Below are 57,671 nucleotides of genomic sequence, written 5' to 3' on the forward strand. Positions count from 1 at the left end.
CTGTCGGCCGCTGCCCGGCGCGCTGCTCACCGCCGACGGCCGCGACGAACTCAAGCGGCTGGCGCGCGAGCGCGGCTACCGGGTGCTGACCAAACCAGTGAAGCCGGCCTCGCTGCGCGCCTTCCTCACCGCCTGGCGGCTGTAGCGAGCGGCTTGGCCGGGCAGCGCCCGGCGGGGCTTTGCCGGGAAGGCCCCAGCGGGGCGTTGCCCCGCTCTACAAGGCGAGGGATTGCCGCGTTTCTGTAGCGCCGGGCAGCGCCCGGCGGGGCTTTGCCGGGAATGCTCCAGCGGGGCGTTGCCCCGCTCTACAGGGCGAGGGATTGCCGCGCTTCTGTAGCGCCGGGCAGCGCCCGGCGGGGCTTTGGCGATGGCGCCTTCCGTCGAAGCGCCATCGGCGGACGCAGGTCAGGCCGCGCCGCTCAGGTGCTCGTACAGGATGCCGGCGCCGATGACGATCAGGATCGCGCCGCCGACGATCTCGGCGCGCTTGCCGACCAGGGCGCCGAGTACGCGGCCGAGCATGATGCCCAGGGTGACCATGACCAGGGTGCACAGGCCGATGACCAGCGCGACCACGCCGATGTGCACGTCCAGGAAGGCCAGGCTCACGCCGACCGCCGCCGCGTCGATGCTGGTGGCCAGGCCGGTGGCGGCCAGGGTCCAGAACCGGTGGTGGCGATTGTCGTCGGCCTCCTGCGTTTCTTCCTCCGTATCCGGGCGCAGGCCGGCCACGATCATGTGCACGCCCAGCGCGCCGAGCAGCACGAAGGCGATCCAGTGGTCGAAGGCCTGCACATACTGCGATGCGGCGCGGCCCAGCAGCCAGCCCACCAGCGGGGTGATGGCCTCGATCGCGCCGAAGATCAGGCCGGCGCGCAGCGCGTCGGGCAGGCGCGGACGGCGCATCGCCGCGCCCTTGCCGATCGCGGCGGCGAAGGCGTCGGTGGACATGGCGAAGCCGACGAGGAGGATGGAGATCGGGGACATCGGGTTTTCCTGGTCGGGCGGAGACGGACGGCATGCGGCGCGCCCAACCTGACGTTGCGCGGCATGCCGTTGGTCTCGCCAACCGTGGAACCGGTCGCACGCGCCACGACGCAATGGTCGAGTGTGTTGACGCGAGCGCTTCCAGACGCTGGAAGCAGGCTACTCCCCAAGGGAGCGCGGATTCTAGCACGGCCGCGCAGGCACCCCGGCCGAGCGCTGACATGCCGCTGTCATGGAGCGCTGGCTTCATGTGCGCCGCACGCGCACTGCCATCGCATGCGCGTCCGCGGGCGGCGCTAAAGAATCCGCGGACACGGCCGATCACGAGGCGTCCCCACGTCCGGAGTCCCGCAATGAAATTCCCGCTTGGAATCGCCCAGAAGCTGCGGCTGAGCCTGCTGGCCCTGGTCGTCGGCCTGGCCGTCATCGGCTCGGCCTATGCCTGGCTCAGCGCCGGCATGCGCGCCGCCGACCAGCGCCTGCAGCGCTACCAGCAGGATGCGGCGCGGCTGGAGAACCTGGCCCGCGCCTTCGCCGAGACGCGGCGCGCGCAGGCCGAGTATGCCATGTCGTTCTCGACCGCCGCCGGCCAGGCCTTCGGCAAGGCGCGCGCGCAGCTGGACGAGGCGCTGGCGCCGGTGCAGGGCGCCGACCCCTGGCCGGCGGAACTGGCGCAGACGCTGCGGTCCTATCTCGAATCGGCGCAGCTGCTGGACGAGCGCATCGGCGAGCTGGGCCACGATGCCGACAGCGGCATGCAGGGCGAGCTGCGCGCGGCGGTGCATACGGTGGAGAACCTGATCGGCGACTACCGCGAGCCGGAGCTGCAGGTGTCGATGCTGAGCATGCGCCGCCATGAGAAGGACTTCATCCTGCGCCGCGAGCAGAAATATGCCGACGAGCTGGGCGCGGAGGCGATGCCGTTCGAGCTGCTGCTGCAGCGCGCGCGCATGCCCGAGAGCGTGCGCGCGCAGGTGCGCGAAGCGATGCAGCTTTACCAGGGCGCGTTCCTGTCCTATGCCGCGGCGCGCTTCGGCGTGGACAGCGAGACCCAGGCGCTGGACGACCATGCCGCGCAGGTGGACCCGGTGATCCAGCGCCTGCAGCAGGGACAGCGCAGCGCCCTGCAGGAGCAGCGCGCCGGGCAGGCCTCCGCGCGCACCTGGATGAACGCGACCTTCGCCGCCACCGTGCTCATCGTCGGCCTGCTGCTGGTGTCGCTGCTGATGCTGCTGCTGCGCGCCATCGACCGGCCGCTGGCCGATGCCGCCGCGTTCGCCCGCGCCATCGCCGACGACCATCTCGACGGCACCCTGGTGGTGCGCAACCGCGAGGACGAGATCGGCCGCCTGGCCACCGCGCTGATGCAGATGCAGACCAGCCTGCGCGAGCGCATCGCCGCCGAACGCGTCGCCGCGCTCGCCAACCAGCGCGTGCGCCAGGCGCTGGACGTGGCCCGCGCCGCGGTACTGGTGACCGATGGCGAGGGGCACGTGGTCTATGCCAACGACGCGCTGCTGCAGACCTTTGCCCAGGCCGGCGTCGAGACGCAGATCGGCACCGGCGTGGACGCGGCCGCGCTCGGCGCCGACGTGGCCGCGGTGCTCGCCGAAGCGGAGCGTGGCCACACGGTCGATGCCGAGGTGGAACTGGGCACTACCGGCTTCCTGCTGCGCGCCAGCCCGGTGCTGGAGCAGGATCGGGTGCTGGGGCTGGTGATGGAATGGCAGGACCGCCGCCTGGAGCGGGTGATCGCCCACGAGGTCGCGGCGGTGGTGGCCGCCGCCGCCGCGGGCGACCTGGAAGGGCGCATCGAGCTGGCCGACAAGCAGGGCTTCGTGCGCGAGCTGGCCGGGCGCATCAACGCGCTGCTGGACGGCGTGCAGTCGCAGGTCGGCGACGCCACCCGCGTCATCGGCCATTTCGCCCGCGGCGACCTGAGCGCGCGCATGCGCGGCGACGGCGATGGCATCTACGCGCGGTTGCGGCAGGGGCTGGAAGTGGCGATGCGCCAGGTCGGCGGCATCGTCTCCAGCATCCAGCAGTCGGCCGGCAGCGTGCAGGCGGCGGTGGACGACATGGCCAGCGGCACCCGCGAGCTGTCCGGCCAGGTCCAGCAGCAGGTGGACGACGTGCACGACGCGCTGGAGCGGGTGCGCTCGGTGGCCGGCGAGGCCCGCGAGAACGCCGGCAGCGCCCGCGAGAGCGCGGAAATCTCCGAGGCCGCCAGCGTCGCCGCCGAGCGCGGGCGCGAAGCCACCGCCGCCGCGGTGACCGGCATGGAGCGGCTGCGCGCGTCCTCGCGCCACATCCGCGAGATCGTGGCTACAGTGGACAGCCTGTCGTTCCAGACCAACCTGCTGGCGCTCAATGCGGCGGTGGAGGCGGCGCGCGCCGGCAGCCATGGCCGCGGCTTCGCCGTGGTCGCCGGCGAGGTGCGCCAGCTCGCGCAGCGTTCGGCCGAGGCCTCGCAGCAGATCCGCACGCTGGTGGACGCCTCGCTGCAGCAGGTGGAGGCAGGCGCGCGCCTGGTCGACAGCAGCGGCGAGGCGATGCAGGACATCGGCGGTCGCGTGCAGCAGGTGGTGACGGCGATGGCGCGCATCGATGCGGCATCCGCGCGCCAGGTCAGCGCGGTGGACGACGTCGAACGGCTGCTGCGCCGCATCGGCGAGGGAACGCGGCAGAGCGGCAACGTCGCCCATGCGTCCTCGCAGGCGGCGCTGGCGATGCGCGAGCAGGCGCAGGAGCTGGCCGTGGCGGCGGAAACGTTCGTGCTGGGCGGCGACGACGCGCCGCGGCAGCCGCGCGCGGCCTGAACGGCGTTCCCGTCCATGGAGCGGCACTCGGCCGCTCCGCAGGAGGCTGCCGGGTGCGGCTCAGTCCTCTTCCGGCGGCAGCACGATGCTGTCGTCGTCGATGGCCAGCCTGCCGGCCATCAGCACCGCCTGGGTGCGGTTGGTGACGCCGAGCTTGCGCAGGATCGCGGTGACGTGCGCCTTGATGGTGGCCTCGGACACGTTCAGGTCGTAGGCGATCTGCTTGTTGAGGCGGCCGGCGCCGAGCATCTGCAGCACGCGGAACTGCTGCGGGGTCAGTTCGCGCAGGCGCTGGCCGACCTCGCGTTCCTCGTGGTCGGTGGGCGGCACGTTGTGCGCCTCGGCCGGCGCCCAGCGCTCGCCGTCGAGGATGGTGCCCAGCGCGTGGCCGATGGTGTCCGAATCGGCCGACTTGGGAATGAAGCCGAACGCGCCATGGTCGAGCGCGCGCCGCATCACCGTCGGTTCCTCGCGCGCGGACACCACCACGATGGGCAATTGCGGGTGCAGCGAGCGCAGGTGCACCAGCGCGTTGAAGCCCTGCGCGCCGGGCATGTTCAGGTCCATCAGCACCAGGTCGGCGTCGGGATGCTGCTCGGCCAGCGCATACAGCGCCTCGACGCTGTCGGCCTCCAGCAGCCGCACTCCGGGAATCACCCGCTGCACCGCGCCGCGCAGCGCTTCGCGGAACAGCGGATGGTCGTCGGCGATCAGGAGGGTAGGCATGGGGCGCGGGACGAATGGAGAGGAACGGGAAACGAGTGGGAGCAGGCCAGGGCCAGGGTAGAGGGAGAGGAACAGTTAGGGGTAATGACGCTGCTACCCGTTCCTTGTTCCTCTCCACTCGTTCCTGGCTTCAGCGCACCTTCCGCTCTTCCACCAGCGACGCCACCACCGACGGGTCGGCCAGGGTCGAGGTGTCGCCGAGCTGGTCCGGCGCGTTCTCGGCGATCTTGCGTAGGATGCGGCGCATGATCTTGCCCGAGCGGGTCTTGGGCAGGCCCGGCGCCCACTGCAGGTGGTCCGGCGCGGCGATCGGGCCGATCTCCTTGCGCACCCAGGCCACCAGTTCCTTGAGCAGTTCGTCGGTCTGCGCCTCGCCGGCCACCAGGGTGACGTAGGCGTAGATGCCCTGGCCCTTGATGTCGTGCGGGAAGCCCACCACCGCGGCCTCGGCCACCTTCGGGTGGCTGACCAGGGCGCTCTCCACCTCGGCGGTGCCGATGCGGTGGCCGGAGACGTTGATCACGTCGTCCACGCGGCCGGTGATCCAGTAGTAGCCGTCCTCGTCGCGGCGGCAGCCGTCGCCGGTGAAGTAGCTGCCCGGGTAGGTGCGGAAATAGGTGTCGATGAAGCGCTGGTGGTCGCCGTAGACGGTGCGCATCTGGCCCGGCCACGAATCGCGGATGATCAGGTTGCCCTCGGCCGCGCCTTCCTGGATCTCGCCGTCGGCGTTGACCAGCGCCGGCTGCACGCCGAAGAAGGGCAGGGTGGCCGAACCGGGCTTGAGGTCCATCGCGCCGGGCAGCGGCGAGATCAGGATGCCGCCGGTCTCGGTCTGCCACCAGGTGTCCACGATCGGGCAGCGCGCATCGCCGACCACCTCGTAGTACCAGCGCCAGGCTTCCGGATTGATCGGCTCGCCGACGCTGCCGAGCAGGCGCAGGCTGCTGCGCGAGGTGCGCTTGACCGGCGCCTCGCCCTCGCGCATCAGCGCGCGGATCGCGGTGGGCGCGGTGTAGAAGATGGTGACCTGGTGCTTGTCGATCACCTCCCAGAAGCGCGAGGTGTTCGGGTAGTTCGGCACGCCCTCGAACATCACCGAGGTGGCGCCGTTGGCCAGCGGGCCGTAGACGATGTAGCTGTGTCCGGTGACCCAGCCCACGTCGGCGGTGCACCAGTAGATGTCGTCCTCGCGCAGGTCGAACACCGCTTCGTGGGTGTAGGCGGCGAACAGCAGGTAGCCGGCGCTGGTGTGCAGCACGCCCTTGGGCTTGCCGGTGGAACCGGAGGTGTAGAGGATGAACAGCGGGTCCTCGGCGTTCATGCGCTCGGGTTCGCACTGCGCCGGCTGCGGATCGACCACGTCGTGGAACCAGCGGTCGCGCGGGGCCTGCATGTCCACCGCCGCGCCGGTATGGCGCACCACCAGCACGGTTTCAACGGTATTGGTGCCGGGCAGCTTGAGCGCGGCGTCGACGTTGGCCTTCAGCGGCACCTTCTTGCCGCCGCGCAGGCCTTCGTCGGCGGTGATGATCAGCTTGCTGCCGCAGTCGCCGACGCGGTCGGCGATGGAGTTGGCGGCGAAACCGCCGAACACCACCGAGTGGATCGCGCCGATGCGCGCGCAGGCCAGCATCGCCACCGCGGCATCGACGATCATCGGCAGGTAGATGGTGACGCGGTCGCCCTTCTTCACGCCGAGGTTGCGCAGCGCGTTGCCGAGCTTGCACACGCGTTCGTGCAGCTGCCGGTAGGTGACCTTCTGCGCCGGCGCGTCGGGGCTGTCGGGCTCGAACAGGATCGCGGTCTTGTCGCCGCGGGTAGCCAGCTGGCGGTCAAGGCAGTTCACGCTGACGTTGAGTTCGCCGTCCTCGAACCATTTGATGCGGAAATCGTCCAGCTGGTAGCTGACGTTCCTGATCCGGGTCGGCGGGGTGAACCAGTCCAGGCGCTCGGCGGCCTTGCCCCAGAACGCGTCGGGGTTCTCCACCGATTCGCGGTACTGCTGCTGGTACGTGGTCTTGTCGATCCGCGCCCTTGCGGCGAACGCGGGATCGACGGGATAGAGATCAGCCATGGCAACACCCTCACCTTTGCATTTGTAACCAATGGAGCAGCCACATCCTGCGACGCGGCCGGGACTTCCCAAGTGTGCCGCATCGCCCCTGCCGCGCGCTGCCCCCCGCGTTAGACGATGGTCGAATACCCGCCCGCTTTCGACTAATGGCGAATAGCCGCCCGCCGCGAAGGCCGCGCACCCTGCCGCTGACCGTGCGACCGACGCGGCCGTCAACGCCAGCCGGAGAGAGGCAGACCTGATGAACAGACACGTGTTGAAACGAGCGGGCAATCCGTTCCTGGCCGCGGGGGCGATGACGCGCCGGCCACTTGCCGCCGCGCTGTTCGTGGCGCTGCTGGCGCCGGGCATGGCCTTCGCCGGCACCGCGAAGGAGAAGGCGCTGGAAGCGCGCGTCGCCGAACTGGAGCGGCAGGTGCAGCTGCTGCTGTCCACCCAGCAGCAACAGCAGGGCGCCATCGCGCAGGCCCAGGGCGAGGTGCAGCAGGTGCGCGCCGAGCAGGCGGCGGCCGCCGCCGCACCGGCCACACCGGCGGTGCCGGCCGGCAAGCAGCCGATCCAGGTGACCAGCATCACCCCGGGCGCGACGCCGGGCACCACCTTCAAGTTCGGCGGCTTCATCAAGGCCGACTTCCTCGCCACCCGCACCGGCGACGGCCAGCTCGCCGACGACGCCACCGGCCGCGCGCTGTACCTGCCGGGGCAGACCCCGGTGCACGGCGCCGGCGGCTCGGGCAAGGCCTCGGGCGTGGACTACAACGCCCACGCCAAGTTCTCGCGTTTCAACCTGGGCGTGGACCACGTGGCCGGGAACGGCGACAAGGCCGGCGCGATGGTGGAGATGGACTTCTTCGGCAACGCGCTCGGCAACCAGACCGCCACTAACACCTATGGCGTCACCCTGCGCCATGCCTACATGTACTGGAACAACTGGCTGGCCGGCCAGACCTGGTCCAACTTCATGGACGTGGCCTCCATCCCCGAGGCGGTGGATTTCGTCGGCCCGACCGACGGCGTGATCTTCGTGCGCCAGGCGCAGGTGCGCTATACCAAGGGCGGCTTCAGCGCCTCGCTGGAGAACCCGGAAACCACCCTGGTCGGCGCCGCCAGTTCCGACCGCGGCGCGCTGCCCGACCTGACCGTGCGCTACGGCTGGAAAGGCGACTGGGGCACCTTTGGCGTGGCCGGCCTGCTGCGCCAGCTCAAAGTGGACAACCAGGCCACCGGCGCGCACGCCACCGCCACCGGCGGCGGCCTGACCCTGGGTGGCAAGTGGGCGATGGGCGACAGCGATTCGCTGCACTACCAGCTCACCGGCGGCCAGGGCATCGCCCGCTACATCGGCCTGGGCATCACCGGCGACAGCGCCTGGGACGCGGTGCGCGACGAGCTGGACCCGACCGGCGTGATCGCCGGCTATGTCGGCTGGCGCCATGCCTTCACCCCGAAGCTGCGCACCAACCTGATCTACGCGCGCAGCGACTACGACAACGACGCTTCGATCACCGGCCCGCTGGTGACCAAGAGCGTGCAGTCGATCCGCGGTAATGTGTTCTACACGCCGATGCCCAAGGTCGATATCGGCGCCGAGCTGATGTACGGCGTGCGCGAGATCGAGGACGGCCGCAAGGGCGACATCAGCCGCGTGCAGTTCACCACCAAGTACAGCTTCTGAGTACCCGGCACCGGCGCCCTCGCGGCACCGGTGCCGGCGCAGGAAAGGCAGTACGCACCATCTCCCTACCCCCACGGGGAGCACTCATGCCACGCACCGGCGAGCACCGCGCGCCGGTGCCCGTATTCCCGAAATCTGGAGAATCCCGATGAATGCTTCCGTCGATCCCCGTGTTGAGCGGATCGCCTCCCACCCGGCCTACCAGCGGCTGCGGCAGTCGCGCAACCGCCTGGGCTGGATCCTTACCGTGCTGATGCTGCTGGCCTATTACGGCTATATCGGCCTGATCGCCTTCGACAAGGCGTTCCTCGCCACTCCGGTCAGCGAGGGCGGGATCACCACCATCGGCATCCCGATCGCGCTGGGGCTGATGGTGTTCACCATCCTGATCACCGGCTTCTACGTGCGCCGCGCCAACAAGGAATTCGACCAGCTGACCCAGCAGATCGTGGAGGACGCGCAATGACCCGTAGGTTCCTGCGCTGCGGCGCGTTCATCGCCCTGCTGGCCGCCAGCGGCGCGGCCCTGGCGGCCGGTGGCGACATCGGCCAGACCGTGCGCCAGCCCACCAACTGGACCGCGATCGTCATGTTCGCCGCCTTCGTGCTGGCCACCCTGGGCATCACCAAGTGGGCGGCGGCGCGCACCCGTTCGGCATCGGACTTCTACACCGCCGGCGGCGGCATCACCGGCTTCCAGAACGGCCTGGCGATCGCCGGCGACTACATGTCGGCGGCCTCGTTCCTGGGCATCACCGCGGCGGTGATGGCCAACGGCTACGACGGCCTGATCTACGCCATCGGCTTCCTCGTCGGCTGGCCGATCCTGACCTTCCTGATGGCCGAGCGGCTGCGCAACCTCGGCCGCTTCACCTTCGCCGACGTGGCCGGCTACCGCTTCGCGCAGAAGCCCATCCGCCTGTTCGCCGCCTCCGGCACGCTGGTGGTGGTGCTGTTCTACCTGATCGCGCAGATGGTCGGCGCCGGTGCCCTGATCAAGCTGCTGTTCGGCCTGGACTACTGGATCGCGGTGATGCTGGTCGGCGTGCTGATGATGGTCTACGTGCTGTTCGGCGGCATGACCGCCACCACCTGGGTGCAGATCATCAAGGCCTGCCTGCTGCTGTGCGGGGTGACCTTCATGGCGCTGATGGTGATGTGGCATTTCAACTTCAGCTTCGAGGCGCTGTTCTCCGAAGCGGTGCGGGTCAAGACCCAGATCGCCGCCAACGGCGGAAAGAACGCGGAAGAAGCGGCCAGCGCGGGCCTGTCGATCATGGGGCCGGGCGGCTTCGTCAAGGATCCGATCTCGGCGATCTCCTTCGGCATGGCGCTGATGTTCGGCACCGCCGGACTGCCGCACATCCTGATGCGCTTCTTCACCGTCCCCGACGCCAAGCAGGCGCGCAAGTCGGTGTTCTGGGCCACCACCTGGATCGGCTACTTCTACATCCTGATCTTCATCATTGGTTTTGGCGCCATCGCCCTGGTGCTGACCAATCCCGAGTACGCCGACCCGGTCACCGGCACCATCCAGGGCGGGCCGAACATGGCCGCGGTGCTGGTCGGCAAGGCGGTGGGCGGCAACCTGTTCATGGGCTTCATCTCGGCGGTGGCCTTCGCCACCATCCTGGCGGTGGTCGCCGGCCTGACCCTGTCCGGCGCCTCGGCGGTATCGCACGACCTGTACGCGACGATGATCATGAAGGGCAAGCCGCCGGCAGGCTCGGAACTGCGCGTCTCGCGCGTCACCACCGTGGTGCTGGGCGTGGTCGCGGTGCTGCTGGGCATCGCCTTCGAGAAGCAGAACGTGGCCTTCATGGTGTCGCTGGCCTTCGCCATCGCCGCCTCGGCCAACTTCCCGGTGCTGATCCTGTCGCTGCTGTGGAAGGACTGCACCACCCGCGGCGCGGTGATCGGCGGCTTCCTCGGCCTGGCCTCGTCGCTGGTGCTGACCCTGCTGTCGCCGTCGGTGTGGGTGGACACGCTGGGCAACCCGGCCGGCAGCGCGCCGTTCCCGTACACCAGCCCCGCGCTGTTCTCGGTGACCATCGCCTTCGCCGGCATCTGGCTGTTCTCGGTGCTGGACAAGAGCGCGCGCGGGCAGGCCGAGCGTGCCGCCTATCCGGCGCAACAGGTGCGCGCCGAGACCGGCATCGGCGCGGGCAGGGCCGCCGAGCACTGAGCGCGGCCTGACGGAAAGAAAGCGGAGGCCGCCCGGCGACGGGCGGCCTTCGTCGTTTCCGGGGTTGCCGCGCGCATCGGCCATGCCGTTACCATGCCGTTCGCACCTTCGCATCCGTTCCATTGCAAGAGGATCTTCCATGACCGTTGCCGTCCGTCGTTCCCAGCGTCCCCGCCTGCGTACCTCCGTGCTGGCTTCGGCCCTGCTGCTGGGCAGCCTGTGCGCCACGCCGATGCTGGCCCACGCGCGCCAGGCGCCGCCGCAGCCGGCCGCGCTGCAGGCCGAGGCCGAGCGCCTGGCCGCGCAGTTGCCGGGCGAGGTGGGCGCGGCGCTGGTGCACCTGGAGAGCGGGCGCGCGGTCTACGTCAATGGCGACCGGCCGTTGCCGATGGCCAGCACCATGAAGGTGCCGGTGGCGGTGCACATCCTCAAGCTGGTGGACGAGGGCAAGCTGGGCCTGCAGCAGCAGGTGCTGCTGGGGCCGGACGACATCTACCCGGACATGGGCGGCCCGATGGATACCCATCTGAGCGCCGGTTCGGCCATTACCATCCGCGACCTGCTGCACATGATGATCACGGTCAGCGACAACAACGCCACCGACATCCTGGTCCGCACCGGCGGCGGTCCCGAGGCGGTGCAGCAGCGCATGCGCGCGCTCGGCGTCGACGGCCTGCGCGTGGACCGCTACATCTGGGAACTGCTGGCCAACTACTACGGCAACGGCGCCTCGCATGCGCAGCCGCTGGGGCCGGCCGCCTATGGCGAGCTGTCGCGTAGCGAACGCAGCGAGGCGCAGCGGCGCACCAACATGGACGCCTGGAACGCCGACCCGCGCGATACCAGCAGCGCCCGCGCCATGGCGCAGCTGCTGCAGCGCACCTGGAAGGGCGAGCTCCTGTCGCCGGAATCGACCCGCGTGCTGCAGCAGATCATGCTCGACACCCGCACCGGCAACGCGCGCCTGCGCGGCATGCTGCCCAGCGGCACGCCGGTGGCGCACAAGACCGGTACGGTGGGTGACGTGATCAACGACGTCGGCGTGATCGAGCTGCCGAACGGGCGCGGCCATGTCGTGACCACGGTGTTCATCAAGTCGCGCGCCTCGACCGAAGCGCGCGATGCGGCCATCGCCCAGCTGGCGCGTGCCGCGCACGACTACTACCTGTTCGTGCCCTGACCGAGCCGGAAAACCGGGGGCGGGCCCAGGTTCCCGTCGAGATTCCGCCAGCCTGCGCAGTACGCAGCCGGGAACGCGGTTCCGCCCCCGGGTTTTCCGCTAGCCGGGGCGACGCGCGGGTTCGGCCGCGTCGGCCGGCTCGCCGCCGTCGAACACGTCTTCCAGGTTGCGGTACTCGCTGGGGGTCATGCCGACGGTGGCCTTGAACTGGCGCGCGAACGCGCTCTGGTCGCTGAAGCCGCAGCGCTGGCCGATGCCGGCGATGCTGCCGGCCCCGCGCAGCAGGCGCATGGCCCTCTCGATGCGCAGCTTGATCAGGTACTGCTGCGGGGTGAGCTGGAACACGTGGCGGAAGTGGCGCTCCAGCTGCGCCAGCGACATGCCGGCCAGCTCGGCCAGGTGCGGTGCGCGCAGGTTGGATTCGAAATGTTCCTGCATGTGCGCCACCACCCGGTCGAGCTGGGCGAAGGCGGAGTGGCGGCTGTTGGGCCGGCCGAGGTCGCGCGAGACGCCCATCAGCCCGCTGATCTCGCCATCGGTGAACAGCGGGCGCTTGACGGTCAGGCACCAGCCGGGGCGCCGGTTCGGATACAGGTGCACCTCCAGGCGGTCGGCGATGGGATCGCCGGCCAGCACCTGCCGGTCCTGCAGCAGGTAGCGGTTGCCCAGCGGCGGCGGGAACACTTCCAGCGGCGAGCGGCCGATCACGTCGCCGCGCTTCCGGCGGCCGAGGCGCTGCACCAGGGTGAGGTTGCAGTGCGTGTAGCGCCCCTCGCGGTCCTTCACGAAGAACACGGTATCCGGCAGCGCATCGAACAGCTGCTGCACTTCGCTTGAGGAATGCTGTGCGTCCATGGGCGTCGTCCTCGCGTTGGCGCTCGTCGGCGTGGCGTGCGGCCGATGCTAGCGCATGCTTCCGGGCCGTGTCGCAGCGTTTCCGGGGTTGTGCCGAATTCCGCATGAGGGCGCCGAAAGCGCTGCTATTCGGCCCTGCGGCGGCGATGGGAGCATGTCCGCATGCACCGGATAGACATCATCGATTCGCATACCGCAGGCGAACCCACCCGGGTCGTGCTCGGCGGCTTTCCCGACCTCGGCGGCGGCAGCCTGCAGCAGCGCCGCGAGCGCCTGATGCGCGACTTCGACCACTGGCGCGCGGCGCTGGCCTGCGAGCCGCGCGGCTCGGACACGATGGTGGGCGCGCTGCTGCTGCCGGCCGAAGACCCGTCCGCGTGCACCGGGGTGATCTTCTTCAACAACGTCGGCTGCCTGGGCATGTGCGGCCACGGCACCATCGGCGTGGTGCGCACCCTGGCCGAGCTGGGCCGCATCCAGCCGGGCCGGCACCGCATCGAGACGCCGGTCGGCACGGTCGGCGTGGAACTGTTCGCCGACGGCCGCGTGGCGGTGGACAACGTGGAGAGCTGGCGCCACCTGCACGATGTCGCGGTGGACGTGCCCGGCCATGGCATGGTGCATGGCGACGTGGCCTGGGGCGGCAACTGGTTCTTCATCACCGCGCAGGCGCCCTGCGCGCTGACCCTGGCCAACCAGCGCGAGCTGACCGCCTATACCGAAGCGATCCGCATCGCGCTGGAGCGCGACGGCATCGGCGGTGCCGACGGCGCCATCGATCATGTCGAAGTCAACGCGACCGCGCCGGACGGCAGCGGCACCGCGCGCAACTTCGTGTTGTGCCCGGGCCTGGCCTACGACCGTTCGCCCTGCGGCACCGGCACCAGCGCCAAGCTGGCCTGCCTGGCCGCCGACGGCAAGCTGGACGAAGGCGTGCGCTGGGTACAGCAGGGCATCCTCGGCAGCGCGTTCGAGGCCTCTTACCGGCAGGGCACGCGCGGCATCCTGCCGCGGATCACCGGCCAGGCCTGGATCACCGCGCGCGCGACCCTGCTGATCGACGACGCCGATCCGTTCGCCTGGGGCATCGGCAGCCAGGCATCGTGAGTGGTCACAGTCGCCACGACCTGATCGTCATCGGCGCCGGCATCGTCGGCGCCGCCTGCGCGGAGGCGGCGGTCGCCGCCGGCCTGCGCGTGGCGGTGGTCGAGAGCGGTGCGATCGGCGGCGGCGCCAGCGCTGCGGCGATGGGCCATCTGGTGGCGATGGACGGCGACCCGCACGAGCTGGCGTTGTGCGTGTACTCGCTGCGGCTGTGGCAGCGCTGGGCGGCATGGCCCGAGAGCGAGCACCAGCGCTGCGGCACGCTGTGGGTGGCGCGCGAAGAACAGGAGCTGGAAGGTGTGGCGGCGCGCGTCGAAGCGCTGGCGGCGATGGGCGTGCGCGCCGAAGCAGTCGATGCGCGTGGCCTGTATGCGCTGGAGCCCGCCCTCGCCGCCGGCATGAAAGGCGGCATGCGCGTGGCCGACGACGCGGTGGTGTATCCGCCGCGCGTGGCCTGGCGCCTGATCGAGGAAGCGCGCGGAGCCGGCGCGCAGCTGTTCGCCGGCGCGCGCGCCGAATGCCTGGTCGATGGCGGCGTGCGCCTGGCCGATGGCCGCGTGCTGCACGGACCGGTGCTGGTGGCCACGGGCGTGGCCCTGCCGGAGCTGCTGCCGGAACTGCCGATGCGCGCGCGCAAGGGACAGCTGGTGATCACCGAGCGCCATCGGCCGCTGCTGCGCCACCAGTTGATCGAAATGGGCTACGCCGCCGCCGCGCATGGCGCGGATACGGCCAGCGTGTCGTTCAACGTGCAGCCGCGGCCCAACGGCCAGCTGCTGATCGGTTCCTCGCGCGAGTACGACGCCACCGGCATGGACATTTCACTGCCGCTGCTGCGACGCATGCTGCAGCGGGCCACGGCCTTCGTGCCGGCGCTGCGCGAGGTGCGCGCGCTGCGCAGCTGGTGCGGCTTCCGCCCGGCCACCGCCGATGGCCTGCCGTATCTGGGCCCGGTGCCGGGCCGTCGCGACGTATGGGTGGCGGCCGGTCATGAAGGCCTGGGCATCACCGCGGCGCCGGGCAGTGCGCGGCTGGTGATCGATGCCCTGCTCGGGCGCACGCCGGCCCTGCCGTTGGTGCCCTACCTGCCGGAACGCGCGATGCGGGGCGAGGCATGAACAGCATCGTGTTGAGCGTCGATGGCGTGCAGGTGGAAGTGCCCGACGGCGCCAGCGTGGCCGCCGCGGTCGCGCGCCGCGGGTCGGTCTTCCGCCGTTCGCCCGGCGGCCAGCCGCGCGCGCCGCTGTGCGGCATGGGCGTGTGTTTCGAATGCCGGGTCAGCATCGACGGCGTGGCGCAGCAACGCGCCTGCATGGTGCTGGCGCGGCCGGGCATGCGGGTGGAGACGCAGCCATGAAGCAGCGGCGTTTCGACCTGCTGGTGGTGGGCGCGGGGCCGGCCGGCCTCGCCGCCGCGCATGCCGCGGCCCGGCGCGGGGCGAAGGTCGGGCTGGTGGACGCGCAGCCGCGCGCCGGCGGCCAGGTCTGGCGGCACGACCTGCGCTTCGGCGTGCCGGCGATGGCGCGTACGCAGATCGAGGGCCTCGGTTCGGCGGGCATCGAGTGGCTGGCCGGGCACGAAGTGGTCCTGGCCGACGACCACACCGTGGTCGCCAGCCATGCCGACGGCGCGGTGGCGCTGCACTGGCGCAAGCTGGTGATCGCCACCGGCGCGCGCGAACTGATGCTGCCGTTCCCCGGCTGGACCCTGCCGGGCGTGACCGGCGCCGGCGGCCTGCAGGCGCTGGCCAAGCAGGGCTGGCCGGTGGCCGGCAAACGCGTGGTCGTGGCCGGCACCGGTCCGCTGCTGCTGGCGGCGGCGGCGACGCTGCGCCGCCACGGCGCGCAGGTGCTCGGCATCCACGAACAGGCGGGCAGGGAGGTGCTGCACGCCTTCGCGCGCCGGCTGTGGCGCTGGCCGTCGCGGCTGGCGCAGGCGGTGGCGCTGCGTGCGCGCCTCGCCGGGGTGCCATGGCATGCCGGCAGCGTGGTGCTGGCCGCGCACGGCGATGACACGCTGCGTGCGGTCGAAGTGGAGCGCGGCAACGGCCGCGAATGGATCGAATGCGACCAGCTGGCGGTCGGCTGGGGACTGGTGCCGAACGTCGAACTGGCACGCCTGCTGGGCTGCGGGCTGGATACGACTTCGGTGCATCCGGCCGTGCGCGTCGATGCGCGCCTGCGCAGCAGCCATCCCGACATCCATGCCGCCGGCGAGGCGCTGGGCGTCGGCGGACGCGACTGCGCGCGCGTCGAGGGCGCGATGGCGGCCTGCTTCGCGCTCGGCGACGAACGCGGCGGCGAGGCGCTGCGCGCACGCCGCGAGCGCGAGCGTGCCTATGCCGATCTGCTGCACGCCCACTTCGCCCCCGACGCGCGCACGCGCGCCCTGGCGACGCCCGACACCCTGGCCTGCCGCTGCGAGGACGTGCCGATGTCCGCGGTGCATGCGCACGCCGACCCGCGCCAGCTGCGGCTGGTCACGCGCTGCGGCATGGGTGCCTGCCAGGGCCGTGTCTGCGGCGCCGCGCTGCGCGAACTGCGGCTGGCTTCGCCTTCCCTCTCCCCCACCGCCGTGCGGCCACCGCTGACTCCGGTCGCGTTGGCCGCATTGGCCGATGTTCCCTCCGACGAACCCGAACAAGGTAAAGACCCATGAGCAATGCAGGTTTCTGGCGCGGCGTGCTGCCGGCCATCACCACGCCCTTCACCGCCAGCGGCGAGGTCGACCACGCCTTCCTGGCCGAACATGCCAAGCGCATGCTCGCCGCCGGCTGCAGCGGCATCGTGCCGCTGGGCTCGCTGGGCGAGAGCGCCACGCTCACCTTCGACGAGAAGATCGCCATCGTGCGCACCCTGGTCGCGGCCGTGGAAGGGCGCGTGCCGGTGGTGGCCGGCATCGCCGCGCTGTCCACCGACGAGGGCGTGGCACTGGTGCAGGCGGTCAAGGCCGCTGGCGCCGGCGGGGTGATGGTGCTGCCGCCGTATGTGTACTCCAGCGACGCGCACGAGATGGGGGCGTACATCCGCACGATCCTGGCCGCCACCGATCTGCCGGTGCTGCTCTACAACAACCCCATCGCCTACCGCACCGACTTCACTCCGGCGCAGATCGCGCAGTTCGCCGCCGATTTCCCGCACGTGCAGGCGATCAAGGAATCCTCCGGCGACGTGCGCCGCCTGGCGGCGATCCGCGAACTGATCGGCGACCGCCTGGTGCTGCTGGTGGGCGTGGACGACCTGATCGTGGAGGGCATCGCGATGGGCGCCGAGGGCTGGATCGCCGGCACCGTCAACGCTTTCCCGGAAGAAGCGGTGCAGCTGTTCGAGCAGGCGCGCACTGGCGGCTACGCGGCCGCACGCGACCTGTACGAGTGGTCGCTGCCGCTGCTGCGCATGGACACGGTTCCCAAGTTCGTGCAGCTGATCAAGCTGATGCAGGAGCGCGTGGGCCTGGGCAGCGAGCGCGTGCGCGGGCCGCGACGGGTGGTGGAGGGCGCCGAGCGCGAGCAGGCGCTGGCGCTGATCGACCACGCCATCGCCACCCGGAAGCGCTGACATGGACACGGTCGCGCCCCTGCTCATCGCCGGCCGCTGGCAGGCCGCACAGGACGGCATGGAGACCTTCCGTGCGTTCGATCCGGCCAGCGGGGACGCCATCGGGCCGGCGTTCCCGCGCAGCGGCGCGACCGACGTGGAACAGGCGCTGGCCGCGGCCAGCGCCGCCGCGCCGCGGCTGGCCGCCACCGACCCGGAACGCATCGCCGCCTTCCTCGACGCCTACGCCGATGCGCTGGAAGCCGATGCCGACGCGCTGGTGCAGCTGGCGCACGCGGAAACCGGCCTGCCTGCCGCGCCGCGGCTGCGCGGCAATGAACTGCCGCGCACCTGCAGCCAGCTGCGCCAGGCCGCCGCCGCCGTGCGCGGCCACCGCTGGACGCAACCGGTGATCGATACCGCCGCGGGCCTGCGCTCGCACCACGCACCGCTGGGCAAGCCGGTGCTGGTGTTCGGCCCGAACAACTTCCCGTTCGCCTTCAATGCCGTGTCCGGCGGCGATTTCGCCGCGGCCATCGCCGCACGCAATCCGGTGATCGCCAAGGCGCATCCGGCGCATCCGGCCACCAGCCAGCGCCTGGCCGGGCATGCGCAGCGCGTCGCCGAAGCCGCCGGCCTGCCGCCGGCCACGGTACAGCTGCTGTACGACGTCGAACCGGCACTGGGCCTGGCCCTGGCCGGCGATGCGCGGCTGGGTGCGGTCGCCTTCACCGGCAGCCGATCCGCCGGGCTGGCCCTGAAACAGGCCGCCGATGCCGCCGGCACTCCCTTCTTCGGCGAGCTGTCCAGCCTCAACCCGGTGTTCCTGCTGCCCGGTGCGCTGGCCGAGCGTGGGCCGGCGCTGGCCGGGGAGTTCAGCGGTTCCTGCCTGCTCGGCAGCGGCCAGTTCTGCACCAACCCGGGGCTGGTGATCGTGCCTGAAGGCGCGGCTGGCGATGCCTTCGTCGCCGATGTGCAGGCGCGCTTCGCCGCCACCGCGCCGCTGCCGCTGCTTTCGCGCGGCGTGCTGGTGTCGCTGCGGCATGCGATCGCGGCGTTGCGCGACGCGGGTGCGCGGCTGCTGTGCGGCGGCGATGCCGGCACCACGGGCTACCGCCATGCGCCGACGCTGCTGACGGTGGGTGCGGAGGATTTCCTCGCCGACCCGCGGCGGTTCCAGGCCGAGGCCTTCGGGCCGTGCAGCCTGCTGGTGCGCGCGGCCGATGCCGCGCAGATGCAGGCCATCGCCTCGACCCTCGAAGGCCAACTCACCGGCACGCTGTACCGCGCCGCCGACGGCAGCGACGATGCCGCCTGGCGTTCGCTCGCCGCCGCGCTGCGGCCGCGCGTGGGCCGCCTGATCGCCGACCGCATGCCCACCGGCGTGCTGGTCAGCCCGGCGCAGCAGCATGGCGGTCCGTTCCCGGCCTCGACCCAGCCCGGCTTCACCGCCGTCGGCCTGCCGGCGGCGATCCTGCGCTTCACCGCGCTGCAGGCATACGACAATGTGCCCGATGCGCTGCTGCCGCCCGAACTGCGCGACCGCAACCCGGGCGGCCTGCCGCGCTGGACCGACCAGCACTGCACCACCGCCGATATCGGAGCCACCCCATGAATGCACAGATAGGACACCTCACCCTGGAACAGGCGCGCGCGCAGCTGGCGCCGTGGCCGCACCGTGCGCCGCCGATCGGCGATGCCGAATACGCCCAGCGGCTGGAACGCGCGCGCGGCCTGATGCGCGCACAGGGCGTGGACGCGCTGCTGGTCACCGCCGGCACCTCGCTGCGCTGGTTCGCCGGCGTGCCGTGGGGCGGCAGCGAGCGGCTGGTGGCGATGCTGCTCACGCTGGAAGGCGAGCCGCTGATGGTCTGCCCGGTGTTCGAGGAAGGCTCGCTGGATGCGGTGCTGCGCATCCCGGCCGGCAAGCGCCTGTGGGAAGAACACGAGGACCCGCACGCGCTTGTGGCCCAGGCCATGGTCGAGCGCGGCGCGCGCACGCTGGCACTGGACCCGGAAGCGCCGTACCGCGTGCAGGTGGGCCTGGCCGCGCACCTCGGCGCGACGGCCATCACCTCGGCCGCGGCGGTCATCGACGGCTGCCGCATGTGCAAGTCGCCGGCCGAACTGGCGCTGATGCAGCAGGCCTGCGACATGACCCTGCAGGTGCAGCGGCTGGCCGCCGGCATCGCCCGCGAGGGCATCGGCACCGACGAACTGGTGCGCTTCATCGACGAGGCCCACCGCGCGCTCGGCGCCGATGGTGGTTCGACCTTCTGCATCGTGCAGTTCGGCCACGCCACCGCCTTCCCGCACGGCATTCCCGGCGTGCAGCACCTGCGCCGCGGCGAACTGGTGCTGATCGACACCGGCTGCAGCGTGCAGGGCTACAACTCCGACGTCACCCGCACCTGGATCTTCGGCGAAGCCGATGCCGGGCAGCGGCGCATCTGGGACCTGGAGCGCGCCGCGCAGCAGGCCGCCTTCGACGCGGTGCGCCCCGGCGTGACCTGCGAGGCGGTGGACCAGGCCGCGCGCGACGTGCTGGAAGCCGGAGGACTGGGGCCGGACTACCGCCTGCCCGGACTGCCGCACCGTACCGGCCATGGCTGCGGGCTGGCGATCCACGAGGCGCCGTACCTGGTGCGCGGCAACGCCCTGCCGCTGGCGCCGGGCATGTGCTGCAGCAACGAGCCGATGATCGTGGTGCCGGGCCGCTTCGGCGTGCGCCTGGAAGACCACTTCCACGTCACCGCCGACGGCGCGCAGTGGTTCACGCCGCCATCCATCGCTATCGACCAGCCATTCGCCTGACCGCACGCAAGGGAGAACGACCGCATGCTTCGATCCGGAACCATCCATCGCCACCTCCGCGGCTGGCTGCTGGCGCTGAGCTGCGCCAGCCTGCCGGCCTTCGCGCAGGACACGGCGCCGCCGACACCGGACGAGGCGGCGTTCGCACGTTCGCTGCAGCTGCGCGAGCAATGGATGTACCTGACCACCGGGCTGGCCGGGCCGGCCACCTGGATCGACGGCGAACGCTACCGTTACCGGCGTACCGCGCCGGGCGGCTTCGAGTTCGTGGTGCGCAGGGTGGGGCAGGCGCAGGCCGAGGCCGCATTCGACCAGGTGCGGCTGGCCACGGCGCTGTCGCCGCTGCTCGGCCGCGGCGTGGACGGACGGCGCCTGCCGTTCGCCGATTACGAGATGGACAAGGACGGCAAGGCGCTGCGCGCCTGGGTGGACAACGCCTGGGTGCGTTGCGAACTCGGTGCGGAATACCGCTGCGCGCGCTGGAGCGAATCCGGCCCGTCGCCGCGGCCGCGCGGCTGGGGCGTGGTGCGCGATCTCTCGGTGGCGGCCGACGCTACGCCGCAGCGTTCGCCGGACGGGCGCATGGAGGCCTTCGTGCGCGACGGCAGCGTGCTGCTGCGCACGCTGGCCGACGGCAGCAGCAGGGTATTGGCGCGTGATGGCGCCGATAACGATTTCTACGACCCGGAGAGCATCGTCTGGTCGCCCGACTCCAGCCGCTTCCTGGTGCTGCGGGTCAAGCCGGGCGATGCGCGCCGGGTGACGCGGGTGGAAACCTCGCCGCGCGACCAGGTGCAGCCGCGCGTGCGCACCCAGCTGTATCCCAAGCCCGGCGACGCGGTCGACATCGACCGCCCGGTGATCTTCGAGGTCGCCAGCGGCCGCCGCGTCGAGGTGCCGACCGCGCTGTTTCCCAATCCCTACGAGATCAGCGCGCCGCAGTTCCGCGCCGATAGCCGCACGCTGGCGTTCCGCTATACCGAGCGCGGCTTCCAGCGGGTGCGGCTGATCGAGGTGGATGCGCATACCGGCGCGGCGCGCAGCGTGGTGGAAGAACGCAGCGACACTTTCGTCAACAGCTGGTGGCAACGCGCCGACTTCCATGACGTGGGCAGGCGCGGCGAACGGATCGTGTGGATGTCCGAGCGCGACGGCTGGAACCACCTGTACGTGGTGGACGGCCGCAGCGGCCGCCTGCGCCAGCTCACCCGCGGGCCATGGGCGGTGCGGCAGATCGTCAAGGTGGACGAGGCGCGTGGCCAGATCTGGTTCGCCGCCAACGGCCGCGAGCCGGGCGACCCGTACCTGCAGCATTTCTACCGCATCGATCTCGACGGCAGGAACCTCGTCCACATGACCCCGGGCGAAGGCTGGCACGAACTGAGCCTGTCGCCGGACATGGCGCATTACGTCGATACCTGGTCGCGGCTGGACCAGCCCAACGTCACCGAACTGCGCGACGCGCGCGACGGCCGCCTGCTGGACACGCTCGAACGCGGCGACGCCAGCGCGCTGTTCGCCGCCGGCTACCGCGCCCCGGAAACCTTCAGCGCGCCCGGCCGCGATGGAAAAACGCCGATCTGGGGGCTGGTGGTGCGGCCCACGCATTACGACCCGTCGCGCCGCTACCCGGTCATCGAGAGCATCTACGCTGGCCCGCACGATTCGCACGTGCAGAAGAAGTTCTGGCCGTTCGACAATCAGTCCAGCAACGAGCGCCTGATCGGCGCACAGGCGCTGGCCGACCTGGGTTTCATCGTCGTGCAGATCGACGGCATGGGCACGATGAACCGCTCCAAGGCCTTCCACGACGTGGCCTGGAAGAACCTGGGCGACGCCGGCTTCCCCGACCGCATCGCCTGGCACAAGGCCATGGCCGCGCGCGATCCCTCCTACGACATCAGCGGCGGCGTGGGCGTCTACGGCGCCTCGGCCGGCGGCCAGAACGCGCTCAACGCGCTGGAATTCCACCCGGAGTTCTACACCGTGGCGGTGGCCTACAACGGCTGCTACGACAACCGCATGGACAAGCTCAGCTGGAACGAGCAGTGGATGGGCTGGCCGGTGGACGAAAGCTACGCGCGCGCCTCCGGCGTGGACAACGCGCACCGGCTGCGCGGCCAGCTGCTGCTGATCGTCGGCGAGCAGGACGAGAACGTCGACCCGGCCTCGACCTACCAGGTGGCCGACGCGCTGATCCGGGCCGGCAAGGACTTCGACCTGCTCACCGTGCCCGGCACCGGCCACGGCGTGGGCCGCTCGCAGGAACCGATCGACTACATCCAGCGCCGCAAGTTCGACTTCTTCGTGCGCCACCTGCTGAAGCGGCCGACGCCGGCGTGGAACGCCCGCGATTGAGCGGGGTTGTTCCCGCCCGGCGGGAGTCGCCACGCCCCGCCCGGGCTTGAAGCCAGCTGCCCCGGAACGCTGGACAGCTCGAAACCCTTCTCCCTCCGGGAGAGGGGTTGAGGTGAGGGACACCCCGGAAGGCGGGCTCTCTAGGACCCGGTCACCCCCAGTCGCCCGCGCGACGCCCGGCCGCAAGTTCGTCGCCTTCCCCGGAATCCCGAAGCTCCCCCGCGCCCGATTCCGCTTCCGGGAACCCGCCACGGATTGTTAAATTCGTCACGCCTGCGAGAGCGGGCGTAAGGGTTGCCGAAGATCCGCCAGACCGGGAGAGACGGGGCGTGATCGGATCCGGCTGCTTTCTGCGGTAGGGGATTTGAAGGATTCATTCGTGGGGGGGCTGCCGGTGGGCGGGCCGTCCCTTGGCTCGTGCTGCACAGGGGAAACGCATGTCGATCATCATTTCAGGTGGCCTTTTCCGCAAAGGCGGTTTCCTGTCACGCCTGAAAAGCGGCTTCGCCACGTTGGCACTGCTGGCACTGGCTGCGCCGGCCCATGCGGCAATCACGGCGCGGGTGACCTACCAGACGCATGCCGAGTACCTGGCGCTGGGACATACGAACCCGGGCATGCTGGCTTTCCGGCGCAGCCCCGCCAACGGGGACCAGAACAACGCCATAGGCGTTGCCTGGCCTACATTCAACGGCAACGTGACCAACTACGCGGTCGATCTGGGGACGACACCGGGCTGGTTCTCGGTGGGCTATTCGGATTCCGTTACGGCACATCAAGAGACGGGCTGCGTGACAGCCCCGATCGATTACAACACCTTCCAGTATCTGGACGATGGCCAGACCATCGACATCACCCTCACCTGCACGGCGTCGGACACTACGCCGCCCACTGTCTCCAGCGTCAACTCCAGCACCGCCAACGGCACCTACAAGGTTGACGACGTCATTTTCATCCAGGTCAATTTCAGCGAGACGGTGACGGTCACCGGCATACCGCAGCTGACCCTGGAAACCGGCGTGACCGACCGCACGATCAGCTACGCCAGCGGCAGCGGCACCAGCACGCTGACGTTCAAGTATATGGTGGTTGCCGGCAACACCAGCGCCGACCTGGACTACGCGGCCACCAATGCGCTGTCCCTGGGTGGCGGCACCATCAAGGACGCGGCCGGCAACAATGCCATCCTGACCTTGCCTGTGCCGGGCGCGGCCAACTCGCTGGGTGCGAACAAGAACATCGTCATCGATGGCGTGGCGCCCACGGTCAGCGGGGTCACGGCCAGCAACGCCAATCGCACCTACAAGATCGACGACGTCCTCTCGCTGCAGGTCAAATTCAGCGAGACGGTGACGGTCACCGGCATACCGCAGCTGACCCTGGAAACCGGCGCGACCGACCGCACGATCAGCTACGCCAGCGGCAGCGGCACCAGCACGCTGACGTTCAACTACACGGTGCAGGCCGGCGACAGCAGTGCCGACCTGGACTACGTGGCCACCAATTCGCTGTCCCTCAACGGCGGCACCATCAAGGACGCGGCCGGCAACAACGCCATCCTGACCTTGCCTGCGCCGGGTGCAGCCAACTCGCTGGGTGCGAACAAGAACATCGTCATCGATGGCGTGGCGCCCAGCGTCACCAGCATCGCGGTCAGCGGTTCCCCCGCCAGCACCGATACCGCGATGGCCTTCACGGTGACCTTCAGCGAGCCGGTGAACAACGTCTCCACCGACGACTTCACCCTGGTCGGCAACGGGGCCATCGGCACCATCGCCAGCGTGTCGACCTCCAGCGGCAACGCGGTCAACGTCAATATCACCTCGATCACCGGCGCCGGCACGATCAAGATCGACCTCAATGGTTCGACCAACATCGTCGACAATGCCGGCAACAGCATTCCGTCCTACAGCAGCGGCAACACCCACACCGTCGCCATCCCGACCGCGCCGGGTGCCCCGACCATCGGCACCGCCACGGCGGGCGATGCGCAGGCCACGGTGACGTTCACCGCACCGGCCAGCGATGGTGGCTCGGCGATCACGACCTATACCGCCACGCCAAGTCCCGCCGTGCCGGGCGGCCCGTTCACCTGCGCCGGGCCGGCCGCCTGCACCATCACGGTCACCGGCCTGACCAACGGCACGGCCTACACCTTCACGGTGACGGCGACCAACGGGACCGGCACCAGCGCCGCGTCGGGGGCGAGCACTCCGGTCACGCCCAAGGCCAACCAGACCATCACCTTCAACCAGCCGGCCAACTACAACTACGGCACCACACCGATCCTGGGGGCCACCTCCGATTCCGGGCTGACGGTGAGCTTCAGCTCGTCCACCACCAGCGTGTGTACCGTCACCTCCGGCGGTGAGCTGACCTTCGCCAGCGCCGGCACCTGCACCATCAATGCCGACCAGAGCGGCAACGCATCCACCAACGTGGCGGGCACGGTGACCCGCAGCTTCACCGTCGACGCCATCACTCCCGGCGCGCCGACCATCGGCACGGCCACGGCCGGCAACCAGCAGGCCACGGTGACCTTCAGCGCACCGTCGTCGACCGGGGGCGCCACCATCACCGGCTATACGGTGACCGCCAGTCCGGGCGGCAATATAGGCACCGGTTCGGGCTCGCCGATCACTGTCACCGGCCTGACCAACGGGGTGAGCTACACATTCACCGTGACCGCGACCAACGCCGCGGGCACCGGTGCGGCGTCGACCGCTTCCAACGTGGTCATCCCGGCCGCGCCGCAGAGCATCACGTTCATCAATCCAGGTGCGCAGAACTTCGGCAGCGCGCCGGACCTGCGCATCCTCAATGGCGGCGCATCGGCTACTTCCGGGCTGGATGTGAGCTTCACCTCGTCCACGACCGGCGTATGCACGGTAACGTCCGAAGGCGTGCTGGGCTTTGTGACCGTGGGCAGTTGCACGATCCTGGCCAACCAGGCCGGCGATGCGGCTTTCCTGGCGGCGACACAGATCAGCCGCACGTTCATCGTCCATTCCGTCATCCCCGGCGCACCGACCTCGGTCGTGGCCACGGCCGGCGACACCCAGGCCAGCGTCGCCTTCGCCGCGCCGACCAGCACCGGTGGCACCTCGGTCACCGGGTACACGGTGAGCGTGTTCCCGGTGGACGTGGCGCCGGTCAATGGTGCAGGGTCACCGATCGTCGTCACCGGCCTGACCAACGGACAGGCCTATACCTTCACGGTAACCGCCGACAACAACGCCGGCACCGGTCCCGCGTCGAGCGCTTCCAACAGCATCACCCCGGCCGCGATCCAGACGATCACCTTCAACCATCCCGGTGCGCAGAATTTCGGCACCACGCCCACCCTGATCGCGACCTCCGATTCAGGGCTGACCCCGACCTTCACCTCGTCCACGCCCGAGGTGTGCACGATCACCACCATCGGCGGCGGGCTGACCTTCATCACCGCCGGCACCTGCATCATCAACGCCGACCAGGCCGGCAACGGCAGTTATCTCCCGGCGACCAAGGTCACCCGCAGCTTTACTGTCAATGCGGTGACTCCGGGCGCGCCGACCATCGGCACCGCCACGGTGACCGGCGTCGGTACGGCGTCGGTGGTCTTCACCGCGCCGGCCTTCAATGGCGGCGACCCGGCGCTCAGCTACAGCGTGACGCCGAACCCGGCAGTGACGGGCGGGCCGTTCACCGGCACCACCTCACCGATCACGGTCAGCGGCCTGGATGCCGGCATCAGCTACACCTTCACCGTGACCGCGACCAACAGTATCGGCACCGGCTCGCCATCGGCCGCGTCCATTGCCGTCACCACGGCGGCCACCCAGGTGATCACTTTCGCCAACCCGGGCGCACAGGCCTTCGGCACCACGCCGACACTGACCGCTACCGCCGAATCCGGGCTGGCGGTGAGCTTCACTTCGTCCACGGCCGGTGTGTGCAGCATCAGCAGCACGGGCCTGCTGGCTTTCCACACCACCGGTGGCTGCACCATCAACGCCGACCAGGCCGGTGATGCCAGCCACCAGCCGGCACCGCGGGTTTCCCGGACGTTCGCGGTCAACGCGGTGGCGCCGGGCGCACCGGGCATCGGCACGGCCATCCTGACTGGCGTCGGCCAGGCGGCGGTGGCTTTCACCGAGCCGTCGTTCAATGGCGGTGCGGCGGTCACGGGCTACATCCTGACGCCGAGCCCGGCGGTAGCGGGCGGGCCGTTCACCGGCACCACCTCGCCGATCACGGTCAATGGACTGACCCCGGGTACGCGCTACACCTTCACCGTGACCGCGACCAACGGCGTGGGCACCGGTGCGGCGTCGGCCGCATCCAATGCCGTCACCACGGCGGCGACGCAGGTGATCAGCTTCGCCAACCCGGGCGCACAGGCCTTCGGCACGACGCCGACGCTGGTGGCCTCGGTGGACTCTGGCCTGAGCGTGGCCTTCAGCTCTGCCACGCCGGGCGTGTGCAGTGTTGGCGGTGATGGCGCGCTGACCTTCGCCACGGTGGGCGATTGCACGATTCATGCGGATCAGGCGGGCAACGCCGGCACCTTGCCGGCCCCGCGGGTGAGCCAGACGTTTGCGGTCAAGGCGGTGGTGCCGGCGGCGCCGGTCATCGGCGCGGCGGCCATGACCGGTGCGGACAGCGTGCAGGTGAGCTTCGCCGCGCCGGGCTTCACCGGCGGCGCAGTGGTTACCGGCTACAGCGTGATCTCGAACCCGGGCAACATCACCGCCAGTGGCAGCGGCTCGCCGATCACGGTCAACGGGCTGACCCCGGGCACGCGCTACACCTTCACCGTAACCGCGACCAACGGTGCAGGCACCAGCCCGGCGTCGGCACCTTCCAACGCGGTGACCACGGCGGCGACGCAGGCGATCACCTTCGCCAACCCGGGCGCACAGGCCTTCGGCACCACGCCGACGCTGGTGGCCTCGGTGGACTCTGGCCTGAGCGTGGCCTTCAGCTCTGCCACGCCGGGCGTGTGCAGCGTTGGCGGTGATGGCGCGCTGACCTTCGCCACGGTGGGCGATTGCACGATTCATGCGGATCAGGCGGGCAACGCCGGCACCTTGCCGGCCCCGCGGGTGAGCCAGACGTTTGCGGTCAAGGCGGTGGTGCCGGCGGCGCCGGTCATCGGCGCGGCGGCCATGACCGGTGCGGACAGCGTGCAGGTGAGCTTCGCCGCGCCGGGCTTCACCGGCGGCGCAGTGGTTACCGGCTACAGCGTGATCTCGAACCCGGGCAACATCACCGCCAGTGGCAGCGGCTCGCCGATCACGGTCAACGGGCTGACCCCGGGTACGCGCTACACCTTCACCGTGACCGCGACCAACGGCGTGGGCACCGGTGCGGCGTCGGCCGCATCCAATGCCGTCACCACGGCGGCGACGCAGGTGATCAGTTTCGCCAATCCGGGCGCACAGGCCTTCGGCACCACGCCGACGCTGGTGGCCTCGGTGGATTCGGGCCTGCCGCTGCGCTTCGAGGCATCCACGCCGTCTGTGTGTAACGTCACGGCCGCTGGCATGCTGGGTTTCGCCAGTGCCGGTACCTGCACGGTGACGGTGCACCAGGACGGCGATGCCAGTCACTTGCCGGCTTCGCGGGCGCAGTCGTTCAGCGTGACCGCGGTGGTGGCCGCGTCGCCGGTGCCGGGCGAGGTGACGGTGGTCGGTTCGGGCGAGGTGGCGGTGCATTTCACCCCGTCCGCCGCTACCGGCGAGACCATCACCTACACGGTCACCGCGCAGCCGGGCGGCATTACCGCCAGCGGCACGGGCTCGCCGATCACGGTGCGCGGGCTGACCGATGGCGTGAGCTACACCTTCACCGTTGCCGCGTCCGGCCAGACCGGCGGCAGCAGCGCGCCGTCGGCGCCGTCGGCCCCGGTGGTGCCGCAGGTGCTGCAGACGGTGGCCTTCGACGAGGTCGGCCCGCAGCGCTTCGACCAGGTGCCGGTGTTGTCGGCGCGCGCCGACTCCGGACTGCCGCTGGTGTTCAGTTCGTCCACGCAGGACGTGTGCACGGTGACCGCCGCTGGCCAGCTGGCCTTCGTACGGGCCGGCAGCTGCACCCTGGTGGTTGAGCAGGCCGGCGATGCCACCCATCGCCCGGCCTCGGCCACGCGCACGTTCCGGATCGAGCCGGTACCGCCGGGCGTGCCGGACATCCAGACGCTGACGCCGGTGGGTACCGGGCAGGTCAGCGTGGCGTTCACGCCGCCGGCGTTCACCGGTGGCGCGAGCATCGACGGTTACCGCGTCACCGCCACCCCGCAGGGCGCGGCGGCGCCGGCCCTGCGCACGATGAGCCTGCGTGCGGCCAGCACGCCGGGCGTGGTCACCGCCACCGGCAGCGGCTCGCCGATCCTGGTGCAGGGGCTGGCCGAGGGCGTGAGCTATGTGTTCACCGTGGCCGCCTACAACCTGGCCGGCGAAGGCGAGCCGGACAGCGCCACGGAGCTAGTGGCCGCACCGGAACTGAGCTGGATCGGCGATCTGCAGAAGATGTACGGCCAGGCCGATTTCGAGCTGCCGCTCCCGAAGAGCAACAGCCCGGGCGCGTTCACCTTCACCAGCAGCAATCCGGCGGTGGCCACGGTCAATGGCCGCACCGTCACCGTGGTGGGCGAAGGCAGCACCACGCTGACCGCTACCCAGGCGGCGACCCCCAGCTACCTCACCGGCGCGGTGGCGGTGACGCTGGTGGTCAACGCACGTCCCGACCCGACGCTGGACGCGCAGGTCAGCGGCGGCATCCAGGCGCAGGTGGACGCCAGCGTGCGCTTCGCCCAGGTGCAGGGCGACAACATTCGCGACCGCCTGCGGCAGGTGCGTTCGGGGCGCAACGCCAGCAGCGTCAATTTCGCGTTGGCCTATGCCGGCAGCCAGGGCGTACCGGGGCTGACGCTGCCGGTGGGCCGTGTGGCCGAGGCGGCGATGCCGTCCCTGCCGCAAGGCTGGGGCCTGTGGCTGGCCGGCACGGCGACCTTTGGCAAGGCCGGGCGCAACGGCCGTGCCGGTGGCGGTTTCGACTTCAACACCGGTGGCCTCACCCTCGGCGCGGACCGTGCGGTAGGCGAGCATGTGCTGCTGGGCGTGGCCAGCAGCTGGGGCCGGCAGGGCACGGACTTCGACGACACCCCGTCCAAGGTCGATGCCGACCAGCGCTCGCTGGCGGTGTATGGCCTGTGGCGCATGGGCGAGCACCTGTTCGTGGACGGCCTGCTGGCCAACGGCCAGCTGGACTTCGACCTGGCCCGCTGGAGCGAACTGGCCAACGCCAGCGCCCATGCCACGCGCGCCGGCCAGCAATGGTTCGGCTCGCTGACCTTCGGCTACGAGCACCGCAGCACGTCGGGGCTGAGCCTGACCGGCTACGGGCGCTACGACGGCCACCGCGCCACGCTGGACGGCTACCGCGAGCGTGGGCTGGATGCCTACGACCTGGCCTATGGCCGGCAGCGGGTGGACAACAGCGCGTTGGCGGTGGGGCTGGAGGGCAGCCTGGCATTCAAGGGCGAGCGGCTGAGCTGGCGCCCGCACTGGCGCATCGAGTACCGCGGCGCGCTGGACAACCGCGGCGACGTGTCGGTGAACTACGTGCAGCGCCCGCAGGGCACGGACTACGTGCTTGCCATGCGCAGCTACAACGACGACATGCTGGCGCTGGGGGCGGGGATGGACCTGCAGCTGGACAGCGGTTGGATGTTCTCGCTGCTGCTGGGCCGCGAGCAGGGCCGCAACGCGATGCGCAGCAACAGCATCGGGCTGCAGGTGCGCTATGGGCAGCAGGGCGCGGGCGTGCCGATGTACGGCGGGAACGGCGACGCGTTCAACGCCGACATGACCGGCGACACGCGTCGTTGCCGTGGAGCGGCCCAGTCCTGTGCGACGCGGGGCAACGCGATGGGCGGCACCCGGCCCTGAGCGGGGCGACCGCGCCGGCGGTGCCGGCGCGGTTCCATGCAGGCATACGGCAACGGAGCGCGAGCCACGTTGCCGCGCCATGCCCTGCCGATCGGTACCGCAGCGGGAACACGGTCCGAACCCCGCGTCTCGCGCATGCTCCCCCTGAAAGAAAACAGCCACCGTGACCGCGTCACGGTGGCTGTCGTGCCGGGTGATGCCCGGATTGACGCTCAGAGCCTGTATTCGACCGTCATGAAGTACTCGGCGCCGGCCGGGTTGTACTTGCTGATGTCCGCGTACGGCCACCACTTCTCCGAGGCGTGGCGCCAGGGCTTCTTGTCCAGCACGTTGACCGCGGCCAGGTTGAAGGAGAGCGCGTCGGTGGCGCGGTAGCCCAGCGACAGGTTCACCGTGGTCCACGGCTTGAAGCGCTCGTACGCGTCGGCCCAGCGTACCGGCGAGGAGCCGAGCCGGTTGATGTGCACGTAGCTGGATACGCGCTTGTAGTCCCAGCCCAGGGTCATGTTGGAGCGGGTGCGGAACTCGTTGTTCCACTGCCGGTCGCGGATGTTCTCGACCTCGTCCTCGGGCAGGTAGCGGCTGAGCGTCTTGAGGATGTGGGTGTAGCCGATGCGTGCCGAGAAACGGCCCCAATGCTCGGTCGGCAGGCTCGAGTTCCAGGTCATGTCCACGCCGTCCTGGCGGTACATGCCGGTGTTGAACGGGCTGGTGATCACCGACTGCACGCCATCGCCGCGGCCGCCGCGCTGCACGCGCGCCAGCATGGTCTGGCACTTGGGCGAGTTGGCGTCCACGTCCCTGCCCTGCACGTCATAGCCCAGCGCGCACTCGGCGGCGTAGCGCAGCACCGCGTCGGCGCCGATGACGCCGACCTGGTCGTTCAACTCGACGCTGTACCAGTCCAGGCTGAAGGAATGGTTGCCGCCGAGCTGGGCGACCAGGCCGATGGTGTCGCTGGACCCCTTTTCCTCGCGCAGTGCCGGATCGCCCTCGGAGTACTGGCGGATCGAACCGGTGCCGTACTTCTCGCCGCAGCCCTGCCAGCTTGCGCCGCGCGCCAGTCCCTCGCCCTTCACGCAGGCCAGGTAGTCCACGCCGCTGGTGTAGGACGAACTACGCTCGGCGAACATCACGTGCATGTCCGGGGCGCGGAACGAGGTGGCATGCGAGGCGCGCACCAGCAGCCAGTCCGACGGCCGCCAGCTCAGGCCGGCCTGCCAGGTGAAGGCACCGCCGACGTCGGAGGCATCGTCGTAGTAGTCGTAGCGCGAGGCCAGCTTCGCATCCCACTGGCCGAAGCCGGAACCGGCGGGCAGCAGCGGCACCGAGAACTCGGTGCCCAGCGCGTAGTGGTTGCGCTTGCCCTGGCCGCGGATGCCGCTCCAGCCGTAGATCTCGCCATCGACGGTGGGCTGGTCGGTGATGAAGCGGTAGGTATCGCGGTTGGCCTCGGCCACGGCGGCGAAGGCCAGCGGCCCGGCCGGCAGTTCGAACAGCGAGCCGGAGAGGTCGGCGGTGAAGGCCTGCGAGGTGGAGCGGCCGTCGCCGACCGAGGTGTACATCGCGTCGCGGAACTGGTCCGGGGTAAGCGTGCCGAAGAAATCCAGGTCGCCATCGGGCAGCAGGTTGCCGTCGAGGCGGTCCTTGCCAACCCGCACCCAGCGGCTGCCGGACCAGGGGAAGGACCAGTCGCGGCCCTGCTGGCCGAACAGCAGCGAGAGCATGGCCTGGTCGTTGAAGCGATCCACGCTGTCGCGGTAGCGGTAGCGGCCGTAGTTGTAGTTCAGGCTGTAGTCCAGCTCGCCCACGGTGCCGCGGATGCCGGCGATGACGACGTCGTTGTCTTCCTTGAACGACTGGTTGCTGCCGGTGAACTCGGAATTGCGGAAGGTGCGGTAGATGTGCCGCCATGCCTTCGCGTCCGGTACCGGTGCCTGCATGTCTTCGACCACTTCGTAGTCCACCGCGAAACCGTAGCGGTACAGGCCGGCGTCGGCGCGCGAGCGGGTGGACAGCGCGGTGGCGTACAGCTCGTGGTCGCCGAGGTGGTGGCTGAGGTTGAGGAAGCCGAACAGGCGCTTGCGGCCGTTGCGCACGGTGTAGCTGTCGAAGTCGTTGTCGCCGCAGTAGTTCTCGCTGCCTTCGCCGGCCCAGCCGGGGCGTACCGCCTCGTAGCCCAGCGTGCCGCAGCGGTTGCCGATGTCGAGCAGGTCCCAGCCGGTGTCGCGGTCCCAGAACGACATCACCTGGGTCGGTTCGCGGTAGTCGGGGTCGGGCGAGCGGTCGGGCGAGGCGAACCAGCTGCGCTGGTCGCCGCGGATCGGCCAGCGCTTGTCCCATTCCAGGCCGGCGCTGATGCGGGTGTCGCCGAACTCGAAACCGGTGGTGAGCGTGGCGCGTTCGGAGCGGCCGCCGCCGTGCACGGTATCGCCATGCCGCCAGGACACGGTGGTGCCCTCGATGCGGTCCTTGAGGATGACGTTGACCACGCCGGCCACCGCGTCCGAACCGTAGATCGCCGAGGCGCCGCTGGTCAGGATCTCGACCCGGTCCACCGCCGAGGTCGGGATCATTGCCAGGTTGGTGACGTTGCCGCTGATGCCGCCCGAAGGCTTGGGCAGCACGGGGATGCGGCGGCCGTTGAGCAGCACCAGCGTGTAGCCGGGGCCGAAGCCGCGCAGGTTCAGCGCCTGGGCGTTGGCGTTGAAGTTGTTGGTGTTTTCCTCGCCGACGAAGACGCCGGTGTTCACCGTCAGGTTCGACAGCGCGTCGTAGACGTTGGCGAAGCCCTGGTGCTCCAGGTCCTGCGCTGTGACGACCTGTACCGGGTCGATGCCCTCGATCTCGGTGCGCTTGATGCGCGAACCGGTGACTTCCACCTTGTCCAGCGACGTGGTGGTGTCGCCTTTCGCCGCCTGCGCCGTCGCCAGCGACGGCAGCAATGCGGTGACGATGGCGCTGGCAATGATGCTGCGTTTCCGTGTAACCCTCATATCCCCTCCCCGAAGTATGTCGGCCGCGCATGCGTTGCGCATGCCACGGCAGCAAAGGACGCAATGGCGCCTCTGCCATGGTCTTGAGAGCGGGGTGCCTGCCGATAGCACGAAACGCGGGCGACCGATGCGGAACTCCGCATAGCGCCACGGCGAAAATCCGGGTCGGGTTATCGCCCGCACGGCGTCAGCCGGCGCATGCGCTGGAAGGGAGGGCGACTCCGATCCCGGTCTTCAGCCCGGCAAAAAAAAGCGACCGGGCCATGGCGGCCCGGTCGCGGCGATACCGGAGTAAGGGAGAGAGCAACCGGTAACGGAAACCGTGGCGTGTCAGTAGGCCGTGGTCGGCAGCGGCTGGGCCAGCGCGGCGGCGCTGGCGTCGCAGTCGGCCGGCGGCACGCCATTGCGCGCGCGCGCTGTCGCCAGTTCCGCGCGCGCGGCGTCCATGTCGTGGCGGAACTGCGGGTCGGCATGCAGGCGCGCGACCACCGCCGAGCCCATGAAGCGCCCGGACAGCACGTCGCTGTGCCAGTGCACGTTGCACACCAGCCGGCTTTCGCCATAGCTGCGGCCGCGGGCGAGGATGGCGTCGCTGCGGTCCGGCGCCAGCTCGGCGAGGATCAGCGCCCATGCCCAGCCGATGGAGGTGTGCCCGGACGGATAGGAGCCGTTCTCCGCCAGCCCCGCTTCCTTGTCCGGCGTGCAGGTGGATTCGCCGTTGACCATGAACGGCCGCGTGCGGTTGTAGCGGTGCTTGGCGGCGTCGCTGACCACCGCCGCGTCGGTGCGGGTGCGGCGCAGCAGGCCATACAGGCGCGGCGTGGCGGCCTCGTCGATGCGGGTGCCGATGGCGCAGGCGAAGATCGATGCGGCCTCGGGGAACTGCAGGTTGGCATCGGCGATGGCCTGCTGCCAGCGCGGCGTGCCGCGCAGGTTGCGCGCCAGGTTGACCTGCTCGTCCAGCGCGAACGCGGCCGACCCCGGCGCCGGCGGCGGCGGCAGCAGGGCGATGCTGTCCGGCAGCTGTTCGGTCTCCAGATAGCCGCGGGCGACGCCCGGGCGGATCTCGGGAACCGCATGCCGCGCGGCCGGTGTGGCGCAGGCGCTGGCCAGCAGGCACAGGCTGGCGGCGAACAGGAGCGGGGTACGCATCGGGGTCATGGCGGGCCTCAGGCGAGTCGGGCGGCGATGTTCTGCCGCAGGGTGAGCAGGTCTCTGGCGAAGGCATCGATGCCGGTGGCCAGCTTCTCGGTCGCCATCGGGTCGGCGGCCATGTCGGCGTCGAACTTCGCTTCGTCGATCGCGGCAACGTCGACCGCCTCGGCCGGCTGCGGCGAGAGCTTGCGCGGCAGCTCGCCCTGGTCGGCGTCGAGCTTCTCCAGCAGGTCCGGCGAAATGGTCAGGCGGTCGCAGCCGGCCAGCGCCTCGATCTGCGCGGTCGAGCGGAACGAGGCGCCCATCACCACCGTGGCCGAGCCGCGGCGCTTGAACTCGGCATACACGCCGCGCACGAACTTCACGCCCGGGTCTTCGTCGATGCTGGCCGGGGTCTGGCCGTTGGCCACGTACCAGTCGAGGATGCGGCCGACGAACGGCGAGATCAGGAATGCGCCGGCTTCCGAGCAGGCCAGCGCCTGGGTCGGATTGAAGATCAGGGTCAGGTTGCAGTCTATGCCCTCGGCCTGCAGCACGCGCGCGGCTTCCACGCCGGCCCAGGTGGCGGCGATCTTGATCAGCACCTTGCCGCGCGGCACGCCGGCCGCCTCGTACATGGCGATGAACTGGCGCGCCTTGGCGATGGTCGCTTCGGTGTCGTGGGCCTGGTCGGCATCGACTTCGGTGGAAACGCGGCCCGGCACCAGTTCGGCCAGCATCGTGCCCACGCCGATGGTCAGGCGGTCGACCACGGCCTTGGCCACGTCATCGCGCTCGCCGGCCTGCGCACGGCCCCATGCCAGCTCGCGCTCGATCAGCCCGGCGTAGACCGGCAGGTCGAGGGCCTTCTTCACCAGCGTCGGGTTGGTGGTGCAGTCGACCGGGCGCAGGCGCTTGATGGCCTCGTAATCGCCGGTATCGGCGACGACGACGGACAGTCCGCGCAGTTGGGCGAGCCTGGAGGGGGTCATTGTGCGTTCCGGATCAGGGCGTGGCGCCGTCTTCGGCGACGCGGGCGAGAAGGGTGGCGGTGTCCTGGTCGAACACCGGCGCGGCGAACGGCGGCGGGCCGGGCGTGCGCCCGAACACGATCGGGCGGGTGATGCCACGGTAGCTGCCCAGCACCGGATGCGGCAGCGAAGCGACCATGTCCTCGGCCTGCACCTGCGGATGCTCGAACATGTCCTCGACCTTGCGCGCGGCCGCGCACGGCACGTCCTCGCCGAACAGCGCCTCCCACTCCAGCGCGCCGCGCGCGGCCAGCGCGGCGTGCAGCCGCGCCAGCAGTTCCTCCGAATGCGCCGCGCGCTTGCGCACGCTGTCGTAGCGCGGATCGGCGGCCAGCTCCGGCAGGCCGGTCTTCTCGCACAGCGCCTGCCAGAAATGCGGGGTGTTGGCCGAGATGTAGAGCCAGCCGTCGGCGGTCGGGTGGATGCCGGTAACGCCGCCCGAGCGCATGTCGCGGCCCACCGCCTCCGGTTCGCCCTCGGCCCAGATCATCCGCGCCGACTGCATGGTCAGCGCGCTGCGCAGCAGCGACACGCCGACGAACTGGCCCTCGCCGCTGCGCTCGCGCTCGTACAGCGCCGAGGACACGCCCGCGGCCACCAGCGCGGCGGCGTAATAGTCCACCACCGAGCCGTAGAGGATCTCCGGCGCGCCGCCGGGCTTGCCCTGCATCGCGCACATGCCGGTCATGGTCTGCAGCACCTGGTCGTAGCCGGCCTTGTCGCGCAGCGGGCCGTTCTCGCCGTAACCGGTGACCGCGCAGTACACCAACCGCGGGTTGAGCCGCTGCAGGCTGTCGAAGTCGATGCCCAGCCGTGCCGGCACGCCGGGGCGGAAGTTGTGCACCAGCACGTCGGCCTCGCGCACCAGCCGCATCAGCACCGCGCGCTGGTCGGACTGCTTCAGGTCCAGCACCACGCCGCGCTTGGAGCGGTTGACGCCGAGGAAGGCGCGGCTCTCCGCCTCCAGCGTGGACGGATACTTGCGCAGGTTGTCGCCGCCCGGCGGCTCCACCTTGATCACTTCCGCGCCCTGGTCGGCCAGCAGCGTGCAGCCGTACGGGCCGGCGATGTAGGCGCTCAGGTCGAGCACGCGCACGCCGCCGAGCGGTCCGGCGGCGCCGTCGCGGCGGGCGATGTCGAAGGGAGAGGGGCTGTGGCTTCCTGACATGGGGTGCACTCGATTCCTTGATTGCAGTTTCCTCCGCGGTGCCGGGAAGAAACATATCGTGCGGGTATTTTCAGCGAGGACTTAAAGCGGCGAATGGGCGCTGGGCTGGCGCCTTCAATCCACCGGCGCCAGCGACAGCCAGGTCAACCGCCAGGCGCCATCCCCGCGCCCGCCGCAGCGGTAGTAAGGCTCGAACACCAGCGGAGCGCGGCATTCCAGCTGCATCGTCACCGGTGCGCCTTCGCCCCGGTCCTCGCCGACCCGCAGCCACTGCGACGAATCGCCGGCCGGCAGCTTCAGCGTCTCCTCGGTCTTGTAGCCGTCGATCAGTCCGGTGGCGTAGACCAGCGGGCCGTGGGTGAGGGCGACGTATTCCCAGCGCAGCACTTCCTGCGCCACCGGCGAGCCGTCGGGCGCGCGCGATTCCTGCACGTTGATGTTGGCCGCGCGCTGCAGCTGCGGCTGCATCGGCAGCGCCACGTTGACGATGTCGCCGGCGCGCCACGGGCGGTGCAGCTGCACGAAGCCGTCTTCGCCGGGCTGCACCGGCACATCGACGCCATTGACCTGGATGCGCGCGTCCTCGGCCCAGGCCGGGATGCGCACGCCGATGCCGAAGGTGGCGCTGGTATCCGGCGTCACCCGCAGTGTGACCTGGCCATCGAACGGATAGCGCGTGTGCTGCTGCAGCGTCACCCTGCCGGCCTCGGCGTGGCGCAGGGAGGCTTGGCCTGCACCGTACAGGTTCACCCGCAGGCCGCCGTCGGCGGCGGTGCCGTAGGCGATCTGCGGCAGTTCCTCCACCGCCATCGCGCCGGAGGACTTGCAGCAACGCCAGTAAGTCGTGTGCACGCGCTTGCCGTTGGGGAAGGTGTAGTAGCACCAGTCCTCGCCATTGGGTGCCATCGCCGCCAGCAGGTCGTTGTAGGCGGTGCGTTCCAGCTCGTCGGCGTAGCGCGCGTGGCCGGTGATGGCCAGCAGTTCGCGGTTGAGCTGCATCCATGCCAGTACCGAGCAGGTTTCCACGTAGGCCTGCGGGAAGAAGGTGCGCGGTGCGTTGAACACTTCGCGCGAGCGATGCGCCACGCCGCCCCACGGGCCGCCGCCCAGGGTCAGGTGCTGGTTGCGGATGTTGTTCCACAGGTTGTCGATGGCCAGCTTGTAGTCGGCCTTGCCGGTGGCCTTGTACAGCTTGGCCAGACCCACAAGATTCCATGACAGCTGGTAGGCCTTGCCGGTAGCGATGAACGCCGCGTCCTCGTTGGCAATGCCCTTGTCGAGCAGGGCCAGGCGCGGGTTGGCGTTGGCCTGCTGCAGGATCTTCTCGGCCAGCGCCAGATAACGTGGCTCGCCGGTGACCAGGTACAGGTCGGCGGCCGGGTCCAGCAGCACCGTCGCCGACATGCCGTGGTGGTTGCCCAGGGTGGTGATGTCGATGCCCGATTCCAGCGCCTGCCAGCACAGGTCGGCGATGCGCCGCGCGGCCTGCAGGTAGCGGTCATCGCCCAATGCACGCCAGGTTTCGAGGAAGCCGAGGATCAGGTAGCTGTGGGTCCAGATGTCCCAGGTGCGCAGCGCCGGTTCGCCGTTCCAACTTTCGGGCTTGGGCGGCTGCGGCACGGTGAAGCGACGGTCGGCGGCATAGTTGCCGAGATAGCCATCGTCGTCCTGCTGGCTGATCAGCCAATCGGCGACGCGGCGGAGGTTGGCTTCCAGCTCGGGCTGGTTGCCCTGAGCCACCGCGCGCGCGGTCGCAGACAGCCACTTGCCGGCGTGCTCGCCGTACCAGTCGCCTTCCTGGTTCTGCTGCTTGTGCGCCTGGCCGAAGATGCCGATCGACGGGCTGTGCTCATCGACGATGAAGTGGCTCAGGCGGCCGCTGCGGTTGGCCGCCAGCATCTGCCCGAACACGCCGTCCAGCTGTACCGCCGACGGCGCGATCAGCTGCTGACCACTGCTGATGAGCGCACTCATGCCGCGTCCACCACGCAGCGGAAGCCGAGCATGCCGCTGCGGTCCTTGGCCGGCGCCATCAGCAGGTACTTGCCGTGCTGATCCAGGCGATAGGCCTGCGGGAAGTACCAGTGCGAGGTCTGCGGCTGGTAGCTGGAGCCACCGCGCAGGATCGCGGCGCGGGTGTGCGTATCGACGAACTCATCGGTCCACTGCCACACGTTGCCGACCAGGTCTTCGACGCCGAACGGGCTGGCGCCCTGCGGATGCGCATCGACATCGGCCGGTGCCAGCACGCGGCGGCCGCGGTTTACCTGCGGCACGCGGCTGGCGTCCCAGTCATTGCCCCACGGGTAGCTGCGGCCATCGCTGCCCTGCGCGGCGTACTGCCATTCCCATTCGTGCGGCAGGCGCTTGCCGGCCCACGCGGCGTAGGCGCGCGCGTCTTCCAGTGACACCCAGATCACCGGCTTGTTGTCCCAGCCGGCGCGCGGTGCGCCATCCACCCAATGGGCTAGGAAATTGATGTCATCGGCCGGGTGGTAGCCGGTGGCGTCGATGAAAGCCTTGAACTGCGTGTTGGTGACCGGGTGGCGATCGATGTGGAACGCCTGCATCTGCATCAGCTTGCGGTGATGGCGGCGCGGGCAGTCCTCCCACGGGAACTGCACGTCCTGGCCGGCCCAGTTGAAGCCTTCGATCTCGACACCGCCGACCGCGAATACGAACTCACCGGCCGGAATGGTGACCATGCCCTGCGGCGCGACAGTCTGCGCGGTGGTGGCGGGGATCTCGCGCAGCTGCTGCGGGATCGCCTTCCATGCGCCGGAGAAACTGTTGAGCGGCTGTTCGGCGCGCTTGGCGGCGGCGACCAGGAATGCATCAAGACCGTCGACCACGACACCCGGCTGCACGCTCAGCACCGCACCAAAGCCGCGCGCTTCCATCGGCAGTTCGATGATGGCCACGCCCTCACGCACGGCCGGCGACAGCTCCACGCCGTGCCAGACATCGTAGTAACGGGTGCCGTCCACATGCGGCAGGCCGATCTGCTCGCCATTGACCGCGTATTCGTTGCGGTTGATGAAGGTGTGCAGGCACTGGCCATCGGCCGGGAACCGGCTGGCGAAGATGCCGCCCTGGTAGCAGACCTGGTAGGGCTCCCAGTCCATCGACACGATCAGCTGCGGGAACTGGCGGTAGATCGCGGCGATGCGGCGCAGGGTTTCGCCGTCGCGCGCGGTGAACTGGTTCCAGATGCCCCAGATGTTCTCCCAGGCGTTGTAGCCGATGCCGTTGAAGAAGCAGTACTGCAGGTCGTGGTTGCGGTTCCGCCCCCAGCGGTTCTCGTAGTTGACCATGTGGCGCGGCTCCAGCCACTTCCACTTGGACACCGGCGGCACCGGGCCGTCGGGTGCCTTTTTGCCCCAGCTCTGCACGTTCCAGATCAGCTGTTCTTCCGAGCTGATGGTGGACTCGGGCTGCACCACCACCGGGTTGCCCTTGGCATCGCAGGCATCGAAGAACGCACGCGGCACGCCGTTGAAGGTGTCGCCGTTGATGCCATCGGCACCGGTGGCCTTGATGATCTGCGCCATGCCGTCCCAGTGCGTCACGCCCGGGTCGCGGGTGCCGTGGTCCCACGGCTTGGCCGGCAGGAACACGCGCACGCCGCGCGCCTGGAAAGCCTTCACCGCGGCGGTCAGGCCTTCCAGGCCGCCCGGCAGCGTATGCGCCAGGTCGAACTGGTTGCGGTCGTCGATGCCGATGTTCGGATAGATGTACCAGATCAGTACCGAGTCCAGCCCGCCGAAGCGTTCGATCAGGTCGTCCAGGTACTTGTCGACGGTGTACTGCGCGGTTTCCACATCGAAGAAATAGCGGTCCTCGACCATCATCTGCGCGTGTACGAAATTGCGCTGCGCCCACTGCAGTTCCGGCCGGCGGTAGTTCACGTCGGTATAGCCGATGCGCACCAGATGCTCGCGGCGCCAGTCCTTGAGTTCGGTCAACCAGTCCGCGGCGCTGGCATTGGCGTCGATCATCCAGCTGCCGATGTCGGCGAACGGCCATGCAGGCGCCTTGCCCGGGGTGGGCAGATAACGGCCGGTGGTGACGTGCGAGAACCTGTACTCGGTGCGGATCGCCTCACGCCCGTAGTCGGCGGCTTCGTTGTCGTAATCGGGCGTGGTGTACGGCGTGGTCATGGCATTCATCCAGCGGAAAACGAAAGAGGGTCAGAGCGCGCACCATGCCGCCAGCGCGGCATGGGCATCGGCGCCGGGGACGCGGGTGGCATCGGCCAGCAGGACGGCGACCTCGGCGGTGTCCGGGATGCTGGACTGCGCGCCCAGGCGCGTGCAGGCCAGTGCGGACGCGGCGCTGGCGGCGAGCAGCGCCTGCTGCAGCGCCTGCCCGCGTGCCAGCGCCGCCACCAGCGTGCCGCAGAACGTATCGCCGGCGGCGGTGGTGTCCACCGGCGCGATGGAAAACGCCGGCTGCAGCAGGGTGCGGCCGGCCTCGCGCGCCAGGCAGCCGCGCGCGCCGAGGGTGACGATCACGCAGGGCACGTCCAGCCGCGCCAGGCCGGTGGCCAGGTCGGGCGGGTCGCCGGCGACGACGGCCAGTTCGCCTTCGTTGACGATCAGCATGTCCAGCTGCGCCAGCAGGGCATCGGGCAGCGCCTGCGCCGGCGCGGCGTTGAGCGCCACCTTGACCCCGGCCGCACGCGCGGCCCGTGCGTAGGCGAGCACGGTATCCAGCGGCGTTTCCATCTGCAGCAGCAGCCATTGCACGCCGTCCAGCGCGGGCAGGTGGCAGGGCCGCAGCGCCAGGTTGGCGCCGGGCGCGACGGTGATGGCGTTCTCGGCGTCGTCGGACAGGCAGACGAAGGCGGTGCCGGTCGGCAGCTGCGCATCGCGTATCGTGTGCAGCTGTACGCCGGCAGCGAGCAGCGAGGCTTCGATGGGCCTGGCGAAGTCATCATTGCCCAGCGCCAGCAGCATGCGCGTATCGGCGCCGCCGGCGCGCGCGCAGGCCACGGCCTGGTTGGCGCCCTTGCCGCCGGGGAAGGTGCGGAATTCGCGGCCGAGCACCGTCTCGCCCGGCGCCGGCACATGCGCCGCGCGCACCACGAAGTCGAGATTGGCCGAGCCGGCGACGAGGACGGTGCAACTCATGGAATGGCCTGGTAGACGAGGTTGTAGAAGCGGGTCGAAGGCGACGCCAGCGGCCTGTCGCCGCCGGGCAGGTATTGCATCAGCAGGATCGCCACCAGCTTTTCGCGGCGGTCGACGGTGAAGTAGGTCGATGCCGCGCCGGACCAGCCGAACTGGCCGACGCTGCCCAGCCGCCCGCGTGCCGCCGGGTCGGTCACCACGTAGCCGCCAAGCCCGAAGCCCTCGCCGTTGCCGGCGCTTGCGACCGCAGGTTCGAAGCCGCCGAGCTGGTCGCTCATCATCAGCTCGATGGTCTTGCGCGAGAGCAGCTGCCGGCCGCCACCGCGGCCGTCGTCGAGCAGCATGCGTGCGAACGCCAGGTAGTCCGCGGCCGTGGAGTACAGGCCGCCGGCACCGCTGTCGTAGCCTTTCAGGCGCACCCCAGGGGTGCGCGCGCTCGCCGTGCCGGCTAGGCGCAGGCTGCCGTCGTCGTTGCTGGTCGGCAGGTCGACCACGCGCCCGCGCTGCGCGGTGGGCACTTCGAAGCCGGTGTCGCGCATCGCCAGCGGGTCGAAGATGCGCTGCTGCAGGAACTGCGCGAAGGGTTGGCCGCCGACCACCTCCACCACCCGCGCCAGCAGTTCGGTGTTGCTGCCTTCGTAATGGAAATGCGTGCCGGGCGCGTCGGCCAGCGGCAGCGCGGCCAGGCGTGCGGCCACGTCCTGGAGCGAAATGGCGCTGTCGACATCGGCGGCGCTCAGCAGCCGGGTCGCGACTGGATGCGCGTCCGCGTCCGCGGCGAAACCGCTGGTATGGGTCAGCAGGTGGCGCAGGGTGATCGCCCGGGGCGACGGCGCCAGCTGCGGATGCCGCAGGTCGCCGCCCACCACGACCTGGCGGTCGGCGAAGGCGGGCAGGTAGCGTGACAGCGGATCGTCCAGCGACAGCCGGCCTTCCTCCATCAGCATCAGCACCGCCACCGAGGTCACCGGCTTGGTCATCGAATAGATGCGGAAGATGCTGTCCTCGCGCATCGGCCGCGTGCGTGCGAGGTCGGCATGGCCCCGGCTGCCATGGAAGGCGCCGCGTCCATCGACTTCGACCACGGCGACCGCGCCCGGATAGCCATCGGCCGCGGTGGAGCGCTGCAGGAAATCGTCCAGCCGTTGCCAGCGGTCACCGGCCAGGGCGGAGGCGGGAACAAGCGCGCAGGCCAGCGTCGCCGCCAGCAGCCGGCACGCCGCCGAGCGCCCTGTGGGCGGCGGTGCGGTGACGGTCGTGGTCGCGGTTGGATGCATGCTGCGGTCCCGTGTGGCCGGCCGTGCGGGCCGGACTGGATGGAGCGGGAAAGCGTCCGGCTGCCGGAGCGCGCTTTCCTTGGACCAGCCTAGACGGCGTACGCCCCGGCGCAAAGGGACGCCCGCTTGCTTCAGGCCGCAGCGATACCGGGGTGATGCGGCCCGGGCCGGGCGGTCCTGCAAAAGAGAACGGCGCCCCGGTAGCCGGGGCGCCGTGGGGGCGGAGATCAGAACGCGATGTTGTGCGAGAGCGAGATCACCCGTCCGCGACCGGCCATCCAGTCGTCGTTGGCGTTGCTGGCCTCGGAGGTGGTCAGGATGTACTGCTTGTTCAGCAGGTTCTCCAGGCCGAGGGTCAGCTTGCCGAAGCGGCCGGTGTCGTAGTTCACGCTCAGGTCCAGCAGGGTGCGGCCGGAGGTGTGCTCGGCGCCGCTGCGGCCCTGGTTGATGGTGCGCGCGAGCAGGGTGGTCGCGCCCAGGTTCAGGTCGGCCTGCGGGGCGAAGCGCCAGAACAGGTTCATGCCGATCTTGTCCGGGCTGACGTCGTTGGCGCCCATGCGCTTGTCCAGCGGCCCGTTCTTGGTGAACCAGGTCTTGCCGACGATGTGCGAGTACAGCGCGCTGAGCTTGAGGTCGCTGCTGAAATCGTAGCTGCCGGTCAGTTCGATGCCGTTGATGCGCACCGGGCCGCGGTTCATGACGAAGTCGCCGGTGACCGGGTCGGTGCTCAGCGAGACGCCGAGTTCGGAATAGCTGCGGTAGTACGAGGCGCTGGCCGAGGCGCTGCCGCCGCGCCAGTTGAAGCCGATTTCCTTGTTCTCCACGATGATCGGCTGCAGGTCGAGGATGCCGTCGACCTTGTAGCCGGGCTTGTTGATGTTGCGCAGCGGGATGCCGACGTTGGGCAGGCTGAAGCCTTCCGAGTACGAGGCATAGGCCGACAGGGCGTCGGTGAAGCGGTAGACCAGGCCGGCGTTGGGCAGGGTCTGGCGGTACTTCAGGGTGCCGCCTTCGACGAACACGCGGTTGTTGTAGTACGTGGTGGTGTAGCTGTCGACATGCAGCTCGCCGCTCTCGCGGCGCACGCCGCCGCTCAGGGTGAGGTCGCCGATGTCCCAGCTCAGCTGCGTGTACGGCGCGCTGGAGCTGTACTCCATCGGCGGCACCCACACGCGGTTGGTCAGGGCCAGGCGCTGGTCGGTGGTGTCCTTCACCTGGTCCACGCCCACGCGCAGTTCCAGGCCGTCCACGTTGAACAGGCCGCCCCGGGTCCACGAGGTGCGGAAGCCCTTCTTGTCCGAATTGACTTCGGACTGGTCGATCAGCGTACCCAGCGGCGCGAGCAGCGGATCCTGGCGGTCCTTGCCGTCCTCGGCGGGGTAACGCATGTGCTGGTCGGCGCGGTACGCATCGGCCAGCAGGGTGCCGCCGAAGAAGTCCGAGTGGCTGTAGGACAGCGCCAGCTGGTTGAAGTCGTTGAACTCGGTCTTGGCGCCGAGCGGCGTGCCGTGCACCGAGGTCGAGGTGACGTTGTTGGCGCGGTCGCCGATCACGCCGGTGTAGTTGCCCTTGCCGGTCAGGTTGAAGCGGCTGACCGACACCTGCAGGCGCTGCATGTCCGCTTCGCCGAAGTTGGTGCCCAGCTTGAGGAACAGGTTCTTGGCTTCGGAGTCGTTGATCGTGCCCGAACCGCGCATGCCGATCTTGCGGCCCTTGCCGTCGTAGGCCATGCCGCGGTCGACGAAGGAGGTGGCCAGCAGCAGGTCGTAGGCGTCTTCCTTGTGGCCGAAGGTCACGCCGACCTTCCAGCCGTCGCTGTCGTCGCGGCCCTGGGTGCTCCAGCGGGTGTTGACGCTGGTGTGGCTGCCTTCTTCCGGGGTTTTGGAGATGTAGTTGATGATGCCGCCGGCCGCGCCGACGCCCTCGGCCGCGGACGGGCCGTTGACCACTTCGATGCGGCCGATCACGCCCAGGTCGGTGAAGCTGCCGGCGCGGTTGGTCTCGCGCAGCGGCGAGGTCTGCGGGATGCCGTCGAACAGGCGCAGCGCGATGCGCCCGCGCAGGGTCTCGCCGGAGTTGGTCAGCGCCTGGGTCGATTCGGAATAGCCCGGGATGGTGCGCGAGAGCACCGCGGTGGCGTCTTCGGTCAGGCTCAGCGAGTTCTGCACTTCCTGCAGGCTGACGATGCTGACCGCGCCGGGAATGCGGTCCACGGCCTTGGGCGCGCGGGTGCCGGTGACGATCACGTTGTCCAGGTTGATCGCGTCCTGGTGGGCCGCGTGGGTGTTTGCGTCCTGCGCGGCCGCCGAGGCGGCGACCGTGGCGAGCACGAGGCCGACGGCCATCGACAGGTGCGTCCTGGCCGCTGCGCCGCTGCGTGCGCTGATTGGGTTGGTCATGGTTCTCTCTCCCCCCGAGTGGATTGCGGCGTCGACGACCGGGGAGCCGCGCGTGCCGGGAAACACCTCCGGGCTCGCGCCCGCCGTACCGGCGTGGATGGCGACTCTCTATGGAGTCTGGCCACGCTTTGGCCGGTCATGGGCGAAGACTAGGTGCGGCTTCATGACGATAGAAGCGCGGATTCGTATGTTCATTGCCTAGTGTTTGTTGCCGATCGCAGGCAGGGCGATCGGCCGCCGGCGCCTCTCAGGCGCGGCCGGGCAACAGCGCCGCGCGGCTTTCTTCCAGCAGTGCGTTGACCTGGCGGATGCGTACGGAAGAACGCGACCAGACCATGCCGATGCGGCGCGGCTCGCAGGGTTCGGGCAGGGGAAGGCGCGCCACCGCCAGGCCTTCGGGCCATGGCCGTGCCCAGTCCGGCACCAGCGACACGCCCAGCCCGCGGTCCACCATCACCGCGATGGCGTTGAGCGCGTTGAGCTCGAAACGCTCGCGCGGGACGATGCCGACGCGGCGCAGGTATTCGTCGGCCTGGCGTCCGCCCCATTCGTGGCGGTCGTAGCGGATCAGCGGTTCGTCGCGCAGCAGCTCGTGCGGGTCGCGTCCGGCCAGCCGCGCCGGCGCCAGCACCACCATCGGTTCCTCGCGCAGCAGCTGCCAGTCGCAGGTCTTGGGCAGCGAGAACGGCGCCTGCAGCACCATCGCCGCGTCCAGGTCGCCGGCTTCCACCGCGCCGTAGAGATCGGCCGAATAGCCGGGACGGATGAACACGTTGATCTCGGGGAACTTGGCCACCATCCGCGCCAGGATGTCCGGCACCAGCCCGGCCAGCGCGGTGGGGCACGCGCCGAGCCGCAGTTCGCCGGCCATGCCGCTCTCGTTGGCCACGCTGCGCAGGTCGGATACGTCGCGCAGCAGGTCGCGCGCGCGCTGCAGGATGCGCGCGCCCTCGGCGGTGACGCTGACCGTGCGTCCGGCGCGTGCGATCAGCGGTGCGCCGAGCTCGCGCTCCAGCGTGCGGATCTGCTGGGCGACCGCGGCCGGGGTGATGTGCAGCGAGCGTGCCGCCGCGGCCATCGAGCCGCGGTCGACCACGGTGACGAACGTGTTGAGGAACTGGGTTTCCACGGCTATGCCCTCTGGGTCCGGGGCAAACCTACAGGAGGGCATGGCGCGCGGCATCCGACCAACGTCATGGTCGCGCGCGCGCCGTTCATGTGGCGTCCTGCCGGTAGATGGTCAGGCCCTTGAGCGAGCGCGCCGGCGCCGGGAAGCACAGGCTGGCCAGGTAGCCGATCACGATGCACAGCAGGATCGAGATGCCCAGGTAGAAATACGGGTGCACCAGCTTGAACGACCAGGCCAGCAGGGTCAGCGCGATGCTGCCGGCGATGCCGATGGCCACGCCCGGCGAGTTGGCGCGGCGGGTGAACATGCCCAGCGTGTAGGCGCCGGCGAAACCACCGCCGAGCAGGCCGGCCAGTTCGATGGAGACGTCGAACAGCGAGTGGATGTCGTAGCGCGAAAGCACCAGCGCCAGGCCCATGCCGGCCAGGCCGACGACCACGGTCATGATCTCGGCGAAGCGCACGCTGCCGCGCTCGCTCGGGTTCTTCGCCAGCTTGTCGTAGAAGTCCACCGACAGCAGGGTCGCCACGCTGTTGATGATGCTCGACAGCGTGGACATGGCCGCGGCGAAGATGCCGGCGATGATCAGCCCGGTCACGCCCGGCGGCAGTTCGGCGGCGATGAACAGCGGGAAGGTCGCGTCGATCGGCAGCAGCGGGTCCAGCCGGCCCGGATTGTGCTTGTAGTACATCCACAGCGCGGTGCCGATGCTGTAGAAGATGAAGCCGCCGGGAATCATGATCGCGGCGAAGATCCAGATCGAGCGCCCGGCCTCCTTGTCCGACTTGGTCGCCAGCGTGCGCTGCATCAGCACCTGGTCCTTGGGGAAGGTGAGCACCACGTCGAACACGACCAGGAAGATGAAGCCCCACACCGTGGCCTTGGTCAGGTCGAAGCTGAAGTCCAGCAGCTTGGTCTTGTGCTCGGCCATCGCCGCTTCGCGGATGCCGTCGAAGTCGGCGCCCAGCGTCCACACGATGAAGCCGATGGCGAAGATCGCCCCGCCCATCTTCACGAACACCTGCACGAAGTCGGTCCACACCACCGCGCGCATGCCGCCCATCACCGTGTAGATGATGGTGAACACGCCCATGATCAGGATGCTCCAGACCACGTCGATGCCGGTGATGGTGGCGATCGCCAGCGCCGGCAGGAACAGGATCACGCTCAGCCGGCTGCCGATCTGCATGGCGATGGCCAGCGCGCTGGCGAGCATGCGGATGGCCGGGTGGAAGCGCGTCTCCAGGTAGGAGAATACGCTCATCAGGTCCAGCCGCCGCAGCAGCGGCACGATCCACACCGCCACGAACATCAGGCCCAGTACCGCGACCAGGTTGTTGGTCAGGTACTGCCAGTTGGTCTCGTAGGCCTTGGCCGGGATGGCGATGAAGCTGATCGAACTGGTGTTGGTGGCGTACAGGCTGATGCCCGCGGCCCAGAACGGGATGCTGCGCCCGCCGACGAAGAACTCCGATTCGGAGGCGGTCTGGTCCTTCAGGTAGAAGTACACGCCGATGCCGATCATGCCGATTAGGTAGACGACGATCACGCTCCAGTCCAGCCAGCCGAGCAGGTGCTTGCCGCCCTGCACTTCGGCGAAATGCACGCCGCCGTCGGCGCTGGTCCAGGCCAGGCCGTTGCCGCGCGCGGCGATGTCCAGCGGCGCCGGCGCGGCCGCGCCGGCCGGCGTGTCGAGCGTGGCCCAGGCGCTGGTGATGGTGTGGAAGGTGCGCAGGCCGGTACCGGTGGCATCGCGCACCAACATCAGCAGGTGCGCCTGGCCGAGCGCGCGCAGCGAGCCGGGCAGGATGTGTCCTCCAGGCGCCGGCGCCGCCTGCCAGCCGTTGTCCACGGTCCAGCGCCACAGCGCATCGCCCGCCACATCGCCGAGGACCGCGTACAGGCCGCCCTTCTGGCCCTGCAGCGCCACCAGCCGGCCGTCGGCAGGCCACACCGGCTGCGCCTGCCAGCCGCCGGCCTCGGCCGCCAGCGCGTGCCGATAGAGGTGCATCGAGCCATCGGCGGCGGTGCCGGCCACGTACAGCACGTCGCCGAGCGCGGCGGCCTGCGCGTTGCCCAGCGCCACCGGCAGGGCGAGCGTGCGTCCCAGCGCCAGCGTGTCGCCCTGCAGGCGTGCGCTCTGCAGGCGGTCGCTGCTGTCGGCGGCGGTGCCGCGCAGCAGCCAGGCCTGGCCTCCGGCGCTGACCGCCGTGCGGATGTCGGCGGTGGCACCGGCCGGCGCCAGCGCCAGCGGCTGCCAGGCCTTGCCGTCGCTGGTCAGTGTCCAAGCCTTGCCGGCGGACAGCGCGACGTCGTGACCGTCGACCGCCAGCAACCGTGGCTGCGCCGCATCGGCCGGCAGCGGTGCCAGGCTCCCGGATGTCACCGTGCTCAGGTTCTCCGCCGCCGCGGTGCCGCCCAGCGCCAGCAGTGCGAGCGTTGCCAGCAGGCGCAGGCCGCGCAGCGCGCGCCGGGGCAGGGGGAGGGCGGGCACAACGGCTGCGGGTATCGACATCGGCGTGGCTCGGCAGGAAAAGGGATCAGGAAGCGGCGCGGGCCGCGGCGGCCAGCAGCGCTTCGGCGCGGCGCAGGAAGGGCAGGTCGATCATGCGGCCTTCGAACAGGAACGCGCCGCGTCCCTGGGCGGCCGCGACCGTGGCGGCGGCAACGATGCGGCGGGCTTCGGCGACCGCGGCATCGGATACGCCGAAAACGTCGTTGGCCAATCCCACCTGGCGCGGGTGGATGCAGCTCTTGCCGATGAAGCCCAGCCCGCGGGCCATGCTCGCCTCGGTGCGGAAGCCCTCGTCGTCGCCGACATCGGGGAAGGCGCCGTCGCAGGCGAACACGCCGGCTTCGGCCGCCGCCATGCGCAGCGCGAACAGCGTGGCGTGCACGTTGGCCGCGGTGCGGGCGATGCCGTTGGGCGCGAACAGGTCGCCCAGCCCGAGCTGCAGGCCGGCCACGCGCGGGTGCGCGGCGGCGAGCTCCGCGGCCTGGCGCAGGCCGCGCGGGGTCTCGATGTTGAGCAGCAGGCCGATCGGACGCACGACGCCGTTGTCGGCCTCGGCGCGTTCCAGCGCCGCGGCCGCTTCGCGCACCTGCGCCGCGGATTCGACCTTGGGGAGATTGAGCAGCCAGACCGAGGGCAGGGCGACCGCCGCCACGTCGGCGGCGAAGTGGGCGCTGCCGGTGCCGTTGCAGCGCACGATCAACCGCCGGCCGCTGGCGGCCACGTCGGCCCGGGAGAGGAACAGTCCGACCTGCACGCGCGCGGCGGCCTTGCCGGCTTCCGGCACCGAATCCTCCAGATCGAAGGACAGGACATCGGCCGCGCCGGCCATCGCCTTGTCGAACAGTTCCGGGCGTGCGCCGGGCACGAACAGCTTGCTACGCATGGTTTCCCCTCATCCTGCGGGGCAGTCTGCGCGATTCGGAACGCTGAAAAAGTGCGTTCCCGGACATTCATGCGATAGCGTTTGTTTGCAGTGCCGCGGTCGCCGCCGGCCCGGTGCGCATCGGCTGGGCTTAGAATCGCCCCATGAAAATCGCTTCGTGGAACGTCAATTCGCTCAATGTCCGCCTGCCCCACCTGGAGCAGTGGCTGGCCGCTTTCGCCCCCGACGTGGTCGGCATCCAGGAAACCAAGCTGGAGGACCACAAGTTCCCGGAGACCCGGCTGCTGGAACTGGGTTACCGCAACGTGTTCGCCGGGCAGAAGACCTACAACGGCGTGGCGCTGCTGGCGCGCGATCCCATCGAGGACGTGCAGGTCGGCATCCCGGGCTTCGACGACGAGCAGAAGCGGGCCATCGCCGGCACCGTCAACGGCGTGCGCGTTATCAACCTCTACGTGGTCAACGGCCAGGACGTGGGCACCGAGAAGTACGCCTACAAGCTGCGCTGGCTCGAAGCGGTGCACGACTGGATCGCCGCCGAACTGCGGGAGCACCCGAAGCTGGTGGTGCTGGGCGATTTCAACATCGCCCCGGACGACCGCGACGTGCACGACCCGGCGGTGTGGAACGGCGACCACATCCTCACGTCCACGGCCGAGCGCGGTGCGCTGGAGAAGCTGCTGCGGCTGGGCCTGCACGACGGCTTCCGCCTGCACAACGACGCGGCTGGCGTTTTCAGCTGGTGGGATTACCGCGCTGCCGGTTTCCGCCGCGACCTGGGCCTGCGCATCGACCTGACCCTGGTGTCCGACGCGCTCCGGCCGCAGGCGGTGGCCGCCGGCATCGACCGCGAACCGCGGACCTGGGACCGCCCCAGCGACCATGCGCCGGCGTGGGTGCAGCTGGCGAAGGACTGAGACAGCGAAGCCCGGCCGTTGCCGGCCGGGCTTCGTGGTTCGCAGGCCCGCGGGTCAGCGGATGCTCTTGCGCGTGAACAGGTTGACGATGGCCAGCAGGATCACCGCGCCGAGCAGCGAAAGCAGGAACGAGCGCAGGGTGATGGCGCCGTTGATGCTGCCGCCGCTGAACAGGAAGCCGGCGATCATTGCGCCGATGATGCCCACCACGATGTTCAGGATGATGCCCTGCTGCGCGTCGCGGCGCATGATGATGCTGGCGAGCCAGCCGACAACGCCGCCCACGATCAACCAGATGATGATGCCCATGCCGATGTCTCCTTTCGTCTATGCACCCGGAGCGGTGCGACCGTTGCAGTCAAGACGATCGGGCGTGAAGCGGTTGTGGACCAGGGCCGCGGGCTGATGGCGCCGGTGCCGTCCTGGCGGTTCGGGCAGGTGAGGGTCTGGCAGCTGCCGCACGTGCCCGGCACCCGCGGCGAGCCGCAGGCGCGCGAGCTGCTGGCGGCCGAACTGGGCAGCACGCCGCAGGCCCTGCCGCTGACCCGCGACGAGCGCGGCCGGCCCTGGCTGATCGGCGAACTGGCGCATTACGGTACCGGCTGGAGCCACAGTGGCGGCCACCTGCTGGTGGCGCTGGGCGAACGCGCCCGGCTGGGCGTGGACCTGGAGCAGCAGCGCCCGCGCCGGCAGATGCGGCAGGTGATCGCCCGCTTCTTCCATCCCGACGAGATAGCCTGGCTGGACGGGCTGGACGATGCCGCCCGCGAACACTGGTTCTTCCGCGTCTGGTGCGCCAAGGAAGCCCTGCTCAAGGCGCATGGCCATGGCATTTCCTTCGGCCTGCACCGGCTGCGCTTCGCCCCCGGCGACGACGGCGCCCTGTACCTGGCCTGGTGCGACCCCGGATTGGGCGAGGCGGCGCGCTGGCACCTGCACGAATGGCAGGCCGCGGCCGATTTCCGCGCCGCGCTGGCGTGGTATCCGTTCTGAAAACGGCGCGCATGGCCGCAGCGGCTGGCGCCGTGCGACGGGATCGGTGCCGGCGCCTCCCGGCAGTCATGCCGTCGTCGGCCCACATGCCGCGCCCGGACACTGCCACACTGCGCTGCCCGGCTGGTCCGGGGCGGCGTTCGCGCCGATCTTCCGTGCCTGCGAGGATTCCATGAAGCCCCGTGTTTCCCCCCGGCCGGCGCATACGACGCCCGCCCCGCGCCCGGCCCGCCTGTCCGCTGATCCGGGGGCGTGCGTGCTGGCGGCGGCGAGCACCCTGCTGCGCGGCATCAGCCAGGTGATGCTGCAGGACAACCGCCTGGCCGGCCTGCTGTTCCTGGCGGGCATCTTCTACAACTCGCTGCTGTTCGGCGGGGCGGTGCTGCTCGGAACCGCGGCAAGCACGCTCACCGCGCTGTGGCTGGGCGCCGAGCGCGTGAAAATCCGTGCCGGGCTGTTCGGCTTCAACGGTGCGCTGGTCGCCATCGCGCTGCTGTATTTCCTGGAGCCGAGCCCGCTGACCTGGGGTTATGTGATGCTGGCGGCGGCCGGCACCACGGTATTGATGGCGGCCCTGATGAACCTGTTCGCGGCGTGGAGGCTGCCGGCACTGACGGCCCCCTTCGTGTTCACCGCGCTGCTGTTCGTGCTGGCCTGCGCGCGCTTCGGCCAGCTGCACTCCACCGGCTCCCTGCCCACCGCCGGCCTGCCGAAGGCGACGGCGGTGGAAGGCATCGTGACCTTCTCGACGGTGGTCGAAGGCCTGTTCAACGGCCTTGCCCAGGTCTTCTTCCAGGGCAATGTCGTCACCGGTGTGCTGTTCGCGATCGGCCTGCTGGTCGCGTCGCGGCTAGCGTTCGTGGCGGCATTGGCCGGTTCGCTGGGCGGCCTGCTGGTGGCGTGGGGCATGGGCGCGGCCGAGCCGGCGATCCGCGCCGGTGCCTTCGGGTTCAATCCGGCATTGACCGCCATCGCGCTGTACGGCGTGTTCTTCGCCGCCAACGCCACGGCGGCGGGCTACGCCCTGCTGGGCGCGGTCGTCACCGCGGTGGTGTTCGCCGGCGCATCGGCGGCGCTGGAGCCGATCGGCATGCCGGCGTTGACCCTGCCGTTCGTGCTGGTCACCTGGTGTTTCGTCGCCGCAGGCCCGTTGTTTCCCCGTCTGCGCGCGCCGTGAGGCGGCCGGTGGCGCGCTGCCCGGGCCAGGGCGGCCTGCTTCCTCGCGTCGCTCCTGACCCGCTCCCCGGCTCTGCGATAATCCGCGCATGAACGACACCTCCCTACCGCCTGAAGTCGGCAGCGATCTGGCGAACGGCCTGCGGACGATGGGCCTGGACGCCGCGCTGGCCGAGCCGCTGCTTGCCTATCTGGCCCTGCTGGTGCGCTGGAACCGCACCTACAACCTCACTGCGATCCGCGATCCGCGCGAGATGGTCACCCGCCACCTGCTCGATTCGCTGGCGATGGTGCCGCACATCGAGTCCGGCACCCTGGCCGACCTGGGCACCGGCCCCGGGCTGCCCGGCATCCCGCTGGCCATCGCCCGCCCGCCGCTGCGGGTGACGCTGGTGGAAAGCAACGGCAAGAAGGCGCGCTTCCTGCGCGAGGCCGTGCGCCAGCTCGGCCTGGACAACGCACGCGTGGCCGAGTCGCGCGCCGAGGCGCTGGACGAGCCGGCCGCCTACGACAACCTGACCGCCCGCGCCATGGACACCCTGGCCGGCATCGTCGCGGTCGGCGGCCACCTGCTGCGCCCCGGCGGCCACCTTCTGGCGATGAAGGGCGTGCACCCGCACGAGGAAATCGCCGCACTGCCCGCCGACTGGCGCGTACTCGAAGTGCGTCCGCTGCAGGTGCCGGGGCTGGTGGGCGAGCGCCACCTGGTGGTGTGCAGCCGCACCTGAAGGCCCCGCGGCCTTGCGCGGGAGCGGCTTCAGCCGCGATGGGGATCTCCCGTTGAAGCCTTGCGCGGCTGAAGCCGCTCCTGCGGGAGGCGTGGCCGGCGCGGATTTCCCCGATCCGGCCCCCAGCCCGCATAATGCCCAGTCCCAACCTTCCAGCCCATGAGGCCCACCCGCATGGCTCGCATCATCGCCATCGCCAACCAGAAAGGCGGCGTCGGCAAGACCACCACCGCCGTGAACCTGGCCGCCGCCCTCGCCGCGGCGCCGCGGCGCGTGCTGCTGGTCGACCTGGATTCACAGGGCAACGCGACCATGGGCAGCGGCGTGGACAAGCGCGAGGTCGCCGCATCCACCTGCGACCTGCTGCTGGGCGAGAGCAGCGCCGCCGACATCCGGGTGAAGGCGCCCGAAGGCTATGACCTGCTGCCGGGCAACATCGACCTGACCGCGGCCGAGATCCAGCTGATGGAGCAGGAAGGCCGCGAGCAGCGCCTCAAGCGCGCGCTGGCGCCGATCCGCGGCGACTACGACTTCATCCTGATCGACTGCCCGCCGGCGTTGTCGCTGCTGACGCTCAACGCGCTGGCCGCCGCCGACTCGGTGCTGGTGCCGATGCAGTGCGAGTACTACGCGCTGGAAGGCCTTAGCGCGCTGGTGGAGACCATCGAGGCGTTGCGCGGCAGCCTGAACCCCAGCCTGGAGATCGAAGGCGTGCTGCGCACCATGTTCGACGTGCGCAACAACCTGGCCAACGCGGTGTCGGCCGAGCTCACCGGGCATTTCGGCGACCGCGTGTTCCGCACCATCGTGCCGCGCAACGTGCGCCTGGCCGAGGCGCCGAGCCACGGCCAGAGCATCGTCGGCTACGACCGCACCTCGCGCGGCGGCGTGGCCTACCTCGGCCTGGCGGGAGAGCTCATCCGCCGCACCGATGAACGCAACAGGGCCGTCAGGGCCGTGGAGGCTGTCTGATGAGCGCTGCAAAAAAACGCGGCCTGGGCCGTGGCCTGGACGCGCTGCTGGGCCCCAAGGGCGCGGTGACGCCGGTATCGGTGGCGGCCGTGGCCGAACCGCAGCCGGGCGAAGTACTGCGCAAGCTGCAGATCGACCTGCTGCAGCCGGGCAAGTACCAGCCGCGCCGGGAGATGGACGAGGCCAAGCTGGGCGAGCTGTCCGAATCGATCAAGGCGCAGGGCGTGATCCAGCCGATCCTGGTGCGCCAGGTCGAGGGCGGCAGGTACGAGATCGTCGCCGGCGAACGCCGCTGGCGCGCCTCGCGCCTGGCCGGGCTGGACGAAGTGCCGGTGGTGGTGCGCGAGCTGGAAGACCGCACCGTCATCGCCATGGCGCTGATCGAGAACATCCAGCGCGAAGACCTCAACCCGCTGGAGGAAGCCGAAGCGCTGCAGCGGCTGATCTCCGAATTCTCGCTGACCCATGCCGAAGCCGCGCAGGCGGTGGGCCGTTCGCGCGCCTCGGTGTCCAACCTGCTGCGCCTGATCGACCTGCCCATCGGCGTGCGCGTGCTGCTGGAAAGCCGCCGCCTGGAAATGGGCCACGCCCGCGCGCTGCTGACGCTGGCGCCGGAACTGGCGACCAAGCTGGCGCAGGACGCCGCCGACGAAGGCTGGTCGGTGCGCGAGGTCGAGCATCGCGCCCAGCAGTTCGCCGCCGGCAAGGTGCCGGGCGCGCGCAACGCCAAGCCCAAGCCGGCCGCGCCGCAGGCCGACATCGCCTCGCTGGAGACCGAACTGTCCGAGTCGCTGGGCACCCGGGTCGCGATCAACCACGGCCGCGGCGGCAAGGGCAAGCTGGTCATCCACTACACCGACCTGGACACGCTCGACGGCGTGCTGGAAAGGCTGCGTACCCGTCGGCAAGGCTGACGTTCCCTACTTCCCGAGGTGCATGCAAGGCAATGAACCCCACCAAGGTCGACCGCAATCACCTGTTGCGTCTGACCGACCTGCCGAATGTCGGGCCGGCCTGTGAAAAGGATCTCCGTCTGATCGGGATCCGGGTTCCCGCGCATCTGCGCGGGCGCGATCCCTACGACATGTACGCGCAGCTGTGCCTGAAGACGGGCGTGATGCACGACCCCTGCGTGATCGACGTGTTCCTGTCGGTCGTGCGCTTCATGGCCGGTGAAGCGCCGCAGCCATGGTGGGCCTTCAGCGCCGAGCGCAAGCGCGCGCTGGCCAAGGATCCAATGACGCTGTGACCTGTTCTGCCATCTCCCGTCGGGAGAGGGCGCCCCGAAGGGGCGGGTGAAAGTGCGTCGCAGGCGCTTGCCGGCAACCACGATGATGAGCGCCTCGCCGCGCGTCCGGATGGGGAACAACCGGGAGGTTGCGGTTCAAGTAACGTACTGCACGAGGCTTTGCCCGTACCCTCCCGCCAACGCAGGGGCGTCCGGGCAGCAGCGGACCGTTGGTTCGCAAACCGCTCCTCTCGCCCCGAAGGGAGAGGGGCTTTGAATCCCGCAAGTTCCTGGAAAACCAGATGACCACTCTCGTCACCGGCGCCGCCGGTTTCATCGGCGCCTACACCTGCCAGGCCCTTGCCGCGCGCGGCGAGCGCGTGGTCGGGCTGGACAACTACAATGACTACTACGACCCGCAGATCAAGCGCGACCGCGTTGCCGCGCTGTGCCCGCAGGCCGACATCCGCGCGCTGGACCTGACCGACCGCGACGGCCTGGCCGCGCTGTTCGACGAGATCCGGCCCACGCGGGTGATCCACCTGGCCGCGCAGGCCGGCGTGCGCTATTCGCTGCAGAACCCGCATGCCTATGTCGACAGCAACCTGGTCGGCTTCGTCAACATGCTGGAACTGTGCCGCCACCGCGGCGTGCGGCACCTGGTCTATGCGTCGAGCAGCTCGGTCTATGGCGATTCGGCCACGCCGCCGTTCTCCGAGGACCAGCGCGTGGACCAGCCGCGCTCGCTGTACGCGGCGACCAAGGCCGCCAACGAGCTGATGGCCCATACCTACGCGCAGCTGTACGGCCTGCGCGCCACCGGCCTGCGCTTCTTCACCGTGTATGGCCCGTGGGGCCGGCCGGACATGGCGCCGCTGCTGTTCTCGCGCGCGGTGCTGGCTGGGCGGCCGATCGAGGTGTTCAACGAAGGCCGCATGCGCCGCGACTTCACGCATGTTTCCGACATCGTCGCCGGTATCCTCGGTGCGCTCGACCATCCTTCGGAGGACGCCGTGCCGCACCGGGTGTTCAACCTCGGCAACCACACGCCGGTGGAGCTGGAGCGCTTCATCGAGGTGATCGCCACGGCCGCCGGCCGTCCTGCGCAGAAGGTCTACAAGCCGATGCAGCCGGGCGACATGGTGGAGACCATGGCCGATACCGCGCGCGCGCGCGCCGCCTTCGGCTTCGACCCGGCCACGCCGATCGAGGCCGGCCTGCCGCCGGTGGTGGCCTGGTGCCGCGATTACTTCGGCGCCGCGGCCTGACTCATCTTCCATCCAGCGGCGTGCAGGAAAATGCGCGCTCCCCCTACACCGCACGAACGGATACCCGCGATGAACCAACCCGCACTTTCGGTGGTCGTCCCCGTCTTCAACGAACGCGACAACGTCGCGCCCCTGGTCGGCGAGATCATCGCCGCGCTGCGCGGGCGGGTGGCGTTCGAGATCGTCTATGTCGACGACAACTCCAGGGACGACACCCTGCAGGTGCTGCAGTCGCTCAAGGCCGCCAACCCGGAACTGCGCGTGCTGCACCACGTCAGCCAGAGCGGGCAGAGCACCGCCGTGCGCACCGGGGTGAAGGCGGCGCGCGCGCCGTGGATCGCCACCCTCGACGGCGACGGCCAGAACGACCCGGCCGACATCCCGAAACTGCTGGCCGCGCGCGACGCCGCCGACCCCGGGGTCAAGCTGTTCGCCGGCTGGCGCGTCAACCGCCAGGACTCCGGTTCCAAGCGCTGGGCCAG

Annotated in this window: 40 protein-coding genes (1 of these 40 running past the window's edge); 23 read left to right on the forward strand and 17 right to left on the reverse strand. The window is 70.1% G+C overall.

What is annotated here, in order from left to right:
• Positions 1 to 405 precede the first annotated feature (405 nt).
• Positions 406 to 987 carry a manganese efflux pump MntP gene (locus ABB22_RS00900; RefSeq protein ID WP_055765519.1) on the reverse strand — a complete coding sequence of 194 codons (582 nt, stop codon included), beginning with the start codon at positions 985 to 987 and terminating at the stop codon, positions 406 to 408.
• A gap of 353 nt (positions 988 to 1,340) precedes the next feature.
• Between ABB22_RS00900 and ABB22_RS00905 the strand changes: the two genes are divergently transcribed.
• Positions 1,341 to 3,806, forward strand: a complete 2,466-nt coding sequence (locus tag ABB22_RS00905) for a methyl-accepting chemotaxis protein (protein WP_055765517.1) — start codon at positions 1,341 to 1,343, stop codon at positions 3,804 to 3,806.
• Positions 3,807 to 3,866: 60 nt separating this feature from the next.
• On the opposite strand, the gene ABB22_RS00910 is transcribed toward ABB22_RS00905, so the two are convergent.
• The gene (locus ABB22_RS00910) at positions 3,867 to 4,532 is read right to left on the reverse strand and encodes a response regulator transcription factor (protein ID WP_055765514.1); all 666 of its coding nucleotides are present in this window, start codon (positions 4,530 to 4,532) and stop codon (positions 3,867 to 3,869) included.
• Between the two features lie 130 nt (positions 4,533 to 4,662).
• Complete coding sequence (gene acs, locus ABB22_RS00915) at positions 4,663 to 6,606, reverse strand: acetate--CoA ligase (protein ID WP_055765511.1); 1,944 nt, start codon at positions 6,604 to 6,606, stop codon at positions 4,663 to 4,665.
• 241 nt (positions 6,607 to 6,847) lie between these two features.
• On the opposite strand from acs, the gene ABB22_RS00920 reads away from it, so the two are divergent.
• From ABB22_RS00920 to bla, 4 genes are all read left to right on the forward strand, one after another.
• Positions 6,848 to 8,281, forward strand: coding sequence for a DcaP family trimeric outer membrane transporter (locus ABB22_RS00920; protein ID WP_425477758.1), 1,434 nt, complete (start codon positions 6,848 to 6,850; stop codon positions 8,279 to 8,281).
• 148 nt (positions 8,282 to 8,429) lie between these two features.
• Positions 8,430 to 8,747: a DUF485 domain-containing protein gene (locus tag ABB22_RS00925; protein WP_055765505.1), complete on the forward strand. Its 318-nt coding sequence runs from the start codon at positions 8,430 to 8,432 to the stop codon at positions 8,745 to 8,747.
• Entirely contained in the window at positions 8,744 to 10,465 is a 1,722-nt protein-coding gene (locus ABB22_RS00930; protein WP_055765502.1) for a cation acetate symporter, read from the forward strand. Before ABB22_RS00925 ends, ABB22_RS00930 begins: the two co-directional genes overlap by 4 nt.
• 139 nt (positions 10,466 to 10,604) lie before the next feature.
• Positions 10,605 to 11,645 (forward strand): class A beta-lactamase, encoded by a 1,041-nt coding sequence (gene bla, locus ABB22_RS00935; RefSeq protein WP_055765499.1) that lies wholly within the window; start codon positions 10,605 to 10,607, stop codon positions 11,643 to 11,645.
• A 99-nt stretch (positions 11,646 to 11,744) separates the two neighbouring features.
• Here the strand turns inward: bla and ABB22_RS00940 are convergent, their stop codons facing one another.
• Positions 11,745 to 12,500 carry an AraC family transcriptional regulator gene (locus tag ABB22_RS00940; protein WP_055765496.1) on the reverse strand — a complete coding sequence of 252 codons (756 nt, stop codon included), beginning with the start codon at positions 12,498 to 12,500 and terminating at the stop codon, positions 11,745 to 11,747.
• Positions 12,501 to 12,662: 162 nt separating this feature from the next.
• On the opposite strand from ABB22_RS00940, the gene ABB22_RS00945 reads away from it, so the two are divergent.
• From ABB22_RS00945 to ABB22_RS00985, 9 genes are all read left to right on the forward strand, one after another.
• A complete protein-coding gene (locus ABB22_RS00945) occupies positions 12,663 to 13,607 on the forward strand; it encodes a proline racemase family protein (protein ID WP_055765494.1) in 945 nt (314 codons plus the stop codon).
• Complete coding sequence (locus tag ABB22_RS00950; protein ID WP_425477761.1) at positions 13,601 to 14,722, forward strand: NAD(P)/FAD-dependent oxidoreductase; 1,122 nt, start codon at positions 13,601 to 13,603, stop codon at positions 14,720 to 14,722. The genes ABB22_RS00945 and ABB22_RS00950 overlap by 7 nt, the downstream gene beginning before the upstream one ends.
• The gene (locus ABB22_RS00955; protein WP_055765487.1) at positions 14,719 to 14,961 is read left to right on the forward strand and encodes a (2Fe-2S)-binding protein; all 243 of its coding nucleotides are present in this window, start codon (positions 14,719 to 14,721) and stop codon (positions 14,959 to 14,961) included. The genes ABB22_RS00950 and ABB22_RS00955 overlap by 4 nt, the downstream gene beginning before the upstream one ends.
• Positions 14,958 to 16,262, forward strand: coding sequence for an NAD(P)/FAD-dependent oxidoreductase (locus tag ABB22_RS00960; protein ID WP_055765485.1), 1,305 nt, complete (start codon positions 14,958 to 14,960; stop codon positions 16,260 to 16,262). The genes ABB22_RS00955 and ABB22_RS00960 overlap by 4 nt, the downstream gene beginning before the upstream one ends.
• Complete coding sequence (locus ABB22_RS00965; protein WP_055765481.1) at positions 16,259 to 17,161, forward strand: dihydrodipicolinate synthase family protein; 903 nt, start codon at positions 16,259 to 16,261, stop codon at positions 17,159 to 17,161. Before ABB22_RS00960 ends, ABB22_RS00965 begins: the two co-directional genes overlap by 4 nt.
• Before the next feature lies 1 nt (position 17,162).
• Positions 17,163 to 18,755: an aldehyde dehydrogenase family protein gene (locus ABB22_RS00970; RefSeq protein ID WP_055765479.1), complete on the forward strand. Its 1,593-nt coding sequence runs from the start codon at positions 17,163 to 17,165 to the stop codon at positions 18,753 to 18,755.
• Complete coding sequence (locus tag ABB22_RS00975; protein ID WP_055765476.1) at positions 18,752 to 19,954, forward strand: M24 family metallopeptidase; 1,203 nt, start codon at positions 18,752 to 18,754, stop codon at positions 19,952 to 19,954. The genes ABB22_RS00970 and ABB22_RS00975 overlap by 4 nt, the downstream gene beginning before the upstream one ends.
• Before the next feature lie 24 nt (positions 19,955 to 19,978).
• Positions 19,979 to 22,312 (forward strand): S9 family peptidase, encoded by a 2,334-nt coding sequence (locus ABB22_RS00980; protein ID WP_055765473.1) that lies wholly within the window; start codon positions 19,979 to 19,981, stop codon positions 22,310 to 22,312.
• 437 nt (positions 22,313 to 22,749) lie between these two features.
• Positions 22,750 to 30,243: a fibronectin type III domain-containing protein gene (locus ABB22_RS00985; protein ID WP_057504996.1), complete on the forward strand. Its 7,494-nt coding sequence runs from the start codon at positions 22,750 to 22,752 to the stop codon at positions 30,241 to 30,243.
• 212 nt (positions 30,244 to 30,455) lie between these two features.
• On the opposite strand, the gene ABB22_RS00990 is transcribed toward ABB22_RS00985, so the two are convergent.
• From ABB22_RS00990 to ABB22_RS01045, 12 genes are all read right to left on the reverse strand, one after another.
• Positions 30,456 to 33,239 (reverse strand): TonB-dependent receptor plug domain-containing protein, encoded by a 2,784-nt coding sequence (locus ABB22_RS00990; RefSeq protein WP_161809333.1) that lies wholly within the window; start codon positions 33,237 to 33,239, stop codon positions 30,456 to 30,458.
• 330 nt (positions 33,240 to 33,569) lie between these two features.
• The gene (locus ABB22_RS00995) at positions 33,570 to 34,400 is read right to left on the reverse strand and encodes an acid phosphatase (protein WP_211264509.1); all 831 of its coding nucleotides are present in this window, start codon (positions 34,398 to 34,400) and stop codon (positions 33,570 to 33,572) included.
• 8 nt (positions 34,401 to 34,408) lie between these two features.
• Positions 34,409 to 35,365: a transaldolase gene (locus ABB22_RS01000; RefSeq protein ID WP_057504998.1), complete on the reverse strand. Its 957-nt coding sequence runs from the start codon at positions 35,363 to 35,365 to the stop codon at positions 34,409 to 34,411.
• A 13-nt stretch (positions 35,366 to 35,378) separates the two neighbouring features.
• A complete protein-coding gene (locus tag ABB22_RS01005) occupies positions 35,379 to 36,572 on the reverse strand; it encodes a CaiB/BaiF CoA transferase family protein (protein WP_057504999.1) in 1,194 nt (397 codons plus the stop codon).
• A 114-nt stretch (positions 36,573 to 36,686) separates the two neighbouring features.
• On the reverse strand, positions 36,687 to 38,546 hold the full coding sequence (locus tag ABB22_RS01010) for a glycoside hydrolase family 127 protein (RefSeq protein WP_057505000.1): 1,860 nt from the start codon (positions 38,544 to 38,546) through the stop codon (positions 36,687 to 36,689).
• Complete coding sequence (locus tag ABB22_RS01015; RefSeq protein ID WP_057505020.1) at positions 38,543 to 40,732, reverse strand: formylglycine-generating enzyme family protein; 2,190 nt, start codon at positions 40,730 to 40,732, stop codon at positions 38,543 to 38,545. Before ABB22_RS01015 ends, ABB22_RS01010 begins: the two co-directional genes overlap by 4 nt.
• Before the next feature lie 30 nt (positions 40,733 to 40,762).
• On the reverse strand, positions 40,763 to 41,704 hold the full coding sequence (locus tag ABB22_RS01020; RefSeq protein WP_057505001.1) for a ribokinase: 942 nt from the start codon (positions 41,702 to 41,704) through the stop codon (positions 40,763 to 40,765).
• On the reverse strand, positions 41,701 to 42,981 hold the full coding sequence (locus ABB22_RS01025) for a serine hydrolase domain-containing protein (RefSeq protein ID WP_057505002.1): 1,281 nt from the start codon (positions 42,979 to 42,981) through the stop codon (positions 41,701 to 41,703). Before ABB22_RS01025 ends, ABB22_RS01020 begins: the two co-directional genes overlap by 4 nt.
• Before the next feature lie 227 nt (positions 42,982 to 43,208).
• On the reverse strand, positions 43,209 to 45,380 hold the full coding sequence (locus tag ABB22_RS01030; protein WP_057505003.1) for a TonB-dependent receptor: 2,172 nt from the start codon (positions 45,378 to 45,380) through the stop codon (positions 43,209 to 43,211).
• Positions 45,381 to 45,627: 247 nt separating this feature from the next.
• Complete coding sequence (locus ABB22_RS01035; RefSeq protein ID WP_200911351.1) at positions 45,628 to 46,509, reverse strand: LysR family transcriptional regulator; 882 nt, start codon at positions 46,507 to 46,509, stop codon at positions 45,628 to 45,630.
• A gap of 85 nt (positions 46,510 to 46,594) precedes the next feature.
• Positions 46,595 to 49,024 (reverse strand): sodium:solute symporter, encoded by a 2,430-nt coding sequence (locus tag ABB22_RS01040; RefSeq protein ID WP_057505004.1) that lies wholly within the window; start codon positions 49,022 to 49,024, stop codon positions 46,595 to 46,597.
• A gap of 25 nt (positions 49,025 to 49,049) precedes the next feature.
• Positions 49,050 to 49,907: an HpcH/HpaI aldolase/citrate lyase family protein gene (locus tag ABB22_RS01045; protein WP_057505005.1), complete on the reverse strand. Its 858-nt coding sequence runs from the start codon at positions 49,905 to 49,907 to the stop codon at positions 49,050 to 49,052.
• Positions 49,908 to 50,050: 143 nt separating this feature from the next.
• Between ABB22_RS01045 and xth the strand changes: the two genes are divergently transcribed.
• Positions 50,051 to 50,824: an exodeoxyribonuclease III gene (gene xth, locus ABB22_RS01050; RefSeq protein WP_057505006.1), complete on the forward strand. Its 774-nt coding sequence runs from the start codon at positions 50,051 to 50,053 to the stop codon at positions 50,822 to 50,824.
• A gap of 54 nt (positions 50,825 to 50,878) precedes the next feature.
• On the opposite strand, the gene ABB22_RS01055 is transcribed toward xth, so the two are convergent.
• Positions 50,879 to 51,133 carry a GlsB/YeaQ/YmgE family stress response membrane protein gene (locus ABB22_RS01055; protein ID WP_055767264.1) on the reverse strand — a complete coding sequence of 85 codons (255 nt, stop codon included), beginning with the start codon at positions 51,131 to 51,133 and terminating at the stop codon, positions 50,879 to 50,881.
• Between the two features lie 96 nt (positions 51,134 to 51,229).
• Here ABB22_RS01055 and ABB22_RS01060 point away from each other — a divergent pair, with 96 nt between their 5' ends.
• The 8 genes from ABB22_RS01060 to ABB22_RS01095 all read left to right on the forward strand — a co-directional run.
• Positions 51,230 to 51,817, forward strand: coding sequence for a 4'-phosphopantetheinyl transferase family protein (locus ABB22_RS01060; protein ID WP_055767441.1), 588 nt, complete (start codon positions 51,230 to 51,232; stop codon positions 51,815 to 51,817).
• A 172-nt stretch (positions 51,818 to 51,989) separates the two neighbouring features.
• Positions 51,990 to 52,994, forward strand: a complete 1,005-nt coding sequence (locus tag ABB22_RS01065; RefSeq protein WP_082592132.1) for an urea transporter — start codon at positions 51,990 to 51,992, stop codon at positions 52,992 to 52,994.
• An 88-nt stretch (positions 52,995 to 53,082) separates the two neighbouring features.
• Positions 53,083 to 53,721: a 16S rRNA (guanine(527)-N(7))-methyltransferase RsmG gene (rsmG, locus tag ABB22_RS01070; RefSeq protein ID WP_057505007.1), complete on the forward strand. Its 639-nt coding sequence runs from the start codon at positions 53,083 to 53,085 to the stop codon at positions 53,719 to 53,721.
• A 174-nt stretch (positions 53,722 to 53,895) separates the two neighbouring features.
• Positions 53,896 to 54,693 carry a ParA family protein gene (locus ABB22_RS01075; protein WP_055767259.1) on the forward strand — a complete coding sequence of 266 codons (798 nt, stop codon included), beginning with the start codon at positions 53,896 to 53,898 and terminating at the stop codon, positions 54,691 to 54,693.
• Positions 54,693 to 55,607 (forward strand): ParB/RepB/Spo0J family partition protein, encoded by a 915-nt coding sequence (locus tag ABB22_RS01080; protein ID WP_055767256.1) that lies wholly within the window; start codon positions 54,693 to 54,695, stop codon positions 55,605 to 55,607. The genes ABB22_RS01075 and ABB22_RS01080 overlap by 1 nt, the downstream gene beginning before the upstream one ends.
• Before the next feature lie 32 nt (positions 55,608 to 55,639).
• A complete protein-coding gene (locus ABB22_RS01085) occupies positions 55,640 to 55,942 on the forward strand; it encodes a helix-hairpin-helix domain-containing protein (RefSeq protein ID WP_055767252.1) in 303 nt (100 codons plus the stop codon).
• A 281-nt stretch (positions 55,943 to 56,223) separates the two neighbouring features.
• Positions 56,224 to 57,189, forward strand: a complete 966-nt coding sequence (locus tag ABB22_RS01090) for an SDR family NAD(P)-dependent oxidoreductase (protein WP_057505008.1) — start codon at positions 56,224 to 56,226, stop codon at positions 57,187 to 57,189.
• 69 nt (positions 57,190 to 57,258) lie between these two features.
• On the forward strand, positions 57,259 to 57,671 hold the 5' portion of the coding sequence (locus ABB22_RS01095) for a glycosyltransferase family 2 protein (RefSeq protein ID WP_057505009.1). 310 nt of this gene lie beyond the right edge of the window; the window shows 413 of its 723 coding nt (coding positions 1-413); the start codon lies at positions 57,259 to 57,261; its stop codon lies off the right edge, out of view.

The organism is Stenotrophomonas nitritireducens (genome assembly GCF_001431425.1).
Classification (GTDB): Bacteria; Pseudomonadota; Gammaproteobacteria; order Xanthomonadales; family Xanthomonadaceae; genus Stenotrophomonas; species Stenotrophomonas nitritireducens.

Coding starts and splice junctions, on each gene's coding strand:
- ABB22_RS00900 (WP_055765519.1), bottom strand. CDS start 987: ATGTCCCCGATCTCCATCCTCCTCGTCGGCTTCGCCATGTCCACCGAC.
- ABB22_RS00905 (WP_055765517.1), top strand. CDS start 1,341: ATGAAATTCCCGCTTGGAATCGCCCAGAAGCTGCGGCTGAGCCTGCTG.
- ABB22_RS00910 (WP_055765514.1), bottom strand. CDS start 4,532: ATGCCTACCCTCCTGATCGCCGACGACCATCCGCTGTTCCGCGAAGCG.
- acs (WP_055765511.1), bottom strand. CDS start 6,606: ATGGCTGATCTCTATCCCGTCGATCCCGCGTTCGCCGCAAGGGCGCGG.
- ABB22_RS00920 (WP_425477758.1), top strand. CDS start 6,848: ATGAACAGACACGTGTTGAAACGAGCGGGCAATCCGTTCCTGGCCGCG.
- ABB22_RS00925 (WP_055765505.1), top strand. CDS start 8,430: ATGAATGCTTCCGTCGATCCCCGTGTTGAGCGGATCGCCTCCCACCCG.
- ABB22_RS00930 (WP_055765502.1), top strand. CDS start 8,744: ATGACCCGTAGGTTCCTGCGCTGCGGCGCGTTCATCGCCCTGCTGGCC.
- bla (WP_055765499.1), top strand. CDS start 10,605: ATGACCGTTGCCGTCCGTCGTTCCCAGCGTCCCCGCCTGCGTACCTCC.
- ABB22_RS00940 (WP_055765496.1), bottom strand. CDS start 12,500: ATGGACGCACAGCATTCCTCAAGCGAAGTGCAGCAGCTGTTCGATGCG.
- ABB22_RS00945 (WP_055765494.1), top strand. CDS start 12,663: ATGCACCGGATAGACATCATCGATTCGCATACCGCAGGCGAACCCACC.
- ABB22_RS00955 (WP_055765487.1), top strand. CDS start 14,719: ATGAACAGCATCGTGTTGAGCGTCGATGGCGTGCAGGTGGAAGTGCCC.
- ABB22_RS00960 (WP_055765485.1), top strand. CDS start 14,958: ATGAAGCAGCGGCGTTTCGACCTGCTGGTGGTGGGCGCGGGGCCGGCC.
- ABB22_RS00965 (WP_055765481.1), top strand. CDS start 16,259: ATGAGCAATGCAGGTTTCTGGCGCGGCGTGCTGCCGGCCATCACCACG.
- ABB22_RS00970 (WP_055765479.1), top strand. CDS start 17,163: ATGGACACGGTCGCGCCCCTGCTCATCGCCGGCCGCTGGCAGGCCGCA.
- ABB22_RS00975 (WP_055765476.1), top strand. CDS start 18,752: ATGAATGCACAGATAGGACACCTCACCCTGGAACAGGCGCGCGCGCAG.
- ABB22_RS00980 (WP_055765473.1), top strand. CDS start 19,979: ATGCTTCGATCCGGAACCATCCATCGCCACCTCCGCGGCTGGCTGCTG.
- ABB22_RS00985 (WP_057504996.1), top strand. CDS start 22,750: ATGTCGATCATCATTTCAGGTGGCCTTTTCCGCAAAGGCGGTTTCCTG.
- ABB22_RS00990 (WP_161809333.1), bottom strand. CDS start 33,239: ATGAGGGTTACACGGAAACGCAGCATCATTGCCAGCGCCATCGTCACC.
- ABB22_RS00995 (WP_211264509.1), bottom strand. CDS start 34,400: ATGACCCCGATGCGTACCCCGCTCCTGTTCGCCGCCAGCCTGTGCCTG.
- ABB22_RS01000 (WP_057504998.1), bottom strand. CDS start 35,365: ATGACCCCCTCCAGGCTCGCCCAACTGCGCGGACTGTCCGTCGTCGTC.
- ABB22_RS01005 (WP_057504999.1), bottom strand. CDS start 36,572: ATGTCAGGAAGCCACAGCCCCTCTCCCTTCGACATCGCCCGCCGCGAC.
- ABB22_RS01010 (WP_057505000.1), bottom strand. CDS start 38,546: ATGAGTGCGCTCATCAGCAGTGGTCAGCAGCTGATCGCGCCGTCGGCG.
- ABB22_RS01015 (WP_057505020.1), bottom strand. CDS start 40,732: ATGACCACGCCGTACACCACGCCCGATTACGACAACGAAGCCGCCGAC.
- ABB22_RS01020 (WP_057505001.1), bottom strand. CDS start 41,704: ATGAGTTGCACCGTCCTCGTCGCCGGCTCGGCCAATCTCGACTTCGTG.
- ABB22_RS01025 (WP_057505002.1), bottom strand. CDS start 42,981: ATGCATCCAACCGCGACCACGACCGTCACCGCACCGCCGCCCACAGGG.
- ABB22_RS01030 (WP_057505003.1), bottom strand. CDS start 45,380: ATGACCAACCCAATCAGCGCACGCAGCGGCGCAGCGGCCAGGACGCAC.
- ABB22_RS01040 (WP_057505004.1), bottom strand. CDS start 49,024: ATGTCGATACCCGCAGCCGTTGTGCCCGCCCTCCCCCTGCCCCGGCGC.
- ABB22_RS01045 (WP_057505005.1), bottom strand. CDS start 49,907: ATGCGTAGCAAGCTGTTCGTGCCCGGCGCACGCCCGGAACTGTTCGAC.
- xth (WP_057505006.1), top strand. CDS start 50,051: ATGAAAATCGCTTCGTGGAACGTCAATTCGCTCAATGTCCGCCTGCCC.
- ABB22_RS01055 (WP_055767264.1), bottom strand. CDS start 51,133: ATGGGCATCATCATCTGGTTGATCGTGGGCGGCGTTGTCGGCTGGCTC.
- ABB22_RS01060 (WP_055767441.1), top strand. CDS start 51,230: ATGGCGCCGGTGCCGTCCTGGCGGTTCGGGCAGGTGAGGGTCTGGCAG.
- ABB22_RS01065 (WP_082592132.1), top strand. CDS start 51,990: ATGAAGCCCCGTGTTTCCCCCCGGCCGGCGCATACGACGCCCGCCCCG.
- rsmG (WP_057505007.1), top strand. CDS start 53,083: ATGAACGACACCTCCCTACCGCCTGAAGTCGGCAGCGATCTGGCGAAC.
- ABB22_RS01075 (WP_055767259.1), top strand. CDS start 53,896: ATGGCTCGCATCATCGCCATCGCCAACCAGAAAGGCGGCGTCGGCAAG.
- ABB22_RS01080 (WP_055767256.1), top strand. CDS start 54,693: ATGAGCGCTGCAAAAAAACGCGGCCTGGGCCGTGGCCTGGACGCGCTG.
- ABB22_RS01085 (WP_055767252.1), top strand. CDS start 55,640: ATGAACCCCACCAAGGTCGACCGCAATCACCTGTTGCGTCTGACCGAC.
- ABB22_RS01090 (WP_057505008.1), top strand. CDS start 56,224: ATGACCACTCTCGTCACCGGCGCCGCCGGTTTCATCGGCGCCTACACC.